The organism is Streptomyces sp. NBC_00887 (genome assembly GCF_045207585.1).
Genome location: NZ_CP108788.1, coordinates 1,378,105 through 1,434,259 on the forward strand (window position 1 = coordinate 1,378,105; position 56,155 = coordinate 1,434,259).

At 70.1% G+C, this 56,155-nt stretch carries 51 protein-coding genes and 7 tRNA genes (2 of these 58 running past the window's edge); 18 read left to right on the forward strand and 40 right to left on the reverse strand.

Translation table 11 applies throughout. The features are described from left to right. On the forward strand, positions 1 to 14 hold the final stretch of the coding sequence (locus tag OG844_RS06200) for a peptidylprolyl isomerase (protein WP_406388645.1). The gene continues 775 nt to the left of window position 1, outside the view; the window shows 14 of its 789 coding nt (coding positions 776–789); its start codon lies beyond the left edge, outside the window; it ends in the stop codon at positions 12 to 14. 193 nt (positions 15 to 207) lie between these two features. Beyond that, positions 208 to 1,437 carry a DUF349 domain-containing protein gene (locus OG844_RS06205; RefSeq protein ID WP_406388646.1) on the forward strand — a complete coding sequence of 410 codons (1,230 nt, stop codon included), beginning with the start codon at positions 208 to 210 and terminating at the stop codon, positions 1,435 to 1,437. Positions 1,438 to 1,736: 299 nt separating this feature from the next. On the opposite strand, the gene OG844_RS06210 is transcribed toward OG844_RS06205, so the two are convergent. After that, positions 1,737 to 2,627 carry a SigB/SigF/SigG family RNA polymerase sigma factor gene (locus OG844_RS06210; protein ID WP_406388647.1) on the reverse strand — a complete coding sequence of 297 codons (891 nt, stop codon included), beginning with the start codon at positions 2,625 to 2,627 and terminating at the stop codon, positions 1,737 to 1,739. A gap of 218 nt (positions 2,628 to 2,845) precedes the next feature. Here OG844_RS06210 and OG844_RS06215 point away from each other — a divergent pair, with 218 nt between their 5' ends. Together OG844_RS06215 and OG844_RS06220 are read left to right on the forward strand one after the other, a co-directional pair. Continuing rightward, entirely contained in the window at positions 2,846 to 4,153 is a 1,308-nt protein-coding gene (locus OG844_RS06215; protein ID WP_406388649.1) for an acetyl-CoA carboxylase biotin carboxylase subunit family protein, read from the forward strand. 89 nt (positions 4,154 to 4,242) lie between these two features. Then, positions 4,243 to 6,270, forward strand: coding sequence for a CocE/NonD family hydrolase (locus OG844_RS06220; RefSeq protein ID WP_406396018.1), 2,028 nt, complete (start codon positions 4,243 to 4,245; stop codon positions 6,268 to 6,270). A 155-nt stretch (positions 6,271 to 6,425) separates the two neighbouring features. On the opposite strand, the gene OG844_RS06225 is transcribed toward OG844_RS06220, so the two are convergent. From OG844_RS06225 to pgsA, 15 genes are all read right to left on the reverse strand, one after another. After that, positions 6,426 to 9,131 carry a RelA/SpoT family protein gene (locus OG844_RS06225; RefSeq protein WP_406388650.1) on the reverse strand — a complete coding sequence of 902 codons (2,706 nt, stop codon included), beginning with the start codon at positions 9,129 to 9,131 and terminating at the stop codon, positions 6,426 to 6,428. Between the two features lie 171 nt (positions 9,132 to 9,302). Next, positions 9,303 to 9,854: an adenine phosphoribosyltransferase gene (locus OG844_RS06230; RefSeq protein WP_406388651.1), complete on the reverse strand. Its 552-nt coding sequence runs from the start codon at positions 9,852 to 9,854 to the stop codon at positions 9,303 to 9,305. Further along, a complete protein-coding gene (gene secF, locus OG844_RS06235) occupies positions 9,851 to 10,969 on the reverse strand; it encodes a protein translocase subunit SecF (protein WP_406388653.1) in 1,119 nt (372 codons plus the stop codon). The genes OG844_RS06230 and secF overlap by 4 nt, the downstream gene beginning before the upstream one ends. 1 nt (position 10,970) lies before the next feature. Continuing rightward, on the reverse strand, positions 10,971 to 12,728 hold the full coding sequence (gene secD / locus OG844_RS06240; protein ID WP_406388655.1) for a protein translocase subunit SecD: 1,758 nt from the start codon (positions 12,726 to 12,728) through the stop codon (positions 10,971 to 10,973). Between the two features lie 147 nt (positions 12,729 to 12,875). Then, positions 12,876 to 13,352, reverse strand: a complete 477-nt coding sequence (yajC, locus tag OG844_RS06245) for a preprotein translocase subunit YajC (protein ID WP_406388657.1) — start codon at positions 13,350 to 13,352, stop codon at positions 12,876 to 12,878. A 166-nt stretch (positions 13,353 to 13,518) separates the two neighbouring features. Continuing rightward, positions 13,519 to 14,601, reverse strand: coding sequence for a Holliday junction branch migration DNA helicase RuvB (gene ruvB, locus OG844_RS06250; RefSeq protein ID WP_351180896.1), 1,083 nt, complete (start codon positions 14,599 to 14,601; stop codon positions 13,519 to 13,521). A gap of 77 nt (positions 14,602 to 14,678) precedes the next feature. Next, entirely contained in the window at positions 14,679 to 15,305 is a 627-nt protein-coding gene (gene ruvA / locus OG844_RS06255) for a Holliday junction branch migration protein RuvA (RefSeq protein ID WP_329212910.1), read from the reverse strand. Next, on the reverse strand, positions 15,302 to 15,835 hold the full coding sequence (gene ruvC, locus OG844_RS06260; protein WP_406388660.1) for a crossover junction endodeoxyribonuclease RuvC: 534 nt from the start codon (positions 15,833 to 15,835) through the stop codon (positions 15,302 to 15,304). The genes ruvA and ruvC overlap by 4 nt, the downstream gene beginning before the upstream one ends. Positions 15,836 to 15,967: 132 nt before the next feature. Continuing rightward, entirely contained in the window at positions 15,968 to 16,720 is a 753-nt protein-coding gene (locus OG844_RS06265; protein WP_266929230.1) for a YebC/PmpR family DNA-binding transcriptional regulator, read from the reverse strand. Between the two features lie 61 nt (positions 16,721 to 16,781). Continuing rightward, on the reverse strand, positions 16,782 to 17,375 hold the full coding sequence (pdxT, locus tag OG844_RS06270; protein WP_406388662.1) for a pyridoxal 5'-phosphate synthase glutaminase subunit PdxT: 594 nt from the start codon (positions 17,373 to 17,375) through the stop codon (positions 16,782 to 16,784). A 7-nt stretch (positions 17,376 to 17,382) separates the two neighbouring features. Beyond that, the gene (gene pdxS, locus OG844_RS06275; RefSeq protein ID WP_406388663.1) at positions 17,383 to 18,303 is read right to left on the reverse strand and encodes a pyridoxal 5'-phosphate synthase lyase subunit PdxS; all 921 of its coding nucleotides are present in this window, start codon (positions 18,301 to 18,303) and stop codon (positions 17,383 to 17,385) included. Positions 18,304 to 18,420: 117 nt separating this feature from the next. Further along, positions 18,421 to 18,966, reverse strand: coding sequence for a hypothetical protein (locus tag OG844_RS06280; protein ID WP_329212905.1), 546 nt, complete (start codon positions 18,964 to 18,966; stop codon positions 18,421 to 18,423). A 72-nt stretch (positions 18,967 to 19,038) separates the two neighbouring features. Further along, positions 19,039 to 20,199 carry a glycosyltransferase family 4 protein gene (locus OG844_RS06285; protein ID WP_406388664.1) on the reverse strand — a complete coding sequence of 387 codons (1,161 nt, stop codon included), beginning with the start codon at positions 20,197 to 20,199 and terminating at the stop codon, positions 19,039 to 19,041. After that, positions 20,196 to 21,119, reverse strand: a complete 924-nt coding sequence (locus OG844_RS06290; RefSeq protein ID WP_406388665.1) for a phosphatidylinositol mannoside acyltransferase — start codon at positions 21,117 to 21,119, stop codon at positions 20,196 to 20,198. Before OG844_RS06290 ends, OG844_RS06285 begins: the two co-directional genes overlap by 4 nt. Continuing rightward, positions 21,116 to 21,787, reverse strand: a complete 672-nt coding sequence (gene pgsA, locus OG844_RS06295; protein ID WP_406388667.1) for a phosphatidylinositol phosphate synthase — start codon at positions 21,785 to 21,787, stop codon at positions 21,116 to 21,118. The genes OG844_RS06290 and pgsA overlap by 4 nt, the downstream gene beginning before the upstream one ends. 267 nt (positions 21,788 to 22,054) lie before the next feature. Between pgsA and OG844_RS06300 the strand changes: the two genes are divergently transcribed. Together OG844_RS06300 and OG844_RS06305 are read left to right on the forward strand one after the other, a co-directional pair. Continuing rightward, entirely contained in the window at positions 22,055 to 24,280 is a 2,226-nt protein-coding gene (locus OG844_RS06300) for an elongation factor G-like protein EF-G2 (protein WP_406388669.1), read from the forward strand. A 157-nt stretch (positions 24,281 to 24,437) separates the two neighbouring features. Further along, complete coding sequence (locus OG844_RS06305) at positions 24,438 to 26,108, forward strand: hypothetical protein (protein WP_406388671.1); 1,671 nt, start codon at positions 24,438 to 24,440, stop codon at positions 26,106 to 26,108. Between the two features lie 66 nt (positions 26,109 to 26,174). Here OG844_RS06305 and OG844_RS06310 read toward each other — a convergent pair whose 3' ends face one another. Continuing rightward, the gene (locus tag OG844_RS06310) at positions 26,175 to 26,747 is read right to left on the reverse strand and encodes an HIT domain-containing protein (RefSeq protein WP_329212899.1); all 573 of its coding nucleotides are present in this window, start codon (positions 26,745 to 26,747) and stop codon (positions 26,175 to 26,177) included. 66 nt (positions 26,748 to 26,813) lie between these two features. Between OG844_RS06310 and OG844_RS06315 the strand changes: the two genes are divergently transcribed. Beyond that, positions 26,814 to 27,491: a potassium channel family protein gene (locus OG844_RS06315; protein WP_406388672.1), complete on the forward strand. Its 678-nt coding sequence runs from the start codon at positions 26,814 to 26,816 to the stop codon at positions 27,489 to 27,491. A gap of 28 nt (positions 27,492 to 27,519) precedes the next feature. Here the strand turns inward: OG844_RS06315 and thrS are convergent, their stop codons facing one another. The 3 genes from thrS to OG844_RS06330 form a co-directional block, all read right to left on the reverse strand. Then, positions 27,520 to 29,496 carry a threonine--tRNA ligase gene (thrS, locus tag OG844_RS06320; protein ID WP_351180501.1) on the reverse strand — a complete coding sequence of 659 codons (1,977 nt, stop codon included), beginning with the start codon at positions 29,494 to 29,496 and terminating at the stop codon, positions 27,520 to 27,522. A 109-nt stretch (positions 29,497 to 29,605) separates the two neighbouring features. Then, positions 29,606 to 30,838 (reverse strand): hypothetical protein, encoded by a 1,233-nt coding sequence (locus OG844_RS06325; RefSeq protein WP_406388673.1) that lies wholly within the window; start codon positions 30,836 to 30,838, stop codon positions 29,606 to 29,608. Beyond that, positions 30,838 to 31,437, reverse strand: coding sequence for a DUF4365 domain-containing protein (locus OG844_RS06330; RefSeq protein WP_351180506.1), 600 nt, complete (start codon positions 31,435 to 31,437; stop codon positions 30,838 to 30,840). Before OG844_RS06330 ends, OG844_RS06325 begins: the two co-directional genes overlap by 1 nt. A gap of 196 nt (positions 31,438 to 31,633) precedes the next feature. On the opposite strand from OG844_RS06330, the gene OG844_RS06335 reads away from it, so the two are divergent. Beyond that, positions 31,634 to 32,359: a 3'-5' exonuclease gene (locus OG844_RS06335; protein ID WP_406388675.1), complete on the forward strand. Its 726-nt coding sequence runs from the start codon at positions 31,634 to 31,636 to the stop codon at positions 32,357 to 32,359. A gap of 60 nt (positions 32,360 to 32,419) precedes the next feature. On the opposite strand, the gene OG844_RS06340 is transcribed toward OG844_RS06335, so the two are convergent. Together OG844_RS06340 and OG844_RS06345 are read right to left on the reverse strand one after the other, a co-directional pair. Next, positions 32,420 to 32,491 (reverse strand) — tRNA-Val (locus OG844_RS06340). A gap of 39 nt (positions 32,492 to 32,530) precedes the next feature. After that, positions 32,531 to 32,977, reverse strand: coding sequence for an SRPBCC family protein (locus tag OG844_RS06345; RefSeq protein ID WP_406388676.1), 447 nt, complete (start codon positions 32,975 to 32,977; stop codon positions 32,531 to 32,533). A 91-nt stretch (positions 32,978 to 33,068) separates the two neighbouring features. Between OG844_RS06345 and OG844_RS06350 the strand changes: the two genes are divergently transcribed. Continuing rightward, a complete protein-coding gene (locus OG844_RS06350; RefSeq protein ID WP_406388677.1) occupies positions 33,069 to 35,522 on the forward strand; it encodes an SCO7613 C-terminal domain-containing membrane protein in 2,454 nt (817 codons plus the stop codon). Positions 35,523 to 35,594: 72 nt separating this feature from the next. On the opposite strand, the gene OG844_RS06355 is transcribed toward OG844_RS06350, so the two are convergent. The 7 genes from OG844_RS06355 to OG844_RS06385 form a co-directional block, all read right to left on the reverse strand. Then, the gene (locus OG844_RS06355; RefSeq protein ID WP_406388679.1) at positions 35,595 to 38,339 is read right to left on the reverse strand and encodes a Tat pathway signal sequence domain protein; all 2,745 of its coding nucleotides are present in this window, start codon (positions 38,337 to 38,339) and stop codon (positions 35,595 to 35,597) included. A gap of 54 nt (positions 38,340 to 38,393) precedes the next feature. Further along, the gene (locus OG844_RS06360; RefSeq protein WP_406396019.1) at positions 38,394 to 38,942 is read right to left on the reverse strand and encodes a hypothetical protein; all 549 of its coding nucleotides are present in this window, start codon (positions 38,940 to 38,942) and stop codon (positions 38,394 to 38,396) included. A 49-nt stretch (positions 38,943 to 38,991) separates the two neighbouring features. After that, on the reverse strand, positions 38,992 to 39,852 hold the full coding sequence (locus OG844_RS06365; protein ID WP_406388681.1) for a carbohydrate ABC transporter permease: 861 nt from the start codon (positions 39,850 to 39,852) through the stop codon (positions 38,992 to 38,994). Then, a complete protein-coding gene (locus OG844_RS06370; RefSeq protein ID WP_406388683.1) occupies positions 39,849 to 40,841 on the reverse strand; it encodes a carbohydrate ABC transporter permease in 993 nt (330 codons plus the stop codon). The genes OG844_RS06365 and OG844_RS06370 overlap by 4 nt, the downstream gene beginning before the upstream one ends. Before the next feature lie 11 nt (positions 40,842 to 40,852). Further along, positions 40,853 to 42,142 carry an ABC transporter substrate-binding protein gene (locus OG844_RS06375; RefSeq protein ID WP_406388685.1) on the reverse strand — a complete coding sequence of 430 codons (1,290 nt, stop codon included), beginning with the start codon at positions 42,140 to 42,142 and terminating at the stop codon, positions 40,853 to 40,855. Positions 42,143 to 42,329: 187 nt separating this feature from the next. Further along, positions 42,330 to 42,401: transfer RNA gene (locus tag OG844_RS06380), tRNA-Val, on the reverse strand. Positions 42,402 to 42,455: 54 nt separating this feature from the next. After that, complete coding sequence (locus OG844_RS06385; RefSeq protein WP_406388686.1) at positions 42,456 to 42,911, reverse strand: TIGR02611 family protein; 456 nt, start codon at positions 42,909 to 42,911, stop codon at positions 42,456 to 42,458. Between the two features lie 190 nt (positions 42,912 to 43,101). Here OG844_RS06385 and OG844_RS06390 point away from each other — a divergent pair, with 190 nt between their 5' ends. Next, complete coding sequence (locus OG844_RS06390) at positions 43,102 to 43,515, forward strand: SsgA family sporulation/cell division regulator (RefSeq protein ID WP_003959770.1); 414 nt, start codon at positions 43,102 to 43,104, stop codon at positions 43,513 to 43,515. A gap of 473 nt (positions 43,516 to 43,988) precedes the next feature. Next, positions 43,989 to 44,546: a CGNR zinc finger domain-containing protein gene (locus tag OG844_RS06395; RefSeq protein WP_329212887.1), complete on the forward strand. Its 558-nt coding sequence runs from the start codon at positions 43,989 to 43,991 to the stop codon at positions 44,544 to 44,546. 73 nt (positions 44,547 to 44,619) lie between these two features. On the opposite strand, the gene OG844_RS06400 is transcribed toward OG844_RS06395, so the two are convergent. From OG844_RS06400 to OG844_RS06410, 3 genes are all read right to left on the reverse strand, one after another. Beyond that, a complete protein-coding gene (locus tag OG844_RS06400; protein WP_406388688.1) occupies positions 44,620 to 44,775 on the reverse strand; it encodes a hypothetical protein in 156 nt (51 codons plus the stop codon). A 172-nt stretch (positions 44,776 to 44,947) separates the two neighbouring features. Further along, complete coding sequence (locus OG844_RS06405; protein ID WP_406388689.1) at positions 44,948 to 45,958, reverse strand: LacI family DNA-binding transcriptional regulator; 1,011 nt, start codon at positions 45,956 to 45,958, stop codon at positions 44,948 to 44,950. Between the two features lie 311 nt (positions 45,959 to 46,269). Next, a complete protein-coding gene (locus tag OG844_RS06410; protein WP_406388690.1) occupies positions 46,270 to 46,734 on the reverse strand; it encodes a hypothetical protein in 465 nt (154 codons plus the stop codon). Positions 46,735 to 46,888: 154 nt separating this feature from the next. Here OG844_RS06410 and OG844_RS06415 point away from each other — a divergent pair, with 154 nt between their 5' ends. Beyond that, on the forward strand, positions 46,889 to 47,404 hold the full coding sequence (locus tag OG844_RS06415; protein ID WP_406388691.1) for a DsbA family protein: 516 nt from the start codon (positions 46,889 to 46,891) through the stop codon (positions 47,402 to 47,404). 49 nt (positions 47,405 to 47,453) lie between these two features. Here the strand turns inward: OG844_RS06415 and OG844_RS06420 are convergent, their stop codons facing one another. Genes OG844_RS06420 through OG844_RS06430 form a run of 3 tightly spaced genes read right to left on the reverse strand, consistent with a single transcriptional unit; the run spans position 47,454 to position 50,198 of the window. Then, a complete protein-coding gene (locus OG844_RS06420; RefSeq protein ID WP_406388692.1) occupies positions 47,454 to 48,290 on the reverse strand; it encodes a GNAT family N-acetyltransferase in 837 nt (278 codons plus the stop codon). A gap of 55 nt (positions 48,291 to 48,345) precedes the next feature. Then, positions 48,346 to 49,167, reverse strand: a complete 822-nt coding sequence (locus OG844_RS06425) for an aminotransferase class IV (protein WP_406388693.1) — start codon at positions 49,165 to 49,167, stop codon at positions 48,346 to 48,348. Then, a complete protein-coding gene (locus OG844_RS06430; RefSeq protein WP_406396021.1) occupies positions 49,164 to 50,198 on the reverse strand; it encodes a chorismate-binding protein in 1,035 nt (344 codons plus the stop codon). Before OG844_RS06430 ends, OG844_RS06425 begins: the two co-directional genes overlap by 4 nt. A gap of 163 nt (positions 50,199 to 50,361) precedes the next feature. On the opposite strand from OG844_RS06430, the gene OG844_RS06435 reads away from it, so the two are divergent. From OG844_RS06435 to OG844_RS06455, 5 genes are all read left to right on the forward strand, one after another. Then, positions 50,362 to 50,434 (forward strand) — tRNA-Gly (locus OG844_RS06435). A gap of 37 nt (positions 50,435 to 50,471) precedes the next feature. Further along, positions 50,472 to 50,545, forward strand: a tRNA-Cys gene (locus tag OG844_RS06440). A gap of 1 nt (position 50,546) precedes the next feature. Beyond that, a tRNA-Val gene (locus tag OG844_RS06445) sits at positions 50,547 to 50,618 on the forward strand. Between the two features lie 19 nt (positions 50,619 to 50,637). Then, positions 50,638 to 50,709 (forward strand) — tRNA-Val (locus tag OG844_RS06450). Positions 50,710 to 50,732: 23 nt separating this feature from the next. Then, positions 50,733 to 50,804: transfer RNA gene (locus OG844_RS06455), tRNA-Val, on the forward strand. A gap of 88 nt (positions 50,805 to 50,892) precedes the next feature. Here OG844_RS06455 and OG844_RS06460 read toward each other — a convergent pair. From OG844_RS06460 to OG844_RS06480, 5 genes are all read right to left on the reverse strand, one after another. Continuing rightward, a complete protein-coding gene (locus tag OG844_RS06460) occupies positions 50,893 to 52,254 on the reverse strand; it encodes an OFA family MFS transporter (protein ID WP_406388694.1) in 1,362 nt (453 codons plus the stop codon). A gap of 171 nt (positions 52,255 to 52,425) precedes the next feature. Further along, positions 52,426 to 52,728 carry a zf-TFIIB domain-containing protein gene (locus tag OG844_RS06465; RefSeq protein ID WP_406388696.1) on the reverse strand — a complete coding sequence of 101 codons (303 nt, stop codon included), beginning with the start codon at positions 52,726 to 52,728 and terminating at the stop codon, positions 52,426 to 52,428. Between the two features lie 65 nt (positions 52,729 to 52,793). Next, positions 52,794 to 53,795, reverse strand: a complete 1,002-nt coding sequence (locus OG844_RS06470; protein ID WP_406388698.1) for a phosphotransferase — start codon at positions 53,793 to 53,795, stop codon at positions 52,794 to 52,796. Between the two features lie 239 nt (positions 53,796 to 54,034). Further along, positions 54,035 to 54,241, reverse strand: a complete 207-nt coding sequence (locus OG844_RS06475; protein WP_329212877.1) for a hypothetical protein — start codon at positions 54,239 to 54,241, stop codon at positions 54,035 to 54,037. Between the two features lie 188 nt (positions 54,242 to 54,429). Next, positions 54,430 to 54,687, reverse strand: a complete 258-nt coding sequence (locus OG844_RS06480; protein WP_329212876.1) for a hypothetical protein — start codon at positions 54,685 to 54,687, stop codon at positions 54,430 to 54,432. A gap of 205 nt (positions 54,688 to 54,892) precedes the next feature. On the opposite strand from OG844_RS06480, the gene OG844_RS06485 reads away from it, so the two are divergent. Further along, positions 54,893 to 56,155, forward strand: partial view of a serine/threonine-protein kinase gene (locus OG844_RS06485; protein WP_406388699.1) — the 5' portion only. It continues 84 nt past the right edge of the window; only the first 1,263 of its 1,347 coding nucleotides appear in the window; it begins with the start codon at positions 54,893 to 54,895; its stop codon lies off the right edge, out of view.

Here is a 56,155-nt window from a genome sequence, read left to right on the forward strand (position 1 = left end):
TCGACAAGGTCTGACCGGCCGGCCGGCCGGCCGGCCGGCCCCCGTCGCTCGGGGCGGGCGGAGAATTTCGGCCGCGCTGAGTGCGGACAGCCGGGTGGCCGGTCGCCTAGATTGGCGTTGTGCAGGGCGGGCGCTGCCCGCCCCAGGAAACTGTGGACGATGCCCGGGGGGCGAACCCCCTCGTAGGCATCAGGTGGAGGAGGCGCTGTGAGCAGCGACCCGTGGGGCCGTGTCGACGAGACGGGCACCGTGTACGTGCGTACGGCCGAGGGCGAGCAGGTCGTCGGATCGTGGCAGGCCGGTTCCCCCGAGGAGGCACTGGCCTATTTCGAGCGCAAGTACGAGGGCCTGGTGGTCGAGATCGGCCTCCTCGAGCGGCGGGTGAAGACCACCGATCTGTCGGCGAAGGATGCGACGGCTGCGATCGAGCATCTGCGTCAGCAGGTCGACGAGCACCACGCCGTGGGCGACCTCGCCGCGCTCGGCAAGCGGCTGGACTCCCTCGTCGCGACCGTCGACTCGCGGCGGGAGGAGCGCAAGGCCCAGAAGGCGAAGCAGACCGACGAGGCGCGCCACGCCAAGGAGGCGCTCGTCGTCGAGGCCGAGGAGCTGGCGCAGAGCGAGCAGTGGCGGTCCGCGGGTGAACGGCTGCGGGCGCTCGTCGACACCTGGAAGGGTCTGCCGCGACTCGACCGCAAGTCGGACGACGAGCTGTGGCACCGCTTCTCGCATGCCCGTTCGGCGTTCTCGAAGCGCCGCAAGGCGCACTTCGCCTCGCTGGACGCCCAGCGCGAGGAGGCCCGCAAGGTCAAGGAGAAGCTGGTCGCCGAGGCCGAGTCGCTCTCCGGTTCCACCGACTGGGGTACGACGGCCGCCCGTTACCGCGACCTGATGACCGAGTGGAAGGCCGCGGGCCGCGCCCAGCGCGAGTCCGAGGACGACCTGTGGAACCGTTTCCGCGGCGCCCAGGACGTCTTCTTCGCGGCGCGCAGCGGCGTCTTCGCGGAGCGTGACGCGGAGCAGGGCGAGAACCTCAAGCTGAAGGAGGAGCTCGCCGTCGAGGCCGAGAAGCTGGTGCCGGTGACGGATCTGAAGGCGGCCAGGGCCGCGTTCCGCTCCGTCAACGAGCGCTGGGAGGCCGTCGGCCACGTCCCGCGTGACGCCCGCCCGAAGGTCGAGGGCCGGATGCACGCGGTGGAGAAGGCGCTTCAGGAGGCCGAGGAGTCCGAGTGGCGCCGGACGAACCCGGAGGCGCGGGCCCGCGCCGAGGGTCTTACCGGTCAGCTCCAGGCCGCCGTCGACAAGCTGCGCACGCAGATCGACACGGCGCGCGCCTCGGGCAACAACGCGAGGGCGGACAAGCTGTCCCGCGAGCTCGAGGGCCGGCAGGCGCTGCTGGACCAGGCGCTGAAGGGCCTGGAGGAGTTCGGCGGCTGACAAGCCTCCCGACTTGATCAGAGGGGCTTCCCCGCGTCTGCGCGGGGAAGCCCCTCTGGCGTCCGCCGCCCGGCGGATGACACGCGTACCGGTCCCGCCCGGCGTCGCGCCGTGCCGTTGCCGCTGTGTGGCCGTTGCCACCGGGTCCGGCGTCGGGGGCGGCGAAGGGCGACCGCCAGGTAGCACTCCGGCCCGCTCCGCCTACCCGGAGCCGGACCGGTTCAGTTCCTGGGGTGCCTGAGGTGCCTGCGCCATCGGCCGACGGCTGCCACGTCGGGCGTTTCCGGTGGGAGGGCAGGTCATTCCTGGGTGAGCATGCCTGTGCGGAGCTTTTTCAGGATGCGGGTGAGGAGGCGTGAGACGTGCATCTGGGAAAGGCCGAGGTGTTCGCCGATCTGAGACTGGGTCAGCTCCTGGCCGAAGCGCATCCGAAGGATGGCGCGTTCGCGTTCGTCCAGCGATTCCATCAGTGGGGCCAGTGCGTGGAGGTTCTCCACCAGCTCCATGTCGGGGTCGAGGCAGCCCGTGATCTCGGCATACGTATGGCCGCCCTTTCGGGAACTGTTCTCCTCGGTGTGACCCACGGGCAGGTCGAGGGAGCCCGCGGTGTAGCCGTTGGCCGCGACGAGACCCTCGATGACGTCCTCCTCGCCGATGTCCAGGAAGGCGGCCATCTCGGCGACCGTGGGATCCCGGTCCAGCCTGTTGGCCAGCTGTTCCTTGGTCTTGGCGAGAGTCACCCGTAGTTCCTGAAGTCGGCGCGGGACGTGGACCGACCATGTCGTGTCCCGGAAGAAGCGCTTGATCTCGCCGACGATGTAGGGGATCGCGAAGGAGGTGAACTCGACCTCGCGGGAGAGCTCGAAGCGGTCGATCGCCTTGATCAGGCCGATGGTGCCGACCTGGATGATGTCCTCCATCTGCCCGTCACCGCGGTTGCGGTATCGCTTGGCAGCGAAATGGACCAGCGACAGATTCATCTCGATCAAGGTGTTGCGGGCGTACTGGTATTCGGCCGTGCCCTCTTCCAGGACCTGGAGCCGGTCGAAGAAGATCTTCCCCATCGCCCGTGCGTCCTTCGGAGCGATCCTCTGAGGATCGTCGATCTGCGGGAGCCCGGCCCCAACCGCCGGGTCCGCGACCAAGGCCTGTCTGGACGTCGATGTCACGATCTTCCCCTCCACTGTCATCTGCTGCCCTTTGGGCCCCCGTAGGCGAACCAGCGCGTACCCCCGCCGCATCGGTACACACCCCTCGGGACAGATGGCGTGTCCACCGGCGAGCTTGCGTCTGCGACCGGTGTGCGTGACGGCATGGCCACAAGCGTGAGGGGTAGGCGGCGGTGATCCGAACCCCGTGCCCGGTAGGGCACTTCACCGGTTCGGCATGCCCAGACGGAGGAGACGCGGTGAGCAAGCACAACATATTCGTCATCGGCCTGAGCGATGCCGACCTGCGCACGCTGGAATCAGTACCCGACGCCGGGCGGTACCGCTTCCATCCTCTGCTGACCATGGACGAGCTCCAGGTCGGCGAGGTGTCGGTGCCCGCATTGCTGGAGAAGGCCCGGTCCGTACTCGACGCGTTCGACGGAACTGTCGACGCGATCGTCGGCTATCGGGACTTCCCGGTGAGTACCCTCGTCCCGCTCCTCTCCGAACGCTACGGCACGCGGAGCACCAGCCTCGAATCCATCGTCAAGTGCGAGCACAAGTACTGGAGTCGGCTGGAACAGCAGAAGGCGGTGAAGGAGCACCCCCGTTTCGGAAGGGTCGATCTGTCCGCGTCCGACCCTCGCCCCCCGGAAGGGGTGAGGTATCCGATGTGGCTCAAGCCGGCGCTGTCGTACTCCTCGGAACTGGCCTTCGGAGTGAAGAACGACGAGGAATTCGGTGCCGCCGTCGCGGAGATACGGGACGGCATCAGCCGGGTCGGCCGTCCCTTCGACCACATCCTCGATCAGCTCGATCTGCCGCCCGAGATGAAGGGTGTCGGAGGACAGGTCTGCCTCGCGGAGGAGGCGCTCACCGGCCTGCAAGTGGCGGTGGAGGGATACGCGCGTGGCGGTGAGGTCACCGTGTACGGCGTGCTGGACTCCATCAACTACCCGGACAGCTCGTCCTTCCTGCGCCACCAGTACCCGTCGACGCTCCCCGCCCCGGTGGTCCAGCGACTGCACGACGTCTCCGCGAAGGTGATCAAGCAGATCGGCATGGACTCCGCCACCTTCAGCATCGAGTACTTCTACGATCCCCGTGCCGACGAACTCAACCTCCTGGAGATCAACCCCCGGCACTCGCAGTCGCATGCGGAACTCTTCGAGTACGTGGACGGAGTCCCCAACCACCACCACATGATCAGCCTCGCCCTCGACAACGATCCGGGCGTGGCCCGGGGCGCGGGCCCGTACCGGATGGCTGCCAAGTGGTACTACCGGTGGTTCGCCGACGGGGTCGTCCACGGAGTCCCGGACGAGGAGGACATCCGGCGCATCGAGCGCGAAGTCCCCGGGGTGCGGGTGGACATGATCCCTGAAGAAGGGCAGCGGCTGTCTCGGATGCCTGAGCAGGACAGCTACAGCTATGAAGTGGCCCACATCTTCACCGGCGGCGACAGCGAGGAGGAACTGCGCGAGAAGTTCGACCGCTGTGTCGCCTCGCTGCACCTCGCCTTCGACGGCATTGCTCCCGCGGACCACGACGGCACGACTCCCTGACCCGGACTGCAGGGATGGCTGCTGTGTGGCAGCCGAGCACCTGGGCAGCAGACCAGCTGAGCCGCAATCACCAGGAGGTGGAAGCCCGTATGCGTTCCGTGAGCAACTTGCCCTGCGAGACGACGGAGGAGGACCACGTCGTCATCCCCATGTCCGACGGTGTGAACCTCTCCGCGCGGATCTGGCGGCCCGTGTCCTCGGACGCGGAGCCGGTGCCGGCGATTCTGGAGTGCATCCCCTACCGCAAGCGGGATCTCACCTCGGTGCGCGATTCGCTCCATCACCCCTACATCGCCGGGCACGGCTATGCCTGTGCCCGCGTCGACATCCGCGGCACCGGCGACTCCGAAGGCGTGCTCGCGGATGAGTACCTGGAACGCGAGCAGGCCGATACCGAGGAAGTGCTCGCCTGGCTGGCCGATCAGCCCTGGTGCGACGGCAGCACCGGCATGATGGGCATCTCGTGGGGCGCATTCGCAGCGCTCCAGGTGGCTGCCCGGCAGCCACCGAGCCTGCGGGCGATCGCCATCTCCTCCTTCACCGACGACCGCTACGCCGACGACATGCACTACATGGGCGGCGCCATGCTGTCCGACAACCTCGCCGAGGCCGGCACCATGTTCGCCTACGCCACCTGCCCGCCCGACCCGGCCGTCGTCGGCGAGCAGTGGCGCGAGATGTGGCACCAGCGCATGGAGCACACCAGCCCCTGGGCCCTGGAATGGCTGCGCCACCAGCGCCGCGACGCCTACTGGGAGCACGCTTCGGTCTGCGAGGACTACTCCCGCGTGCGGTGCCCGGTCCTTGCCTCCAGCGGGTGGGCCGACGGCTACTCCAACGCGGTGACACGTCTGCTGGGCAACCTGGACGTCCCGCGCAGGGGCCTCATCGGGCCGTGGTCCCACAAGTTCCCGCACCTGGGGGAACCGGGCCCGGCCATCGGCTACCTGCAGGAGGTCGTTGCCTGGTGGGACCACTGGCTGAAGGACATCGACAACGGCGTCATGGACGGCCCCATGCTCCAGACATGGATGCAGGAGAGTGTGCCGCCTTCCACGTCGTACGAGGAACGGCCCGGCCGCTGGGTGGGCGAACCGGCCTGGCCCTCCCCGCACATCGAACCGACCGAGCACCGCCTGAGCCGTCACCGCATCGGCAGGCCCGGGGAGGTGCCGGAGGCCGCGGACCCGCTGACTGTGCGATCGCCCCTGTCGGTGGGCCAGTTCGCCGGTAAGTGGGCGTCGTACAACGCACCGCCGGACCTGCCCTACGACCAGCGGGAGGAGGACGGCGGTTCACTCGTGTTCGAGACCGACGAACTCACCGAGCAGCTTGAGATCCTTGGGTCCCCGACTGTCCGACTCGAGGTGTCCGCAAGCGAACCGGTGGCGATGGTCGCAGCCCGGCTCTCCGACGTGGCACCCGACGGAAGCGCCACCCGGGTCACGTACGGGCTGCTCAACCTCACCCACTGCGAGACGTCGAAGGACCCGCAGCCGCTCGAACCCGGAAAGCGGTACCGGGCGACCGTCCAACTCAACGGCGTGGCGCAGGCGTTCCCGGCCGGACACCGTATCCGCCTCTCCCTTTCGACCTCGTACTGGCCGCTGGCCTGGCCTCCGCCCGAACCGGTCACGTTGAACGTGTGGGAGGGGACCAGCAGCCTGACCCTGCCGGTGCGTCCTGTCAGCGCACCCGACCACCTGTCCTGGAAGCCCTTCGGCGAGCCCGAGGGCGCTCCACCGCTCGCGACCACACAGCTCACGCCCCCGGAGCAGCGTTGGGAGGTCAGGCGTGACCTGATCGACTATCACTCCGCGCTGGAGATCGTGAAGGACGGTGGTCTGGTGCGTTACGAGGACATCGGGCTCGACGTGGGCCTGCGCGCCTACGAACGCTACGCGGCGGTCGCCGACGACCTGACGTCGGTCAGCGGCGAAGCCGCCTGGACCATGCGCTTCCAGCGGAAGGACTGGGACGTGCGGGTGGAGACCCGCACGGTACTGCGGTGCACCCGGACGGAATTCCTCGTGGACGCGACGCTCGACGGGTACGAGGACGGCCGCCGTGTGTTCTCCCGCACGTGGAACGAGACGCTGCCTCGCGACCTCCTCTGACGCCCCCTCGCTCCGAGGGGGCGTTCAGCCCGGTCATGTCCGAGGGCACCGTGGGCAGGACCGCGCTCCCTGGGCCTGTCGTACGGGCGCCGTCGTCGGCGACGTGGGCCGGAGCCACAACGCCGACGACGCCGTAGGACCGCCCCGGGACGGTCCTAAGGCCTGCGGGCCGAAGTGACCCGGTAGACGTCGTACACGCCCTCGACGCCCCGCACGGCCTTCAGGACGTGGCCGAGGTGCTTGGGGTCGCCCATCTCGAAGGTGAACCGCGAGGTGGCCACCCGGTCGCGGGACGTCTGCACGGCCGCCGACAGGATGTTGACGTGCTGGTCCGACAGGACCCGCGTGACGTCGGAGAGCAGCCTCGACCGGTCCAGTGCCTCGACCTGGATGGCGACGAGGAAGACCGACGACTGGGTCGGCGCCCACTCGACCTCGAGGATCCGCTCCGGCTGCTGCGAGAGCGAGTCGACGTTGACGCAGTCGGCGCGGTGCACGGAGACACCGCTGCCACGGGTCACGAACCCGATGATCGGGTCACCGGGCACGGGGGTGCAGCAGCGGGCCAGTTTGACCCAGACGTCCTCGACACCCTTGACGACCACACCCGGATCCGCCTTGGCACGGCGCTTGTTGCGGCCGTGCGAGGGCGGCGAGCTCTCCGCGAGGTCCTCGTTGGCGGCGTCCTCGCCGCCGAGCGCCTGGACCAGCTTCTGGACGACACCTGCCGCCGCGACGTGCCCCTCACCGATCGCCGCGTATAGCGACGAGATGTCGGGGTACCGCATCTCGTGGGCGAGGGTGACCAGGGAGTCGCCGGTGAGGATCCGCTGGATCGGCAGGTTCTGCTTGCGCATGGCCCGCGCGATGGAGTCCTTGCCCTGCTCGATCGCCTCGTCGCGGCGCTCCTTGGAGAACCAGGCGCGGATCTTGTTGCGCGCCCGCGGCGACTTGACGAACCCGAGCCAGTCCCGGGAGGGTCCGGCGCCGGCCGCCTTGGAGGTGAAGACCTCCACCAGGTCGCCGTTGTCGAGCGTCGACTCGAGCGGTACGAGCCGCCCGTTGACCCGTGCTCCTATGGTCCGGTGGCCGACCTCCGTGTGGACGGCGTACGCGAAGTCGACCGGGGTCGCACCCGCGGGGAGCGCTATGACATCGCCCTTGGGTGTGAAGACGAAGACCTCGTTGCGCGAGAGGTCGAAGCGCAGGGACTCCAGGAACTCGCTGGGGTCCTCGGTCTCCTTCTGCCAGTCCAGGAGCTGGCGCAGCCACGCCATGTCGTTGACGGTGTCCTGGCCGCGGCCGGTGTTCTTGGGCACGTCGGTACGCACCTTGGAGGCGCCGGCCGAGGGCTCCTGCTTGTACTTCCAGTGCGCGGCGATGCCGTACTCGGCGCGGCGGTGCATGTCGAACGTGCGGATCTGGAGCTCGACGGGCTTGCCGCTGGGGCCGATCACCGTGGTGTGCAGTGACTGGTACATGTTGAACTTCGGCATCGCGATGTAGTCCTTGAACCGGCCGGGGACCGGGTTCCATCGCGCGTGGACGGTGCCGAGGGCCGCGTAGCAGTCGCGGACCGTGTCGACGAGGACACGGATGCCCACCAGGTCGTAGATCTCGGCGAAGTCGCGGCCCCGCACGATCATCTTCTGGTAGACGCTGTAGTAGTGCTTCGGGCGTCCGGTGACGGTGGCCTTGATCCGGGCGGCGCGCAGGTCGGACTGGACCTCGTCGGTCACTACGGCGAGGTACTCGTCGCGCTTGGGCGCGCGCTCGGCGACGAGGCGGACGATCTCGTCGTACATCTTCGGGTAGAGGATCGCGAAGGCGAGGTCCTCCAGCTCCCACTTGATGGTGTTCATGCCCAGGCGGTGAGCCAGGGGCGCGTAGATCTCAAGGGTCTCGCGGGCCTTCTTCTCCTGCTTCTCCCGCTTGAGGTACCGCATGGTGCGCATGTTGTGCAGGCGGTCGGCCAGCTTGATGACGAGGACCCTGGGGTCCTTGGCCATGGCGACGACCATCTTGCGCACGGTCTCGGCCTGCGCGGCCTCGCCGAACTTGACCTTGTCGAGCTTGGTGACGCCGTCCACGAGGAGCGCGACCTGGTCGCCGAAGTCCTTGCGCAGCGTGTCCAGGCCGTATTCGGTGTCCTCGACCGTGTCGTGCAGCAGTCCGGCCATCAGTGTCGCCGGGTCCATGCCGAGCTCGGCGAGGATGGTCGTGACGGCGAGCGGATGGGTGATGTAGGGGTCGCCGCTCTTGCGCTTCTGCCCGCGGTGCCAGCGCTCGGCGACCTGGTAGGCCTTCTCGATCTGCCGCAGTGTGGCGGACTCGATCTTGGGGTCGTTGCTGCGGACCGTGCGCAGGAGCGGTTCGAGGACCGGGTTGTACGGGCTGGAGCGCTGCACGCCCAGCCGGGCGAGCCTGGCCCGGACACGGTTGGACGAACCACCGGAGCGGGCCGGCGGGGCCGGCGGGGTGGCTGCGGGCTTGGCCGGGGGCTTGGCGACGGGAGCGGGAGACGTCGCGGCCGGGGGCTTCGCGGCCGGAGCGGGAGACGTCGGTGGTGCGGGAGTCTTCGGGGCGGCCTGCGTGGACCCGGTGGGCTCGGCGGAGGGCGCGGGCTCGGCATCCGGCTTCGCCGGGGACGCCGCCTTCACCCCGGGCGGGGGGCCCGGCTTCGCCGTCGCAGGTGCGGCAGGTGCCTCGGAGGCGGTGCCCCGGTCCTGGTCCGCGTCGTCCGCGGGCTCTCGCTTCCCGGGCTCCGGCTCCTGCGCGCGCTGCGCCTCCTCGGGCGTGGCGGGGTCCGCAGCGGGCTCGTCGGGCTGCGGGGCGGCGACTGGCTGGGCCTCGTCTGGCAAGTGCGCTCCTCGTGCGGATCCGGGCTACCCGGAAAGCCCATGGTATCGATCCCCGGGCCGGTCCTCGCCCGGGGACCGTGGGAACCCGTCACCACACAGGACGGGCACCCGGATGTCCCGAGTGCCCGTCCTGTGTGACCGGCTGCTGCCACTACGGCTGCGCAGCGCCGCTCAGAGCGTGATCAGCGCCTCCAGCGGGGCGCCGCGGAGGGCCCCCTCCAGACGTGCACGGCCGGCGAGGAAGCCGAGCTCCATGAGGACCGCCACACCCGCGACCTGGGCGCCGGCCCGCCGGATCAGCTCCAGCGAGGCCTCGGCGGTGCCGCCGGTGGCCAGGACGTCGTCGATGACCATGATCCGGTCGTCGGCCGACAGGTCCTCGGCGTGGATCTCGATCTCCGCCGTGCCGTACTCCAGCTCGTACGCCTGCCCGAGCGTGGCACCGGGCAGCTTCCCGGCCTTGCGGACGGGTACGAAGCCGAGGCCGGACTTGACGGCGACGGGCGCCGCCAGGATGAAACCGCGCGCCTCGAGGCCGACGACCTTGGTGGCCCCGTGCCGTACGCACAGGTCCACGAGGGAGTCGGTGAGCGCCGTGAAGGCGACCGGGTCCGCGAGCAGCGGGGTGATGTCCTTGAACACCACTCCGGGCTTCGGATAGTCCGGTACGTCGCGGATCCGGCTGAGCAGGAGCTCCCGGGTCGAGTCGGTGGTGCTGGTCATCGACGCTTCCCCGGAGTCCGCCCGTGGCCCCTTGGCTGCTGGCGCTGTCCGACGACGGCGCCGGCGGCTGCGGCGTCCTCGGGGAAGCCGTCCTCCTCCTGCGCGCGGTCGTCCCGCTCGTCCTCCGCGGACTCGCCCTTGGCGGCTGCGGCAGCCCGCTTGGCGAGGATCCGCTTCTTCAGCGCCTTCATCTGCGGTTCGCGTTCCTTGAGGTCGGCGACCAGAGGTGTGGCGATGAAGATCGAGGAGTACGCACCGGCCGCGAGGCCGACGAAGAGCGACAGCGAGATGTCGTTCAGCATGCCTGCGCCGAGGACACCGCCACCGATGAAGAGCAGGCCGGCGACCGGCAGCAGAGCGACGACGGTGGTGTTGATGGAGCGCACCAGCGTGCCGTTGATGGAGCGGTTGGCGACCTCGCTGTACGTCCAGCGGGTCTGCTTCGTGATCCCCTTCTGGCCCTCCTTGAGACTGTCGAAGACGACGACGGTGTCGTAGAGGGAGTAACCGAGGATCGTCAGCAGACCGATCACGGTGCCCGGGGTGACCTCGAAGCCGACCAGGGCGTAGACACCGACCGTGATGGTGATGTCATGGATCAACGCGACGAGGGCCGCGATGGCCATGCGCCACTCGAAGGCGATCGCGAGATAGATCACCACGAGGACCATGAAGATGCCGAGGCCGGTCCAGGCCTTGTTGGCGATCTGCTCACCCCAGCTGGGACCGACCAGATCCGCGTTGATCTTGGACTCCGGGATGCCGAGGTCCTCCGAGAGCTGGGTCTTGATCCGGTCGGCCTGCGCCGTGTCGACCTCGGTGATCTGGATCCGGAGCCCGCCGTCGCCGAGTTCCTGGACGATCGCCTCGTGGCCGGAGGCCGCCACCGCGTCCTCGTGGGCCTGGGAGACCGAGACCTTGGCCTTGGTGTCGGTCGTGAAGACCGCGCCGCCCTTGAACTCGATGCCCATGTTCAGACCGCTGACCGCCAGGCCGAGGATGGCCGTGATCGTGATCAGGATCGAGACGCCGTACCAGATCTTGCGCTTGCCGATGAAGTCGTAACCGACCTCGCCACGGTAGAGCCGGGCGCCGAGATTGCCGAGTCGCGACATCTCACGCCTCCTTCGGGTGGTCGGTGGGGGCGTGGACACGGCGCGAGCGGCGCAGCGGCGGCTTGGCACCGAGCCGCTTCGGATCCAGCCCGGACCAGGGGTGACCGCTGGAGAAGAACTTCGTACGGCCCATCAGAGTCATGAGGGGCTTCGTGAAGAGGAACACCACGACGACGTCGAGCACGGTCGTCAGGCCGAGCGTGAACGCGAAGCCCTGAACCTTCCCGACGGTGACCAGGAAGAGCACCGCGGCGGCGAGGAACGACACGAAGTCGGAGACCAGGATCGTGCGCCGGGCACGGGGCCAGGCCCTCTCGATCGCGGGACGCAGCGTGCGGCCTTCGCGGATCTCGTCACGGACGCGTTCGAAGTACACGATGAACGAGTCCGCCGTGATACCGATCGCCACGATGGCGCCACAGACTGCGGGCAGGTTCAGCGCGAAGCCGATGGCCGGGCCGAGCAGAGCCATGATCGTGTAGGTCAGGATGCCGGACGCCGCGAGGCTGAGGAGCGCGATGAGCGCCAGACCGCGGTAGTAGGCCACCAGGTAGATGATGACCAGGGCCAGGCCGATGGCGCCGGCGATCAGACCGGCCTCCAGCTGCTCGCCACCGAGGGCTGCGGTGACCGTGGTGACCGTGTCCTCGCTGAAGGACAACGGAAGCGCACCGTAGGAGAGCACGTTGGCCAGGTCCTCGGCGGACTGCTGGGTGAAGCTGCCGGAGATCTCGGCGCTGCCGCTGAGGGTCTCGTTCACCTGCGGTGCGGAGACGACCTCGCCGTCGAGGGAGATCGCGAACTGGTTCATCGGGGACTGCTGCGCCGACAGCTTCTTCGTGATCGTCTGGAACTTCTTGGAGCCCTTGTCGGTGAACTCCATCGAGACGAGCCAGATGCCGCGCTGCTGGTCGAACTGGGCCTTGGCGTCGTCGACGTCGGTACCGGAGACCTCGGCCGGGCCGAGGAGGTATTTCGCGTCACCTTCGGAGCTGCACGCGACCGCGGGGTCCTCGGGCTTGACTCCGACACCGGCGGCCACCCGGGCCTCCGGGTCGGTGCAGTCCAGCGCGGTGAACTTCTTCTCCAGCGCGGCGGTCGCCGGGTCGGGCGCCGGCGTCGCTGCAGGGGGCTCGGAGGTCTTCGCACCGTCCGAGGCACTGGGGGTCGGCGTCGCGTCCTTCTTCAGGGCGCCGGTGACCGCACGGCCCTGGGTGGTGGCGCTCGCCGAAGGCGTGGCCTTCGAGTCGGAAGCGGTCTCCGGGTCGCTCGCCTTCGCACTGGGCGTGGCACTCGGCTTGCCGGAACCGTTCGCGGAAGGGCTCGCGGACCCGGTGGGCGTCGGTTCGCCGCCTGCGACGGTGAGCACGGGACGGAAGTAGAGCTGGGCAGTCGTACCGACCTGATCCCGGGCCTGCTTCGAATTCGTGCCCTTGGGGATGTTGACGATGATGTTCGACTTGCCCTGGGTCTGGACCTCGGCCTCGGAGACACCCAGACCATTGACACGGCGCTCGATGATGCTGACCGCGGTGTTCATGTTGGTCTCGTTGATCGCGTCAGGCTTGCCGGGCTGGCTCTTCGCCTTGAGCGTGATCGACGTGCCGCCCGCCAGGTCGATGCCAAGCCTGGGCGTGGTGTGACCGGACCAGAACATCCCGCCGGCGAGCGCGACCATGGCGATCAGAATAAAAGCCAGGGCACGCCCCGGCCTGCTCTGACCGCCGGCCGGCCCTCGGCCCTTCTTCGGTGCTGCCACCTTCTCGTTTCTCCCTGTCCAACCGCCCCGCGCCGGGTACGCGCCCGAGCGGCCACGAAGTGTTGTGGGGACCCGCCCCCGCAGAAGACCGCACGGTCCGGGGGACACCGGTCACCTGTAGGTGTCCGGCGTCCCTGGATCGTGGAACTACTTCTTCGCGTCGCCCTCGCCGTCGGCCTTGGCGTCCTTGACCTCGGAGTCCTTGGACCCGTCGGCGTCGCCCTCGGCCTTCTTGCCCAGGTCGATCTTCGCGTCGTCCGCGTCCGCCTCGGCGGTCTCGGTGGCGGTCAGCGAGGAGGCGTCGTCGGGCACGACCGCGCCGTCGACCTTCAGGTCCTCGTCGTCACCGTGGACGATGCGGTTGTACTCCGCGTCGTCCAGGACGGCACCGATCGAGTTCTTGGCGTAGATGGCGTGGACGCCGGGCGCGACCTCGAGGAGAACCGTGTCGTCCTGGATTTCCTTGACGGTGGCGTACATGCCCCCGATCGTCCGGACGCCCGTGCCGGGCTGCATGTCGTTGCGCATCTGCGCAGCCGCCTGCTGCTTCTTCTTGGCGGACCGGGTCATCAGGAACATGGCCCCGATGAGCACGATGAAGGGGAGGAGGGTCACGAGACTCACGGGACGGAACTTCCTTCGCACGACCGCGCTGAAATGCGGCCTGATCTACGGGGGTGGGTACACCGACCTGTACGGGCGGCATCGGCGGAGTCTAAGCGAGTCCGCATCATTGGAACAACGCCCAGCATGGCACCGTGGTTCCCCTGGTGGCCAACCCTGTGACGCATCACGCCCCGAACAGGCCCTGTTGTCCCTTAACGCCTTGCTGCGGCGGTACGAGGCCGAGGTGAGCCCAGGCCGCTGGGGTGGCCACCCGTCCTCGGGGGGTCCTGGCGAGCAGTCCTTCCCGTACGAGGAAGGGCTCGGCGACCTCCTCGACGGTCTCACGCTCCTCCCCCACCGCCACGGCGAGGGTGGACAGGCCGACGGGGCCGCCGCCGAAGAGTTTCAGCAGGGCGCCGAGCACCGCGCGGTCCAGCCGGTCCAGGCCCCGGTCGTCGACCTCGTACACCCGCAGGGCCGCTGCGGCGATGTCCCGGTCGATCCGGCCCTCGGCCTTGACCTGCGCGTAGTCCCGGACGCGGCGCAGCAGCCGGTTGGCGATACGGGGCGTGCCCCGGGAGCGTCCGGCGATCTCGGCCGCGCCCTCGGTGTCTATGGCCACGTCGAGGAGGCCCGCGGAGCGGTGGATGACCCGCTCCAGCTCCGTGGGGGCGTAGAACTCCATGTGGCCGGTGAAGCCGAATCGGTCGCGCAGCGGGGGCGGCAGCAGTCCGGCCCTGGTGGTGGCCCCGACCAGCGTGAAGGGGGGCAGTTCCAGCGGGATGGCCGTGGCACCGGGGCCCTTGCCGACGATGACGTCGACGCGGAAGTCCTCCATGGCCATGTAGAGCATTTCCTCGGCGGGCCGCGACATGCGGTGGATCTCGTCGAGGAAGAGGACCTCGCCCTCCTGGAGGGAGGAGAGGATCGCCGCGAGGTCGCCCGCGTGCTGGATGGCGGGGCCGGAGGTGATGCGGATCGGGGCGTTCATCTCGGCGGCGATGATCAGGGAGAGAGTGGTCTTGCCGAGGCCCGGGGCACCGGAGAGCAGGACGTGATCGGCCGTGGCGCCACGGGCGCGCGCGGCCTTGAGTACCAGGTCGAGCTGTTCCCGTACCTTCTCCTGGCCGACGAACTCGTCGAGGTCCTTGGGGCGCAGCGCGGCCTCGACCGCGGTGTCCTCCCCGTCCGCACCGGCGGCGACCAGCCGGTCGTCCAGCAGGTCGTCCGTCGCGCCGGTGTCGGTTCCGGTCTCGTCCCAGTTCATCTCGTCAGTCCCGCCTCGGGTGTTTCGGTGCCGGTCGTGCGATGCTCCGGCCGGCGTACGGGGCGTCGGCCCCCGGGTCAGCGTGCGCGGTTGAGTGTCTGCAGGGCCGCGCGCAGCAGCTGCGGTACGGGCGGCTGTGCGCCGCCGGCGATCGCGGCCTCGGCCTGCGGGGCCACGGCGGTCACGGCCTCGTCGGCCTCGCGCGTCGCGTAGCCGAGGCCGATCAGGGCGGCCTGCAGCTGGTCGCGCCAGGAGGAGCTGACCGCGGTGCCGATGCCCTGCTGCCCGATGTGCGCCCCGACCGGCTCGCCGAGCCGGTCCTTGAGGTCCAGGAGGAGCTTCTGGGCGCCCTTCTTGCCGATCCCGGAGACGGCGGTGAGCGCCTTCTCGTCACCGGTGGCGACGGCGATGCGCAGGGCGTCCGGGCTGTGGGTGGCGAGCATCGCCTGGGCGAGACGCGGGCCGACGCCGTTGGCGGTCTGGAGGAGCTCGAAGACCTGCCGCTCGTCGTCGTCGGCGAAGCCGTACAGCGTGAGCGAGTCCTCCCGTACGACGAGGGAGGTGGCGAGCCTCGCCTCCTGGCCGATCCGCAGGCCCGCGAGTGTGCCGGGGGCGCAGTGGACGGCCATGCCGATGCCGCCGACCTCGATCACGGCCGTGGTCGGGGCGAGGGCGGCCACCGGGCCGGAGACGAAGGCGATCATGCGGTACGGCCTTTCAGCGTGCGGTGGGCGGCGACGGCCTGCTCCAGTCGGTTCTGCGCGGGGGCGCGCCAGATGTGGCAGATGGCGAGGGCGAGTGCGTCGGCGGCGTCGGCGGGCCTGGGCGGTGCGTCGAGCCGCAGCAGCCGCGTCACCATGGCTCCGACCTGCGCCTTGTCGGCGCGGCCCGAGCCGGTGACGGCCGCCTTGACCTCACTGGGGGTGTGCAGGGCGACCGGGATGCCCCGGCGGGAGGCGCAGAGCATGGCGACCGCGCTGGCCTGGGCCGTGCCCATCACCGTACGGACGTTGTGCTGGCTGAACACCCGCTCCACAGCGACGAATTCGGGCCGGTGCTCGTCGAGCCACTGCTCGATGCCCTGCTCGATGGCGACCAGTCGATGTCCGAGCTCGGCATCGGCCGGCGTGCGTACGACGCCGACGCCGACCATCGTCAGCGGCCGGCCCGCCACACCCTCGACGACTCCGACACCGCACCGGGTCAGCCCCGGGTCCACGCCCAGAACACGCATGGAGCGCCCCCTCCCCTCACCGATCGGTCAACTGTTCCCGCAGGCTATCGGCTCGCACCGACAATGCGACGGGCCGACGGGGTGTGTCCCCGTCGGCCCGTCGGCTCCGCTCGTGCGGAGGGTGCCCGGATGTCAGGCGTCGACCTTCTCCATGACCTCGTCGGAGACGTCGAAGTTGGCGAAGACGTTCTGCACGTCGTCGCTGTCCTCGAGCGCGTCGATGAGCTTGAAGATCTTGCGCGCGCCCTCTTCGTCGAGGTCGACCTGCATGGTGGGCAGGAAGTTGGCCTCGGCGGAGTCGTAGTCGATTCCCGCCTCCTGGAGCGCGGTGCGGACCGCGACCATGTCGGTGGCCTCGCTGACGACCTCGAAGGTCTCACCGAGGTCGTTGACCTCCTCGGCGCCCGCGTCGAGCACGGCGCCCAGGACGTCGTCCTCGGACAGCTCGCCCTTCGGGACGATGACGACGCCCTTGCGGTTGAACAGGTACGAGACGGAGCCGGGGTCGGCCATCGAGCCGCCGTTGCGGGTCATCGCGACACGTACGTCGGACGCCGCGCGGTTGCGGTTGTCGGTGAGGCACTCGATGAGCACCGCGACACCGTTGGGGCCGTAGCCCTCGTACATGATCGTCTCGTAGTCCGCGCCGCCCGCTTCGAGACCGCCGCCGCGCTTGACCGCGGAGTCGATGTTCTTGTTCGGGACGGAGCTCTTCTTCGCCTTCTGGATGGCGTCGACGAGCGTCGGGTTGCCTTCGGGGTCCACGCCGCCGGAACGGGCCGCAACCTCGATGTTCTTGATCAGCTTCGCGAAGAGCTTGCCGCGCTTGGCATCGATCACGGCCTTCTTGTGCTTCGTCGTAGCCCATTTAGAGTGGCCGGACATCTGCCTTCTCCTTCGCGTCACCAAAATCTGAACGAACCCGAGAGATCCTACCGGGATCGAGTCAGCACACTGCGCGCACCATGTCGACGAAGAGTGCGTGGACCCGGTGGTCCCCGGTCAGTTCGGGGTGGAATGACGTAGCCAGGGCGTTTCCCTGCCGTACGGCGACAATATGCCCGCCGTGTTCCGCGATGACTTCTGCCTCCGCCCCGACCGACTCGACCCAGGGCGCGCGGATGAACACGCCCTCGACCGGACCGTCCGCGATCCCGTCCACCTCGACGGCGGCTTCGAACGACTCGTTCTGCCGCCCGAAAGCGTTACGGCGCACGATCATGTCGATACCGCCGACCGTCTCCTGGCCCGAGCGGGGGTCCAGGATCTTGTCGGCGAGCAGGATCATCCCGGCGCAGGTGCCGTAGACGGGCATTCCGGCGGCGACCCGCTCGCGCAGCGGTTCCAGCATGCCGAACAGGACGGCCAGCTTGGACATCGTGGTGGACTCGCCACCGGGTATGACGAGCCCGTCGACCTCGGCGAGCTCCTCGGGACGCCGGACCGGCCTGGCCACGGCGTCCGCCGAGGCCAGGGCGATCAGATGTTCCCGTACGTCGCCCTGGAGAGCCAGGACTCCGATGACAGGGTTGTCGGTCATCAGTGGGTTACCAGCCGCGGTTGGCGTAGCGCTCGGCCTCGGGCAGCGTGTCGCAGTTGATGCCGACCATGGCCTCGCCCAGGTTGCGGGAGGCGTCCGCGATGACCTTCGGGTCGTCGTAGAAGGTGGTGGCCTTCACGATGGCGGCGGCGCGCTTGGCGGGGTCGCCGGACTTGAAGATGCCGGAGCCGACGAAGACGCCCTCGGCACCGAGCTGACGCATCAGGGCCGCGTCCGCGGGGGTGGCGACACCACCGGCGGAGAACAGGACGACGGGCAGCTTGCCGAGCTCGGCGACCTCCTTGACCAGCTCGTACGGGGCACGGAGGTCCTTGGCGGCGGCGTACAGCTCGTTGTTGTCGAAGCCGCGCAGGCGGGCGATCTCGTTCTTGATCTGGCGCAGGTGCCGGACCGCCTCGACGACGTTGCCGGTGCCGGCCTCGCCCTTCGAGCGGATCATCGCGGCACCCTCGGCGATGCGGCGCAGGGCCTCGCCCAGGTTGGTGGCACCGCAGACGAAGGGAGTGGTGAAGGCGAACTTGTCGCTGTGGTTGACCTCGTCGGCCGGGGTGAGGACCTCGGACTCGTCGATGTAGTCGACGCCGAGGGACTGCAGGACCTGGGCCTCGACGAAGTGGCCGATGCGGGACTTGGCCATGACGGGGATGGAGACGGCCTCGATGATCTCTTCGATCATGTTGGGGTCGGACATCCGGGCCACGCCGCCGTCCTTGCGGATGTCGGCCGGAACCCGCTCCAGGGCCATGACCGCCACGGCGCCCGCGTCCTCGGCGATCTTCGCCTGCTCGGCGTCGACGACGTCCATGATCACGCCGCCCTTGAGCTGCTCGGCCATGCCGCGCTTGACGCGGGCGGTGCCGGTGGCCGGGGACTCGGTGGACTGCGGGGTGCTGGGAAGCGTGGACACGGATCGACCTCACTGGGGGTGAAAAAGGAACGGGAGACTGCAGGCACGAGCAAACGCTCCGGGACCAGTCCACAGCAAGGGCCAATGGACACCCCGTGGATCGTTTTGTGCGCCGCCTCAGCTGCCGGGCCGGTCCGCCAGCGCGACCGGTGGCTCGTCGTCCATCTCGAAGGCGAGCGGGAACGGGGCGTGTCCGGCGAGCCGGAACAGTCGTACGGTCCGGTGCCTGCGCAGCGCGCGGGCGGCACGCACCGAGTCGTTGTGGAAGCGCCGGGCCATCGGGACCCGGCGCACGGCGGCGGCCAGTTCCTTCGCCGCGTCCTGTCCGCCGGGGAACTCCTTGAGGGCCTCGACCTGCGCCGTCTCGCCGAACACGGCCCGCAGCGCGGTGCTCAGCTCACTCTCGGAGACCTCGCGCTGCTCCTCCTCGGCCTGCCGTGCGGCGTGCGCCGCCTCGTACAGCACGATCGACGCCGCGGGATCCAGCACCCCGGCGGTGGCCAGTTCCTGGGTGACCGAGGCACGGCGCAACAACTGGGCGTCCAAGGCCGCCCGGGAAGCGTCGATACGGGCGTGGAGCCGGTCGAGCCGGCCGGCGGTCCAGCTGAGGTACAGGCCGATCGCGAGGAGCGCGACGGCAATCCAGATGAAGGTTTCGATCACGGGCGGCAAGGCTACCGTCGCCGGGTGCGCCCCCGGGCCGCCGGTGCGCCGTATCGGCCCGTGAGCCCGGCGTCAGTCCCTGGCCAGCCCGAACCGTGCGCGCAGGCCCGTGCGTTCGTCGGTGTCCACCGATGCGGCCCCGTCCGTGACCGTCTCGTACACGGCGAGGATGTCCGCGCCGACCGTCTCCCAGTCGAAGCGGCGCACGTGCGCGCTGCCCCGCTCCCTCAGACCGGCCCGTCGCTCCGGGTCGCCCAGCAGGCGGATCGCGGCCGCGGCGAGCGCGTCGGCGTCCTCGTTGGCGAAGAGGTCGCCCGCGGCCCCCTGGTCGAGCACCTGCGCGAACGCGTCGAGGTCGCTGGCGAGCACGGGTGCTCCCGCCGACAGGGCCTCGACCAGGATGATGCCGAAGCTCTCGCCGCCGGTGTTCGGCGCCACGTACACATCGACACTGCACAGCAGCCGCGCCTTGTCCTCGTCGCTCACCATGCCGAGGAACTCGACGCGCTCGCGCATCTCCTTCGGCAGTGAGGCGACCGCCTCCTCCTCGTCACCGCGGCCCGCGACCAGCAGGCGCGTCTCCGGGCGGGCGGCGAGGATCGCGGGGAGCGCCTTCATCAGGACGGGCAGCCCCTTGCGCGGTTCGTCGATGCGCCCTATGAAGCCGAGCGTGCCGCCCTGCCACTCGGCCTTCGGTTCGGCACCGGCGAAGAAGCCGACGTCCACGCCGTTGGGGATGACCACCGCGTCCCCGCCGAGGTGCTCGACCAGGGTGCGTCGCGCGTACTCGCTCACCGCGATCCGCGCGCTGATCTTCTCCAGCGCCGGCTGGAGGATCGGGTACGCGGCGATCATGGCCCGGGAGCGGGGGTTGGACGTGTGGAACGTGGCGACGATCGGCCCCTGCGCCGCCCAGCAGGCGAGCAGCCCGAGCGAGGGCGAGGTGGGCTCGTGGATGTGGATGACGTCGAAGGTGCCGTCGTGCAGCCAGCGGCGCACCCGCGCGGCGGACAGGAACCCGAAGTTCAACCGGGCCACCGAGCCGTTGTACGGGACGGGCACGGCACGGCCCGCGGACACCACGTACGGCGGCAGCGGCGTCTCGTCGTCCGCGGGCGCCAGCACCGAGACGTGATGGCCGAGGCGGATCAGGTGCTCGGCGAGGTCCCGGATGTGGAACTGCACCCCACCGGGGACGTCCCAGGAGTACGGGCAGACGATGCCGATCTTCACGGAGTTTCCCCCTGGGGGTCCAGATCGGAGATCCAGAGCCGCTGCAGCATGTGCCAGTCCTCCGGATGCTCGGCGATCCCGGTGGCGAAGGCATCGGCCAGCGCCTGTGTCATGGAGGACGTGTTCTCGGCGCGGGTACCTGTCCCGGGTGCGCCCACGGCCGGATGGATCTGCGCCTGCATGACGGACGTGCCGTCGTACCAGAGCGTGACGGGCAGCAGCAGCGCGCCGGTCTGCTGGGCCAGCAGCGCGGGTCCTGCGGGCATCCGCGCGGTGTCGCCGAAGAAGTTCACCTCGACACCGGACGCCGACAGGTCGCGGTCGGCGACCAGGCAGATCAGGCCGCCGGACCGCAGCCGCCTGGCCAGGGTCCCGAAGGCGGCCCCTCCGTTGTGCGGCAGGACCTCCATGCCCAGGCCCCGGCGGTAGGCCACGAACCGGTCGTACAGGGTCTCCGGCTTCAGCCGCTCGGCGACCGTCGTGAACGGCACCTTCAGGTCGGTGGTGACCCATGCGCCCGCCAGGTCCCAGTTCCCCAGGTGCGGCAGCGCGATGATGACCCCGTTCCCGGCGTCCATGCCTTCGGTGAGCCGGTGGACGTCCCGGACGTTGATGCTGTCCCTGATCCGCTGCGGACTCCAGGTCGGCAGCCGGAAGGACTCCATCCAGTAGCGCATGTAGGAGCGCATGCCGGCCTTCGACAGCTCGGCGAGACGGGCGGCGTCCGCGTCGGGAACCACCCTGGCCAGGTTCGACTCCAGCCGCAGCACCGACTTGCCCCGCCGCTTCCAGGCGTGGTCGGCGATGGTGCGGAAGAGCGCACGGGCGGCCGGTTCGGGCAGCTTCTTGACCGCGCCCCAGCCGAGCCCGTAGAGCCCGTCGGTGAGCCGTCCCCTGAGATCGGATCCGGTGCCGCTCACTGCGCGGCCTCGCTCCCCTGTTCCGCGGTCCCGCCCGCGGCGTCGGCCTCGGCCGACTCCCGGCGCACGGTCACCACCCGCTGGACCAGGGTCACCAGGCTGCCCACGGCAACGATCCACAGCGCGATCGGCAGCAGGATCTGGATCCCGGGCACGCCGAACCCGTGCAGGCCGGCCAGTCCGGCGGCGACCAGCGAGATCACCAGCCGTTCGGCGCGTTCCACCAGCCCGTTGACCGCGACCGGCAGGCCGATCGACTCACCGCGGGCCTTGGTGTACGAGACCACCTGGCCGCTGGCCAGGCAGAAGATCGCGACCGCACACAGCACGTTGTCGTCGCCGCTGCCCGCGTACCAGAGGGCGAACCCGGCGAAGATCGCCCCGTCCGCGACCCGGTCGAGCGTCGAGTCCAGGAACGCGCCCCACCGGCTGGAGATCCCGGCCTGCCGCGCCATGTTGCCGTCGACGAGATCCGAGAACACGAAGGCCGTGATCACGATCGTGCCCCAGAAGAACTCCCCCATCGGGAAGAAGACCAGCGCACCTGCCATCACTCCGGCCGTGCCGACGAGAGTGACCGCGTCGGGGCTGACCCCGAGGCGGAGCAGCAGAGCGGCGAACGGTGTGAGGACACGCGTAAAAAATGCACGCGCGTACTTGTTCAGCATGGCCTTCCCGAGGTTCGGTGGGCCGTGCGGCCACTTCGGCCACCGGCTGGCCCATCGTAGTCACGAGCCGTGCCGTCCCACGGCGGGGCACCCCGTCCCGGTGGGTCACCCGGAACTCACCGGCGTCGGGGTGCGACATATGGACGCGGCCCGGCGCGAGTGGAAAGCTCGAATGACGCGGGCGCTGCCGGAGCCGCGTCGGCTCCTCCTGCCCGTGACCCCCACTCCCCAGGGCCTCACAGCCCCACCGATCGGGAGGAACGCATCATGGGCGACAGGACGCATACACACACCGGGGCCGCCGGCAGAGCAGCGACGGCCGACCGGCCCGCTTCCGTACGGAACGTGGTACTGGTCGGCCACAGCGGCTCCGGCAAGACCACTCTGGTCGAGGCTCTCGCGCTCACGGCGGGAGCGGTCAACCGGGCCGGCCGGGTCGAGGACGGCGGGACCGTCTCCGACTACGACGAGATCGAGCAACGCCGACAACGTTCCGTACAGCTCTCGCTGGTCCCCGTCGAATGGGGCGGCTACAAGATCAATCTGCTGGACACCCCCGGCTACGCGGATTTCGTCGGGGAACTCAGGGCCGGTCTGCGCGCTGCGGACGCGGCCCTGTTCGTCGTCTCGGCGGCCCAGGAGGCCGACGCGGTCGCGGGCACCACCCGTGCGGTCTGGGAGGAGTGCGCCGCCGTCGGGATGCCGCGCGCGATCGTCGTCACGCACCTGGACACCGCCCGCACCTCCTTCGACGAGATGACCCGGGTCTGCGGCCGGCTCTTCGGCGGCGAGGACCCCGACGCCGTGCTTCCCCTCTATCTGCCGGTGCAGGGCCCCGAGGCCCCTGACGGGCACGCGCCGTTGACGGGCCTCACCGGACTGCTCACGCAGCGGATCTTCGACTACTCCTCCGGGGAGCGGAAGGAGAACCCGCCCGCGGGCGACGAGCGGGCACCGCTCCTGGCGGCACGCAACCGGCTCATCGAAGGGATCATCGCCGAGAGCGAGGACGAGACCTTGATGGACCACTACCTCGCCGGCGGCGACATCGACACCAAGACGCTCGTCGACGACCTGGAACGCGCCGTCGCACGCGGCGCCTTCCACCCCGTCCTCACCGCGGCCCCGGCCGTCGACGGCGCGCGTCAGGGGATCGGCACGGTCGAGCTCCTGGACCTGATCACCGGCGGCTTCCCCTCCCCCCTCGAACGGACCCTCCCCGCCGTCACCACTCCCGAGGGCGCCCCGCGGCCCGCCCCGGTATGCGACCCGCAGGGGCCCCTGGTCGCCGAGGTGGTGAAGACGGCGTCCGACCCCTACGTCGGACGCGTCTCCCTCGTGCGCGTCTTCTCCGGCACCCTGCGCCCCGACGACACGGTGCACGTGTGCGGCCACGGCCTCACCGACCCGGGGCACGAGCCGCGCCCCTGCCACGACGCGGACGTACGGGTGGGCGCGCTCTCCTCCCCTTTCGGCAAGCAGCAGCGCCCCCTGGACCACTGCATCGCCGGAGACCTCGCGTCCGTCTCCAAGCTGGGCGGTGCCGAGACCGGGGACACGCTCTCCGGCACCGGGGATCCGCTGCTGATGGAGCCGTGGACCATGCCGGACCCGCTGCTGCCCCTGGCGGTGCGCGCGCACAGCAAGGCCGACGAGGACAAGCTCTCCCAGGGCCTGGCCCGGCTCGTCGCCGAGGATCCCACCCTGCGCCTGGAGCAGAACCAGGACACCCACCAGGTCGTCCTGTGGTGCATGGGAGAGGCCCAGGCGGACGTCGCGCTGGAGCGGCTGCGCAGCAGGTACGGCGTGCAGGTCGACGCCGTGGCCCACCGGGTGCCCCTGCGGGAGACGTTCGCGTCACGGACCGTCGGGCGGGGCCGCCACGTCAAGCAGTCGGGCGGCCACGGCCAGTACGCCATCTGCGAGATCGAGGTGGAGCCGCTGCCTCCCGGTACGGGCATCGAGTTCGTCGACAAGGTGGTGGGCGGCGCGGTGCCGCGCCAGTTCATCCCGTCCGTCGAGAAGGGCGTGCGCGCCCAGGCGGCCCGCGGCGTCGCGGCGGGGCACCCGCTCGTCGACGTCCGCATCACCCTGCTCGACGGGAAGTCGCACTCGGTCGACTCGTCCGACGCCGCTTTCCAGACCGCCGGCGCCCTGGCACTGCGTGAGGCGGCCACCGACACCCGCATCCAGCTCCTCGAACCGGTCGCCGAGGTCCGGGTGCTGGTCCCCGACGACTACGTGGGGGCCGTCATGAGCGATCTCGCCGGCCGGCGCGGCAGGGTGGTCGGCACCGAGCAGGCGGCCGGGGAGCAGACCCTCGTACGCGCCGAGGTGCCCGAGATCGAGATCGGCAGGTACGCGGTCGATCTACGCTCCCTGTCGCACGGCACCGGACGATTCGACCGGGCGTACGCCCGGCACGAGGCCATGCCACCCCAACTCGCCGACCGCATCCGCAAAGAGCAGGAAAACGGCACAGACGTCACCTAGCTGACCGGAATTGACACCTGCCAACCCGCCCCGGCCCCCACAGCCGGGCGGCGTCGCGATCCGGACGATACGCTGTGGTCCCAGCTCAGAAGGTGTGCGACGTACGGTAGTTGGGAAAGCCGCAGGAGCAGACCAGGCGTCAAGTGGGGGCGGCAGAGTGGCCAGCAACGGATTCGATTTCTCTCCCGGCGCGCAGATCCCTGTCCAGGGCTCGGCCGGACAGGCGGTGGCGACCAACGCCCTCGCCTCCGCCGCATACCGCGACAGCGATGTGTCGGAGATCCTCAAGGCCAACAGCGAGTGGCACAAGTCCGAGGTGAAGCCGGGCGACTCCAAGCTCTTCAAGTCCGACTACTTCAAGCCGAATCTCGGTGAGGCGTTCTCCCGCGCCGTCCAGGAACGCACGCTCGGGGGCGACCGCAAGGCACTCATCCAGTCGTTCGGCACCGACCCGCAGACCGTCGTCGAGCACTGCCTGTCCGCCACCCGGCTGCGCAAGGCGCGCGACACCCGGCTGACCCTGGTGACGGCTCTCTTCGGCTTCGCGTTCCTGCCCGGACTGATCCTGTGGGTCCTGGCCTTCCGGCTACGTGACTCCCTCAACAACTCCAAGGACAAGGTCTTCCAGTCCCTGGGCGGCGTCCTGCTCGTCGCCGTCGGCGTCATCGCCATCATCTTCCTGGTCGCCATGCCGGTCACCGGACTCCTGGCCCTCTATCTCCGCGCCATGGTCGTCGCCCCGGTCATCGGCTGGTTGCTCGCCAAGCGGATCGCGGAGACGTCCGCCAAGGACATGCGCGACCGCTGGGAGGGGCTCCTCTCCGGCACCGGCGTCAGGGCCAAGATCCCCGAGGCCGTACCGAAGAACCCCAACGAGACGGCCCGCGAAGCCCTGCGCCAGGGCCTGGAGAAGCTCTCCGCCGAACAGCAGTCCAACGCGGTCTTCTACGCCGGCCCCAAGGGCATCCTCGGCATGGGCACCCGCTGGGGCAGCTGGCAGCTCGCCGAGGAGCTCGTACCCAAGGACCCCGCCAAGGAGATCCACCAGTTCCGCAGCTGGGACCTGATAAGGGTCATCCACGACCAGCTCAAGATGCTGGAGCGCGGCCCGCTGAACACCGGAGGCTTCCCCACTCCCTCCGTCAAGCACTGGATCGTGTCGCCCGTCGGTGAGAACGCCGACTCCGTCTCGCGCCCCGCGGGCGAGGACGTCGCCACCTTCCAGGTCAAGCCGCACGAGATACAGCGGATCTGCAACCACCAGCAGTTCGGCAGCGGGGACCGGCACTACCTGGGCGTCCAGTTCACCCTCTGGGACGGCCAGTTGGTGATCACCATGCTGATCACCGTCACCGTGCTCCACGAGACCCTGCGGATCGAGGTCACCGGACACGCCCTTGGGCCGGTCCACTCCCTCTTCCTCTCCAAGCCGGAGGCCAAGACGAAGACGGTGAAGAAGGCCGTCAAGTTCTGGGAGACCCGCAAGGTCACGCTCCCCCTCGTCAAGGCGAAGGAAGTCGTCAGGCTCGCGCTGCGTGCCCCGTTCACCTGGTACCCGCCGCTGCTCGACTACCTCGGAGGCAAGATCGTCCTGCCCGAGCCCTTCGGCCTGCGCCACGCCTGGGCCGCCAAGCCGTGGGGCCACCGCTTCATGGCCGACGACGCCATGCGGGCGGCCACCCCCGTCCTGCGATCCGTGCACTCCGCCGCCATGCGGGTCCTGAAGGAGAACGGCGTCGACACCGAACGCTTCGACAACCGATCCATGATCCTCAGCGGTCTCGTCCAGGACCCGGCACCGCGGAAGGCCGACGTCTACGACGCGTGACGGCACGACCGTGGGCGCCCCCGGCCACCCGGCCGCGGGCGCCCACGCGTGCGATGCGGGGAGAACTCAGCCGGAGGGCTGCTCGGCCGGCCACACACCGGCCAGCATCGCCCGGGTGTCCCCGAGCAGCTGGGGCAGCACCTTCGTGTGGGCGACGACCGGCATGAAGTTGGTGTCCCCGCCCCAGCGCGGCACCACGTGCTGGTGCAGGTGCGCGGCGATTCCCGCCCCGGCCTCCGCACCCTGGTTCATCCCGATGTTGAACCCGTGTGCTCCGGATGCCGCCCGCAGCGCGACCATCGCCCGCTTGGTGAAGTCGGCGAGTTCGGCCGTCTCCGGACCGTCCAGCTCCGTGTAGTCCGCGACGTGCCGGTACGGCACGACCATCAGGTGCCCGCCGTTGTACGGGTACAGATTGAGCACGGCGTAGACCTTCTCGCCGCGCGCGACGACGAGCCCGTCCTCGTCCGACTTGGAGGGAATGACGCAGAACGGACAGCCGTCCTCGGCCCCCGGACCGTTCGGCTTGTTCTCACCCTGGATGTAGGCCATCCGGTGGGGCGTCCACAGGCGCTGGAACGCGTCGGGCGTCCCCACTCCGATCTGCTGCTCCGGCTCACTCGTCATGCCGGTCAGCATATTGCTTCACCCCGGCGGAGCGTGTCGCCGGGGCCCGGCCGGGCAGCGCACCGCGATGCTGGGGCCATGAGCGCCCCTTCCGACTCTTCCGTACCCGTCCGGCTCACGGAATGGGAGCAGCGCACGGAGGTCCCGCTCTTCGTCGCGGCGCTGGTCTTCCTCACCGGCTACGCGGTACGCGTCCTGGCCCCCCACGACAGTGAACCGTGGCCCGACATCGCCCTCGCCCTGGTCGCCGCCACCTGGCTGCTCTTCGCGGTGGACTACGGCGTACGGCTCCGCCTCAGCGGCCTGGGCCGGCACTTCGTACGCACCCACGTGCTGGACACCGTGGTACTCGCGCTGCCCCTGCTGCGCCCCCTGCGTGTGGTCCAGATCTACACGGCGGTCCAGAAGCGCCGGGACGAGCCGCGGCTGAGCCTGTACGCCCGTGTGATCGCCTACGCGGGGCTCACGACCGTGCTGCTCGGCTTCTCGGCGTCGCTCGCCGTGTACCACCTGGAGCACACGGCCCCGGACGCCAGCATCCGTACGTTCGGCGACGCGGTGTGGTGGGCGTGCGCGACGCTCACGACGGTGGGGTACGGGGACGCCGTGCCGATCACGTTCGGCGGCCGGGTCGTCGCGACGGGACTGATGGTCTGCGGGCTGGCCCTGCTGGGGGCGGTGACGGGCTCGTTCTCGTCGTGGCTGCTGCAGGTGTTCGCCCGGGAGGACGAGAAGAGGCCCTCGGGGAGCGCGTAGCTCACCGGGGGCCTCTCCTCAGGCAGGATCACACCTGGACGCGTCGCTCCACCACGTCGACGAGCTTGGCGATCGCTTCGTCGCGGGCGATGCCGTTCTCCTGCGAACCGTCGCGGTAGCGGAAGGACACCGTGCCCGCGTTCATGTCCTCGTCACCGACGATGATCATGAACGGCACCTTGGCGCGCTGGTGGTTGCGGATCTTCTTCTGCATGCGGTCCGAAGAAGCGTCCACCTCGACCCGCAGGCCCTTCTTCCGTGCCTCGGCGGCGAACTCCTGGAGGTACGGGATGTGGGTGTCACCGATCGGGATGCCGACCGCCTGGACCGGGGCCAGCCATACCGGGAACGCACCCGCGTAGTGCTCGAGCAGCACCGCGAAGAAGCGCTCGATGGAGCCGAACAGCGCGCGGTGGATCATGACCGGGCGCTGCTTGGTGCCGTCCGGGCCGGTGTACTCCAGGTCGAAGCGCTCCGGCAGGTTGAAGTCGAGCTGCACGGTCGACATCTGCCAGGTACGGCCGATGGCGTCCTTGCACTGCACCGAGATCTTCGGGCCGTAGAACGCGGCGCCGCCCGGGTCGGGGACGAGGGGCAGGCCCTGCTTCTCGGCGACCTGGCGCAGCGTCTCGGTGGCCTCTTCCCAGACCTCGTCGGAGCCGACGAACTTCTCCGGGTCCTTGGTGGAGAGCTCCAGGTAGAAGTCGGTCAGCCCGTAGTCGCGCAGGAGGTTCAGGACGAAGGTGAGCGTCCGGTCGAGCTCCTCCGCCATCTGCTCCTTGGTGCAGTAGATGTGCGCGTCGTCCTGGGTGAAGCCGCGCGAGCGGGTCAGCCCGTGGACGACACCCGACTTCTCGTACCGGTACACCGTGCCGAACTCGAAGAGCCGCAGCGGAAGTTCGCGGTAGGAACGGCCTCGCGCGTCGAAGATCAGGTTGTGCATCGGGCAGTTCATCGGCTTGAGGTAGTAGTCCACCCCGTCGTCGAGCTGCATGGGCGGGTACATGCCGTCGGCGTACCAGTCCAGGTGACCCGACTTCTCGAAGAGCTTGCCCTTGGTCGCGTGGGGGCTGTAGACGAACTCGTAGCCCTCCTCCTCGTGGCGGCGCCGCGAGTAGTCCTCCATGGCCCGGCGGATGACGCCGCCCTTGGGGTGGAAGACGGCGAGGCCGGGGCCGATCTCGTCGGGGAAGGAGAAGAGGTCCAGCTCGTTGCCGAGCTTGCGGTGGTCGCGCTTGGCGGCCTCCTCCAGGAACTCCAGGTGCGCCTTGAGCTCGTCCTTGGTGGGCCACGCGGTGCCGTAGATGCGCTGCAGCATGGGGTTCTTCTCGCTGCCCCGCCAGTACGCCGCGGCGTTCCGCATCAGCTTGAACGCCGGGATGAACCGGGTGGTGGGCAGGTGGGGACCGCGGCAGAGGTCCTTCCAGCACAGCTCGCCGGTCTTGGCGTCGAAGTTGTCGTAGATGGTCAGCTCGCCGCCGCCCACCTCGACGTCCGCGCCGTCGTCCGAGGAGGCCGAGCCCTTGATGCCGATGAGCTCCAGCTTGTACGGCTCGTCGGCGAGCTCCTCACGGGCGGCCTCGTCGGTGACCACCCGGCGGGAGAACCTCTGCCCCCGCTTCTGGATCTCCTGCATCTTCTTCTCGATGGCCTTGAGGTCCTCGGGCGTGAACGGCTTCTCGACGTCGAAGTCGTAGTAGAAGCCGTCCTTGACCGGCGGGCCGATGCCCAGCTTGGCGTCGGGGTGCAGCTCCTGCACGGCCTGGGCCATCACGTGCGCGGTGGAGTGCCGCAAGATGTTGAGGCCGTCCTCGGAGGAGATCTCGACGGGCTCGACGACTTCGCCGTCCTTGAGCTCGTACGCGAGGTCCCGCAGCTCCCCCTCGACCCGTGCGGCGACGACGGTGCGCTGTCCGGGGAAGAGCTCGCCGGCCGTCGTTCCCGTCGTCACCACGTGCTCTTCCCGCTCGGAATCGCGTTGGATGATCACACGGACGTCTGACACCGGTCTCTCCTGACTGAGGGGGTGCGTCGCATTCCTCTGCGCGCAAGAGGAATCGTACCGAGCCGGAGGCCCCGGACGCGAAAGGGATACCGCGGGGGTACCCCGGGGGCTATCCCTCGTCCCCCGTGCACGCCTCCTCGAAGAAGTCGACGTTCTCCTGGAGCGACTTCATCAGCCGGTCCCGCTCCGCCTCGTCCACCTGGACGGGCGCGACCTGCGAGGCTCCGGTGAGCCGCCGGAAGCCGCCGCGGTTCTCCAGTCGGCCCTCGACCCGCAGCGGCAGGCCGACGAGGTGGGCGTGGCCGGCGATCCGGTACGCCTCCTCGTCGAGTTCGATCCGGACGTGCGCGACCTCGGCCCCGGCGAGCACCCGCAGCCGCACGATGCCCGGGCCGCGCGGCCCGGAGCGGCGCAGCCGCACGACGGCCCCGGTGATCCGTACCGGGACGGCCGGCTCGTCCTGGAGGTAGCGCACCCCTGCCAGGCGCAGGGCGGGCAGGTCCCCCGGGGAGAACTCGACGGGCTCGGGCCGTGCGGGGCAGCCTTCGGGCGTTCCGGCGGCGGGTGCCCAGTCCAGCGTGATCCTGGTGCCTTCCGATCCGCGGACCAGAGCGACGACCGCCTCGGTCAGCTCCCTGCTGACCCCGGCCGCGACGGCGCTGTCGAACGCTTCCATGCCCCCGGTGGCGCGCTGGTAGTCGACGGCCTCCCTGGTGGCGTGCAGCGCCTGGTAGAGCTGTACGGCCACGGCCCTCCCGGAGGCGACGGGGACGAAGACCGTGAGCCGACGGCCGCCCGGCGCGGGTCCGACGAGGGTGCCGTCCAGGGCCGCCCGCGCCTTCCCGCGGTGGCGTGCGCCGTGGTAGCCGGCGAGGCCGCGTACGGCGAGTGCTCCGGCGAGCAGGATCTGCCGGGCGGCCGTACGCAGTTGTTCGGCCTCCGTCCAGCCCGCGGCCCCGGCGGTCTCCTCGGGGACATCGCGCCACCAGCGGATCTCGTCGCTCGGCACGGCGAGGGAGACCAGGACGTCACGTGCCGACGGCGCGGCGCTGCGGGCGAGCGCGGTGAGGGCTTCGGCGAGCAGGTCCTCACTGTCGGGGTAGGCGGCGGTGTCGGGCACGAGCAGGCTGGTGCCCGCGGCGGAACCGGGCGGGGTCCACCGGCTGTAGCGCCCGGCGGCTCCCCCGCGACGGCGCCATCCGTGCCGGCGCAGGAGCGTGCCGAGTACGGCCGGGTCGACGAGGGCGGGGTCGGGCCCCTGGTCCACGTCCTCGGCGTACGGGTGCGCGCGTGTGCCCGCCGGCGTCGTCCCGCCGGCGGGCTCGTCCATCGACCGGTGCATCAGGGTCTCCCTCCCGCCCCGACCCGGGCCATGATCTCGCAGAGTGCTCGGTCGTCGAAGATCCGCGAGGTCGGGATCCGCACAGTGGTCCTGTGCCGGCCCGTCACCGCGTGGCCGGCCAGGTTGGTCCAGTAGCAGCAGTGCCGCAGGTCGAGACGGTCGTGCCCGGCCCGCAGCCAGTCGTCCTGGCTGCGGGGCACGATCATCACGACGAGGATCTTGTGCACCGACACGGGTGTCCGTGCGAGCTTCACGAGGTGGGCGTTGTCGAGCGTGAAGGAGAACGCCGCGCCAGGTGGGTGCGGGGGAATCTGGTAGGTGCACTTGAGCTGCACCTTGATGGTCACTTCGTCGTCGACGGTGTGGTCGGGGGCGCCGTGGCTGACGTGCCAGTCGATGCCGTTGTCGGGAAAGGGCTGCGACAGGGAACACCCCGCCGCGGCCGCTACCGCGTGCAAGTAGCCCACCTGGAGGGTCTCCATGCAGGCGGTGGTGGCGAGTGTGCCGCGCAGTGGTGGTGCCATCCGCTGCGGCGGCGGTCCTCCCCCGTAGTCCTCGGCGCGGGCGGGACCCCCTGGGTTCGGCTGCGCGAGCGCCATGGCTCCGTGTGCCTTCCGGGCTGTGCCGACCGGTTGCCCGGTCTCCGCTGACGGGACGGCCAACTTCCTTTCCCGTCTCCTGTGTTGTCACCGCAGGAGACGGCCCGCAAACGGCGTATCAGGCAAAGGGCCCGGGTATCACCGAATCGGGCAGAGGAATCCCGTCATCTGCCGCGCAGGGGCGAGGAGTTCGGGGATGATGCACTGGTTCGAAGGGCCGCTGGCCGCTTTTGACACGGAGACAACAGGCGTGAACGTCGAGGAGGACCGGATCGTTTCGGCCGCTCTCGTCGTCCAGGACACCGCGGGCGGACGCCTTCGCGTCACCCGCTGGCTGGTCAATCCGGGGATACCGGTACCCGTCGGGGCCACCGAGATCCACGGTCTGACCGACGACCACCTGCAGCGCAACGGCCGGTGGCCCGCACCGGTCGTCGAGGAGATAGCGAGGGCGCTGGCCGAGCAGTGCGCGACGGGCCGGCCGCTCGTCGTGATGAACGCGCCGTTCGACCTGACGCTGCTGGACCGGGAGCTGAAGCGGCACCGGGCGTCGTCGCTGGGCGCGTATCTGCAGAACACGCCCCTGTGCGTGCTGGACCCACGTGTCCTGGACAAACACCTGGACCGCTACCGCAAGGGCCGCCGCACGCTGACGGATCTGTGCGAGCTGTACGGGGTGGTGCTGGACGGGGCGCATGACGCGGCGGCCGACGCGGCGGCGTCGCTGGAGCTGGTGCGCGCGGTGGGGCGGCGGTTCTCCGCCCGGCTGGAGCGGCTGTCGCCGGCGGAGCTGCATTCGCTGCAGGCGGTGTGGCACGCGGCGCAGGCGCGCGGTCTGCAGGCGTGGTTCGAGAAGAACGGCGAGGCGGAGGCTGTGGATCCGGCGTGGCCGCTGCGTCCGGAGCTGCCGGCGGCGGCCTGATCCGGGCCGGTACGCGAAAGCCGGTCCGTCGATGGTGCTGACGGACCGGCTTTTCCCGGGTGGGCGATACTGGTTTCGAACCAGTGACCTCTTCGGTGTGAACGAAGCGCTCTCCCACTGAGCTAATCGCCCGGGAACGGGTTGAACCATACAGGGCCCGGCGGGCTACGTTCAAACTCCTTGCAGCCATGCCGCCAGCCCGCGGCGTCCGGCGCGCATCATCAGCGTGTGATTGGCGCGGAAGACGAGGCGTCCGGGCACGGCGAGGCGGCGCAGCAGCCTCCTGCGGACGACGGTCTCCTGCTCGTAGAGCACCCGGCTCCCGCCGTCGTGCGCGGTGACGGTCCAGCGGACCCAGCCCTCGAGATCACCGGTCATGGCGGCCTGGAGGATCCGGGACGCGGGCTCGCGGCGGCTCTGCCTGACGGTCACGACCAGGTCGTACGGGAGGAAGGAGCGGAAGCGCGTCGTGGCGGAGGTGTCGTCGACGGGCGTGACCTCGCGGACCTGCGGCCACCACCGGGGGTAGTCCTCGGCGCCTTCCAGGGCCACGTACACGGTGTCGGGAGCGGCGGGCAGGTCCCAGACGCTGGTGAAGCGGTAGTGGTTCCAGTCCATGGGTCCAGTCTGCGCGTGCCGGACCTACTCATGGCGGGAACTGAGTATCCGAGCGCATGTACGAGCGTGTGGTCGGCGCCACACTCCCCTCATGGAACATGTGCCGCCACCCGCCGAGGAATTGGCGCTCCTCGACCAAGAACTTGTCCGGCTCGACGCCCGTCGGCTGCAGCTGCTGAACCGCCGCGCCTGGCTGCTGGGCGTGCTGCGCCCGCCGGTCGCCCCGCCTCCGTTCGCGGCACCTCCCGGGCGGCTTCCCGCCGCGCCGTTCGGCTGGGGGCCGCCGGTCGGCGCCGCCGCCGCAGCCCCGGCGTCCGGTGCGTCCGGTGTACAGAACGTGCTGCTGGTCCTCGGTGGTCTGCTGCTGACGATCGCGGCGATCGCGTTCACCCTGTTCAGCTGGGGCGAGATGGGTATCGCCGGCCGTTCGGCGGTGCTGGCGACGGTGACGCTGGCCGCGCTCGTGGCTCCCGCGCTGCTGCTGAGGCGCAAGCTGTCCGCGACGGCGGAGGCGCTGACGGTACTGGCGCTCGTGCTGACGGTTCTGGACGCGTACGCGCTGCACGCGGTGGCCGTGCCGGACACGGACAGGCTCGGCTTCGCGGCGGTCGCGTCCGCGGTGCTGACCGCGTTGTGGGCGGCGTACGGGCTGGCGCTGGGGCGGCTGCGGATGCCGCTGCCCGCTGCCGTGGTGGCGGGGCAACTGCCGCTGGTGCTCGGGGCGTGGTCCGCCGGGGCGCAGGCAGCGGTCTTCGGTTGGGCGCTGCTGGTGACCGCGGCCGCGGATGTCGCGGTGGCGCTGCGTGGCCGGGGACTCGCGGTGCGGATCACGGCGGGCGTCGGGGCGGCGTCGGCCGGGCTGATCGCGATGCTGATCGGCCTGGGCCAGTCGGTGTCGGCCGATGGACCGCTCGCGGCCGCGGGCCCGGGTGCGCTGTTGCTGGCCGGTGCGGTGGTGGCGCTGTTCGCGGCGTGGCGCGCGCCGAAGGAGTGGGCCGGTGCCGCGGGTGTGGTGGCGGGTCTCGCCGCGGTGGCCGGGGTGGGCGGTGTGCTGCGTACGGGCCTGCCGTGGAACTGGTCGGTGGTGGTGTACCTGCTGTGCGGTGCGGCGCTGACGGCGGTGGTGCGTGTGCGGGTTCCGCAGCCGGTGGGCCGGGGTGTGCTGGTGGCGTCCGCGGCGGTGACGGCGGGTGCGGTGCTGTGGGCGCTGCCTGCGGTGGCGGCTGTGCTGCTGGGGCCGGTGTCCTTGCTGACCGATGTGTGGGCCGGGGCGCCGGGGAGCGTCCGGGGCGCCCTGGGACCGTCGATGCCGTGGCCGGAGTCGGCTGCCTCGCCGGTGGTGCTGGTACTGGTGGCGGGCCTGTTTGCGGCTCTGCACGCCGGGTGGGACCGGGTATGCGGCGCGCTGCTGTCGCCCCGGCCGGGGTGGCGTGTCGCCGCGGCGGCCGGCGCGATGGTCCTGGGCTGGTGTGCGGCACTGGCGCTGCCGGCTGTGATGGACGTGCCGTACGCGGTGGCGGTGGGCGTGGAACTGCTGCTGGTGACGGGGCTGCTGGCGGTCGCCGTGCGGGCGGGGGCGGGTGCGCTTTCGTTCACCGCTCTGGTGTGCGCGCTCGTGGGCGCGGTGAGTGCGGGCCTGCTCGCACTGGCCGCCGAACCGGCCACGTACGCGGTGTTCGTGGGACTGTCGGTGCTGTTCGCGGGTGCGGCGGCCCGGTCGGGGGCGGCTGCGGTGCAGTCGGTCCTCGCCGGTGCCTCCGTCCTGTGCGCGATCGTGCCTGTTTCGGCGGCGGGGGCTTCGCTGGGGTGGAGCGCGCCGCACGCCGCTCCTTTGGTCCTGGTCGTTCCCGCGGTGACGGTGCTGCTCGGGGCACGGCTACGGGTGGCCGCCGTGGCGTCGACGGTGGAACTCACCGGGGCCTTCGGAGCGGTGGTGGCCGTGGGGCTCGCGGTGACGGACGCGCCCTTCCTGGCTCTGGTGCTGGCGCTGTGCGGGGTGCTGGCCGCGGGTACCGCGGTGCGGCCGGACCGCCGGCCGGTTGCGGGGCACCTGGCGGCGGTGCTGTTCGTGATGGCCGCGTGGGTGCGGCTGGCGGCTTCGGAGGTGTCGGACCCGGAGGCCTACACCCTGCCGGTGTCGGTGATCGCGTTCGCGGTCGGGTACCTGCGCCGTCGCACGGACCCGGCCGCGTCCTCCTGGGTGGCGTACGGCCCCGCGCTCTCGATGACGATGGTACCGAGCCTCGTGGTGGCGTGGGTCGATCCGCACTGGCTGCGGCCCCTGCTGCTGGGCATGGCGGCGCTCGTGGTCACGCTGGTGGGCGCCCGCTTCCGGCTTCAGGCGCCCCTGGTGCTGGGCGGTTCGGTCCTGGCCCTGGTCGGGCTCCACGAGCTGGCCCCGCATGTCGTCCAGGTCTTCGACGCACTCCCCCGCTGGGCGCCCCCGGCGCTCGCCGGGCTGCTGCTGCTCGCACTCGGGGCGACGTACGAACAGCGGCTGCGCGACGCGCGCCGGGTGCGGGAGAGCCTCGGCCGGATGCGTTAGGGCCTCTCGTTCGGATCATGCCGGGCTCGCGGGGCCCGGCACCCTGATCCGGCCTGACCCGAACGAAGAACCCTAGGGCATCTTGTCGCCGACGAGTGCGAGGTTCTGGATCGCCGCGAGTCCGTACAGGGCGGTGGAGTTGGTGCTGACCCAGGCCGCTTCACTGCCCGGTACGGGTCCGGTCGGTCCCTCGACCTTGTGGGTGCTCCAGTCGGTGGTCTCCTTGTAGTCCCACGTGTCGGCGCTGCTGTAGAACTGCTTCCACGCCCGGGTGGCAAGGGTGACGTCTCCTGTTCGTACGGCGGCGTAGGCGTCCTGGCGGGAGTGGCCCTGGAACAGCAGCAGGGTGCCGAAGTTGCTGCCGTAGCGGGCGGTCTGTTCCGCCTTGGTGGCGTTGAAGTAGCGGCAGTAGTCGATCCATGCCGCCTCGAACTCCGGCATGTCGATCATGTCGATGAGTTCGGCGTTGAGCTCGACCAGGCCGAACATGGCCGACAGGTGCGAGACACCGACCGCGGGCTTCTCGGCTATCGCGAACTTCCCGGTGTCGAGGTCGTACAGACCGACGCCCTGGACGAAGCCGTTGGGCTGGGCGGCGATGGTCTCCATGGTGGACAGCACCCGGTCCCTGGCCTTCTCCCACTTGGGGCCGCGGCGCTCCCACTCGGTGAGCCAGGCGGAGACGAGGCCGCTCCAGTCGGTGCCGAAGCCGATGGACAGGGCGTGCCGGTCGGGGGTGTACGGCTCGGTGCGGATCTTGCGGATGGGGTCCAGGGCGAGGAAGGTCTCGTCGGAGTCGACATTGGCGTGCATGAGGTCGCCCACGCGCTCGTCCGCGGTGAGGAAGTAGAACATTCGGCGGTAGGTGGTGTTGGCGATGCGCTGCTGCTTGGCGCTGTCGGCGTAGTGCTGGACGCCGTGGCGCGTGCCGAGTCCCGCCCACCTGCCGAGGTGGTAGACGTCGACCTCGCCGGTGTGCCGGGTCATGGCTTCGGCGAAGCGGTAGATGTCGGCGCGGCCCGAGCGCATGTACGCGTACCAGAGCCACAGGTCGGGCGAGAGCTCGGAGTTGTCCCAGGCGTAGCCGCCGACGTCGTAGCACCACTGATGGCGGGTGGGGTCGTAGGTGTGCATGATGTCGCCGTAGTCCCAGAAGCCGTACCAACGGCGCATCTCCACCTGGTCCTTGTAGTACGTGAAGAGGAAGTCCAGATGGTCCTCGATCTTCGACTTGGCGGCGGTGGACCGGTCGGGTTCGGCGAAGAGCCCGCCGAAGACCTTGGCCTTGATGAGCTGCTTGGGCGGCGCGGCGAGCTGGGGCGGGGTGCGTACGGCGTCGACCTGCTGGGCGAGGGTCTCGGCGGTGGGGGTGAACTCGTTGGCCCAGAAGAGGAGTTCACTCGTCCGCGCGATGCCGTACGGGGTGCCGAAGCCGGGTTCGTAGTCCTCGTAGGTGATGTTGAGGCCTTCGAGCTGTTCGGCGTAGGTGTCCTGTCCCATGCCGTCGTGGTAGAAGCGCAGGTCCATGGGCCGGGCCTCGGGTGACCAGAGCCAGAGGGTGACCTCGGCCTCGTCGGTCTGGGCGTCGCGGATGTCCAGCTGGGCGGGGTGCTTCTCCCAGAAGTCGCGCAGTCCGAAGGAGAGTCCGCCGCTCGGCCCGCCGACGTATCCGAAGCCGGAGGCCCGCGTGCCGCCTCCGGCGGGGATCCACCCATGGCCCTTCTTCGTGCGCTTGCGCAGCCCGAAACCGTCGGCGGAGAGCTGGGAGAGCGTGTAGTCGCCCCACTCGGGGATGTACTGGAGCCGGGTGGTGACCCGCTGGTCCCAGGTGGCGGGGTCGGGGAGCTTCTGGCCCGCGAACTGTGCCTCGCGCACGGCGGCCCCGGGGTCCCGGCGCAGCCCGGTGATGCCCTTCACGGCCTCGCGCAGGAGGCCGGTGCCGTCGCCGCCGATGCGGATGTGGCGGTCATGGGCGGCGTCGCGCATCGGGACGCCGAAGCGGACGCCGAGGCCGCGGATGAAGTCGCCGCTCGCCTTTCCGGGTTCCTGGGTGCCGTCGTAGGTGATGGTGTGCATCATCCGGAAGGAGTCGGCGCCCGCGTAGAAGTAGAACCGTACGGAGAACGGCATCCAGGAGCGGGAGCCCTTGCGGTGCTTGCCGTCGATGCGGACGACGGCACGGACGGGGCCGTCCTGCTCCGTCTCGGCGGCTTCGATGACGCTCTCGAAGCGCTCGTACTTCTCGTTGCCCTGGTCGCCGTCCTCGATCTCGCCCTGGCGCAGCAGGACGAGCCGGCCGTTGCGGGCGATTTCGGTGGAGCCGCGGGTGACGGACGTGACCAGTGCCGAGCCGTTGGTGCCGAGTTTGGCCGTGATCACCCCGGTCGAGACGGTGAGGGTGCCGCCCGCCCGGGTGACGGTGACCTTCTTCTCCGGGGCGGCGGGCGTCCCCGTGGTGAGTGCGAACTTCTTCGCGGTGACCTCGGGGCCGACCGCGTGCGCGGTCCACTTGAGCGAGCCGTCGGGCCAGTAGCCGATCGGCCAGGTCTGTACGGGGACGTCCTTGCCGTCCTCGGTGGCCAGCGCGAACGTCTGGTCCTTCGCGTACTGCCCCTTGGGCCAGGGCACACCGAGTGTGGATCCGGGGGCGGCGCCGAGGCCGCCGGACTCGAGCCAGGTGAGGGGGACGGGCTCGGTGGTGTTCTCCGCGCCCGGGACGGCGGTTGCGGTGGTGGCGCCGAAGGACCAGCTGAACTGGGCGGCTGCGCCGGCCGCCGCTGCGGCCTTCAGGAGTGTTCTGCGGGGCATCCTGGACATGGTTGTGCCTCTCTCCGTGCGGACGGGGGACATCGAAAGGGCGGTACGGGGGTCTCAGCGGGCGAGCCGGCGGGCCTCGACTGCGGTGGCCGCGGCGGCGACGGCCCCGAGGACGGGGACGGCGAGCGGCAGTACCAGTGCGCCGGAGAGCACGACGACGGCCATCCCGCAGACGAGCAGGAGGGAGCCGGCCGGGTCGCGGACCGTGCGGCGGCCCGCGGCGGCGAGGAGGGACCGCCAGTTGTCGCCGGGCTCCCAGCACGCGGCGGCGCGTACGACCGCGACCAGGTAGCCGATCAGGGCGAGGATGCCGACGGCGCCCACGAAAGGGCCGCCGGGCAGCCCGGCTCGTACGGCCGACAGGTCCAGCCACAGCAGGGCTGCGGCCGCCCACACGGACACGCCGACGAGCCAGCCGCCGCGGGCAGCGGCGCGTGCGTCGGTGACGAACTCCCGCAGGCCGCCCTGCTCGCCCGCCAGATGGCGGCGCAGGTGCCGGGTCCCCGCGGCGAAGGCCGCGGGGAACGTGAGGAGCGGCAGGGCGGCGACGGCGATCCATACGCCGGTGAGCAGGCATTCGGAGAACAGGCCGAAACGGTCCATGACACGCGAACGCCGTTCCGCGGTGCGGGACTTCGTCGTCACGGTGGCCTCAGCCCTTCAGACCGGAGGTGGCCATGCCGTCGATCAGGTAGCGCTGGAAGGCCAGGAAGAAGGCCAGCACGGGCAGCAGGGCGACCAGCGACATGGCGATCATGCCGCCGTAGTCGGCCACGGCGTCCTGGTCGATGAACATCTTCAGCCCCATGGAGACGGTGTACTTGTCCGGCTCGTTGAGGTAGAGCAGGGGGCCCATGAAGTCGTTCCAGGCGTTGATGAAGGTGAAGATGGCGCTGGTGATGAGCGCGGGCCGGCAGAGCGGCATGACGATCGACCAGTAGATCCTCAGGTGTCCGCAGCCGTCGAGCCGCGCGGCCTCGTCGAGCTCCTTGGGCAGCCCACGCATGAACTGCACCATCAGGAAGACGAAGAAGGCGTCGGTGGCGAGGTACTTGCCGATGAGCAGCGGCGTGAAGGTGTTGATCAGTTCCAGCTTCTGGAACAGCACGTACTGCGGAATGATCAGCACGTGGTACGGCAGGAGCAGGGTGCCGATCATGATGGCGAACATGACGTTGCGGCCGGCGAAGCGGACCTTCGCGAAGGCGTACGCCGTCAGCGAGCAGGACAGCACCACGCCGATGACCGAACCAACCGCGATGTAGGCCGAGTTCAGGAAGAACGTCGAGATGGGGATGTCGGCGATGCCCTCGGTGAGCCGGGTGTAGTTGTCCGTGATGGGGTCGGCCGGGAACAGGTCCAGGGCGCCGATGATGTCCGCGCTGGGCTTGAACGAGGCGCCGATCGTCCACACCACCGGGTAGAGGACCACGGCGAGGATGACGAGTGCACCGAGGTGCCAGGCGAATGCGCCGGGTCCCCGGCGTCGTACGGCTGCGTGCAGGAGACTCATCGGCCGCCCTCCTCGTAGTGCACCCAGCGCTTCTGGGACCAGAACAGCACGGCGGTGACCAGGCCCACCGCGACGAGCAGCAGCCATCCCATGGCGGAGGCGAAGCCCATCCGGCTGTTCACGAAGCCCTGTTCGTACAGGTAGCAGGTATAGACGAGCGTCGCGTCGGCCGGTCCGCAGCTGCCGTTGCTGACGATGTAGGCGGAGCCGAAGATCTGGAAGGAGTGGATGGTCTCCAGCAGGACGTTGAAGAACAGCACCGGCGAGATCATCGGCAGGGTGATGTGGAAGAACCTGCGCCATCGGCCGGCTCCGTCCACCTCGGCCGCCTCGTACAGTTCCCGCGGGACCTGCTTGAGACCGGCCAGGAAGATGACCATCGGGGCGCCGAACTGCCAGACGGTGAGGGCGATCAGCGCGTAGATGATCATCCCGGGGTCGCCGATCCAGCCGCCCACCTCGACACCGAACACCTTCTGCGTACGGTCGACGAGGGCGTCGTCCGAGAACAGTGCGCGCCAGACGATGGCCGCCGAAACGCTCGCGCCGATCAGGGACGGGGCGTAGAAGGCCGCCCGGTAGAAGGACTGGCCCCACCGCTTCTGGGCGAGCAGCATCGCGACGGCGAGTGCGGCGGCCAGTTTGACCGGGGTGCCGATCAGTACGTACCACGAGGTGACCTCGACCGACTGGCGCCACCGGGGGTCGGCGAACATGTCGGTGAAGTTCTGCAGGCCGATCCAGCGCGGGGCTTCGAACAGGTTGTACTCGGTGAACGAGAGGTACAGCGAGAACACCATGGGCCCGGCGACCAGGAACAGGAAGCCCGCGATCCAGGGCGACATGAACAGGTAGCCGGCCAGGTTCTCGCGGCTGCCGGCCCGCTCGGGGCCGGCAGGCGGCGCGTTTCCCACGGGACCGGTCCGCTTCTCCGCGGACCGGTCGCCCCCGGACGCGCGTGCGCCCGAGGAGGTCTGGATGTGAGTCACCACGGTACCTCTCAGTTCGAGGCGAGGGCGGTCTTGGCCTCGGAGAAGAACTGCTTCACGGAGTCCTTCGGCGAGGCCTTGCCCAGGGAGAGGTCGGCGGAGATGCGCAGGAAGGCCGCCTCGATCACGTCGGCGCCCGCCGGGTGCGGTGTGATGGGCTCCAGGATGCCCGCGCCGGCGATCGCGGACTCGTACGCGGCGATCGCCTTGCTGGGGGCGTCGGTGGGCTCGTAGGCCTCGAACTGGGCGGTGGTGGCGGGTACGCCGCGGTCGTACCCCATGATCCTGGCGACCGCGGGGTCGTGGGTCATGAAGCCGATGAAGGTGGCCACCTCGGCCGGGTGCTTGGTGCGCGCCGTGCCGCTGAGCATCAGCGAACCCAGGTACTGGCCGGTCTTCTTGCCGTCGGTGCTGGGGATGGGGGCGAGGCCGTAGCTGCTCTTGCCCTCGGCGCTGTAGCGGACCGAGAAGTTGTCCCAGGTGAACTCACCGGCGGAGAGTCCCTTGGCGGTCGCGGAGGCGGGCTTGATCTGTTCGACCTTCTTGGGGTCGGCGTAGACACCCGACCTGACCCGCTCCAGGGCCTCGGTCCAGTACGGCAGCAGCTCGGTCTCGCCGAAGCCCATTCCGTCCTCGGTGAAGAAGGCCTTGCCGTTCTGGCGGAGTATCAGGTCGTACAGGTACATCACGCCGTGCGGTCCGGCGTCACCGGCGATCTTCTGACCGTTCTTGATCTTCTGCAGGCCCGCGTACCAGTCGTCCCAGGTCCAGCCGATCTCGGGGGCGATGCCGGCCTTCTCGTAGACCCTCTCGTCGATGACCAGGGCCATCGAGTTGCTGCCGACCGGTACGCCGAGCAGCTTGCCGTCGACCTCCGCGAACTTCTCCAGCCCGGAACGGAAACCGTCGAGGCTGAGGTTGCCCTTCTCCACCTGGGGGCTGAGGTCGAGGAGGACGTTCTTCGCCTCGTACTTGCGCAGGAAGGTCACGGCGTTCTGGATGACGTCCGGGGCGTTGCCGCCGGCCGCCTGCGTGTTGAACTTCTTCCAGAAGTCCGGGTACTGCTGGAAGTCCGTCTTCACCTTGATCTTCGGGTGCTTCTTCTCGAAGAGGGCGACGCACTGCTGGACCTTCTTCGCCCGGTCGTCGGCGCCCCACCAGGAGTGCCGGATGGTGACCGTACCCCCGGAACTGCCGCTCCCGCCCGAGCCGCAACCAGCTGCGGTCAGTCCGAGACCGGCCGCCGAGAGGCCGGCCAGCTTCAGCATCTGCCGCCGGTCCATGCCGTTGTTCCGAGACATCTCTTGCCCCCACCATCGCATTGAATCGTTTTAGAAAGCGCTTGCTGGGTCAAAGTAAGGAGCGGCACCCGGCTCGTCAACGGTTAGGACGAAAATCGGCGGAACGCCCGGCCCGCCGAACACCTGTACGCGAAAACACCGATGGCCCGGAAGCTTCGAGTGAAGCTTCCGGGCCATCGGTACGGGGTGGGCGATACTGGGTTCGAACCAGTGACCTCTTCGGTGTGAACGAAGCGCTCTCCCACTGAGCTAATCGCCCCGGCGCACCGCAAACATTACCCCATGTCAGCGGTGTCTCCGGACCATCGACGGGTCACTGGTCGATCCTCCACGGCATGGTGATCCCGAACTTCCAGACGTAGATCCCGACGAGTACGGCGATGATCACGAGCCCCACCGTGGTGAGGATGATGTTGCGCCGCCGCACCTCGGGATCGAGGGCGCGCTGAGCAGCCTCGGTGACCTTGCGCCGGGTCCAGCGCAGGACGAGCTGCGCCCAGACGAACTCCGTCGCCCAGATCGCCATACCCCCGAAGATCACCAGCCACCCGGGGCCCGGCAGCGGCAGCATCACGATGCCCGCTCCGACCACCGCGAGGCCGACGACGAAGATGCCGACCTGCCAGCTCACGTGCAACAGCCGGGACGCCTTGATGAACCCCGGGGCCCGCGAGCCCAGCTCCCTCTCGGCCTGCGCCGCATCCCCCGTCGCGGACTCCGCGGCCGGCCGTGAGGCGACCTCGCTCCGCTCGTCACTCTCCGCATTCATGAACCCCAACCTACCCGAACGGTGTCGGTCACTGGAATGGACGCATCACCCAAAGTTACACACCGCCCCACAACACGCCCGAAGCATCACAAATAGGTCAGAGGGGTTTACAACACCACCGTAGGTGGCATGTCGATTTCGCCGACGTGCGAATCCCCGAGCGCACACTGAGCGAAAGGCCCTGGCGCTTATGAACACCACGGTCAGCTGCGAGCTGCACCTGCGCCTCGTTGTGTCGAGCGAGTCCTCACTGCCTGTACCCGCGGGCCTGCGGTATGACACGGCCGATCCCTATGCCGTGCACGCCACCTTCCACACCGGAGCGGAGGAGACGGTCGAGTGGGTTTTCGCCCGTGACCTCCTTGCCGAGGGGCTGCACCGGCCCACCGGCACCGGAGACGTCCGCGTCTGGCCATCACGTAGTCACGGCCAGGGTGTCGTCTGCATCGCACTGAGCTCCCCGGAGGGAGAAGCCCTGCTAGAAGCTCCGGCAAGGGCCCTGGAGTCGTTCCTGAAGAGGACCGACGCCGCGGTTCCGCCGGGCACCGAGCATCGTCACTTCGATCTGGATACGGAGCTCTCACACATCCTGGCCGAGAGCTGAGCCAGGCCGAGAGCTGCGGGACGCCGTCCGACTCGGGGAGACGGCGTCGCGCGGACAACCTCATACGGCAGACACCGGCGCCGTCGCCGCGGAACCCACCGCGGCGACGGCGTCGGCGCGCGCCGGGGCACCGGGATTCCTTACTGCGCGTCCCTCGGTTGCGACGGCTTCGGTCTCGCGGTCCCGGGAACCGGCGGTCTCGGTCACGGTCCCCCACGACCGACGGTTCCGGTCCCGTCCTGGCGACCCCACGCGTCCCACACGCCCCACAGGTACCGAAGCGACTCACGAGTGACCGCCATGTGACCACCAGAGCCGCCAGGCGGCCGTCACGCGCTCCGGCGGCTCGTCCGACCGGCAAAGGCCCTCCCGCTCGCCCGTAAGTCCCTGCCGGGCCCGTGGCGCCTTCGCCGAGCCAGTAGAGTCACCCGGCATCGGCGGGCACCCGCCCGCCGGAGGCCAGGGAGCGAAGCGTGCTGATCCCACACGACACCCGGATCGCCCTCGACACGGTGGTCGATCTGGTGAACACCGCGCCGGAGAGCGAGCCGGCCGACGGGCTCCCCGACGTCGATGCGCTCTACGACTTCGCGGAGCGCCATCTCATCAGCGGCGTGGGCGAGCTCGGCGAGAAGGACCTGCGCGCCGTACGGGACGTGCGGAGCCTGTTCGCGGAGGTGTTCGCGGCGCCCGACGCCCGTACTGCCGCCGATCTCGTCAACCGGCTGGTGGCCGCCGCGGGCACCACCCCGCAACTCACGAACCACGACGGCTACGACTGGCACGTCCACTACTTCGCGCCGGACGCCTCCGTCTCGGACCATCTCGCGGCCGACTGCGGCATGGCCCTGGCCTTCATCGTCGTGGCGGGCGAACAGGAGCGGCTGCGCCGCTGCGAGGCGCCGGACTGCCGGCGCGCGTTCGTCGATCTGTCCCGCAACCGCTCGCGTCGCTACTGCTCCAGCCGCACCTGCGGTAATCGGCTCCATGTCGCCGCGTACCGGGCACGGCGCAGGGAAGCGGCGCGCTGACCGTCGCCGCACGCGCCGGACGGGCCCCTGCAGGGTGGCGGGCGGAGCGGCGGTCCCGGATGCCGATGCCCGCTCACAGGAAGAAAAGATCATGCAGCGCGGCCATCAGCAGAAGACTGCCGATCACCGTCAGAAAGATCATCAGGGGTGGCTGGGACAGCGCGAAGAGGCAGCCACGCGGCTCTTCGGCAGGGGGTGCGGGGGCCTCGCCCCGGTATGTATCCACCATCTCGAGGCGATCATGACGCAGAGGCACCCCCGTTGGCGATCAACACGCCTTTTCGCACGGGGAGTTCACCCTCCGCGTACGGCGCGAATTCGCTCCGGCGTCCGATCCCCGGTCACCCATCCGCACCCGTCGCCCACGACTCGTGGACCCCTCTCCGGGCGCGGCCCGCGAGTCAGCGCGGAGCGGCGCTGGACGCGCGTACGACGAGCTCCGGCTGGAGCACCACACTGCGGTGCCGGTGGCTGCCGTCCCCGTCGTCCGCCTCCTCGAGAAGGAGCTCCGCCGCCATCCTGCCCATGAGCACGGCGGGCTGCCTGACCGAGGTCAGCGGCACGGCGGCCGCCGCGGCGAACTCGATGTCGTCGTAACCGACGATGGCGACGTCCTGCGGCACCCGGACGCCCGCCGCGTAGAGCGACTGAAGGACACCGAGGGCAAGCAGGTCGTTGGCGCAGAAGACGGCGGTCGGGCGCGGCACGAGACCGAGCAGCCGTGCCCCGGCGTCCCGGCCCGCCGCCACGTCCAGGCGGTCGGACGGGATCTCGATGAGGGCCTCGGGACCGAGTCCGGCCTCAGCGAGGGCGGAGAGCGCACCCTCACGGCGGTCCCTGATCTGGTGCAGGTCGCCGGGGCCGCTGACATAGGCGACGGAACGGTGCCCCGCCGAGACGAGGTGCCCTACGGCGAGCCTGCCGCCGCGTACGTCGTCGACGGAGACGGCGCAGGTCTCGGCACCCGGGGCGACCCGGTCCACGAGCACGTACGGAATCCGGTGGCGGCCGAACGCCTCGAGGTTGCCGCCGGTGGCGTCGGCCGGGGTGACGAGCACCCCGCAGACGCGTTGTTCGGCGAAGAGCCCGAGGTATTCGGCCTCCTCCTCGGGACTCTGGCCGCTGTTGCACACCATCACGCCGAGACCGGCGTCCCGGGCCGCGCGTTCCGCGCCGCGGGCGATGTCGACGAAGAAGGGGTTGCCCATGTCGAGGACGAGCAGGGCCATGATCCGGCTCCGGCCCGCCCTGAGCTGCCTGGCCGACTCGCTGCGTACGTAACCGAGCTCCTCGATCGCCGCCAGTACCCGGGCCCGGGTGTCCGGAAGCACCGCCTCGGGGCGGTTGATCACGTTGGAGACGGTGCCCACCGAGACTCCGGCCTGCCGGGCCACATCCTTGATCCCTGCCACACGCCCCACTTGCCCTGCCCCACTGATGCGTCCGGCCGCCGCGCGTCGGCGCAGCGTATCCCTGTCCTGCCGACGTCATCCGGCAAGATCCGCCGGCCCGTCGCCCTTGCCCTGCGGCCCAGGAATGAATTGTTTCAATACGTCCGGGACGCTAACTCCATCCCCGGATACCGTCAAGATCGGATCGGAGCAACCCCGAATATACCGATACGCGAAGCGGAGACGAGCGGCTCGCGCACGCCCCCCACACGCATGAATCGATTCATATTGCAGCCATAATGGCGGTGTCACGCAGCGCCCGGATTGCCCTGTCAGATGCCGTGCTTCTTCAGGATCGCCTCGATGTCGCTGAAGTCCTCACCGGGCGCGGCGGCCTGCTGCGGCTTCTTCTTCGCCTGCGGCTGCGGCTGCGGGCGGGCCGTCGTGTTCGCGGACGTCAGTGAGGGTGTCGACGCGGCCGGGGAGACTGCGTCACCCTGCGACGCAGCCCGAGCGGCCTTGCGTTCCCTGCGGGTGGAGCCGCCGCGACGCTCCACCGCCCGTGTGGTCATGAAGAGGAGCCACGCCAGCGCGAGCAGCCCGAAGCCGAGCCAGACGCTGGGCTTGAACACGATGTCGGACAACCACTCGACGACACCGGTCATCACGAGGCCGACGGGCACCAGCGAGTAAGCGGCGATCCTGGTCGCCGCGAGGAATCGCTTGCGGTACGCGGTGATCGCGGCGATGCCCAGGCCTGCCGCCGACACCGCGGAACAGATGGTCTCGGCAAGCATCGGTGCCTCCAGCACATCGGGAAACGTCCCTTCCATCCTGCACCGGTCGCGGCTCGGGGGCCACGGTCCCGGGCCACATCAGGGACATTTCAGGGCTGCGGTCCTCCCCAGGTCCCGATTGGGAAGCGGAGGTCCGGCCTGAAAGACTGATCCCATGAGCGATTCCACCCCCTCAGCCCCGGTCGTCCTGGACATCTGGTGCGAGCTCGAGTGCCCCGACTGCCATCAGGCCCTCTCCGACGTCCACGCCCTTCGCGCCCGCTACGGCGACCGGCTGGAGATCCGGCTGCGCCACTTCCCGCTGGAGAAGCACAAGCACGCGTACGCCGCGGCCCAGGCGGCCGAGGAGGCCGTCGAGCAGGGCAAGGGGTGGCCGTACATCGAGGCGGTACTGGCCCGCACCGCCGACCTCGCCCGTACCGGTGAGCCCGTGCTGCTCGATGTGGCACGTGAACTGGGGCTGGACGCCGAGGAGTTCGACACCGCGCTGATCGACGGCCGGCACATGCTGATCGTCGACGCGGACCAGGCCGAGGGCAAGGCCATCGGGGTCACCGGAACCCCGACGTATGTGATCGGTGACGAGCGGCTGGACGGTGGCAAGAGCCAGGAAGGGCTGCGCGAGCGGATCGAGGAGATCGCGGACCGTCTGCTGGCCGACCGCGGCTGACGGCGGGTCCGCCCGGCGGCGCGGGCCGGCACCCCGCCGCGAGGACCGCCTACAACGCCTTGGCCAGGTTGTACTGGGTCGGCTCGTAACCGAGCGACTCGTACAGCCGCAGCGCGGGGGTGTTGGACGCGAAGACGTGCAGGCCGAGCCTGCCGAGCCCCGAGTCGAGCGTGATGTCCTCGGCACGGTGCATCAGCGCACGGCCGTATCCGTGTCCGCGGTGCTCTCCCCGGACCTCGACGTCGAAGACGTATCCCATCGCCTCGCCCGTCGGTGTCTCGTGCCGCGCCACCCACACATGGCCGATGACGTCGCCGCCGTGGACGAGCACGTGGAAGTGCATGCCCTCGGTGGCCAGACCGTCCGGCAGGTTCGTGGCGTGGTCGGTCTCGGACTTCCGCCGGGCCTGCTCCTCCGGGACGCCGCGCTCGATCCAGTTCTGCGCGTACGTCTCCACGCTGGTGCTCGCCCAGTCGGCGAATTCCTGGCCGCTCATGGGACGCCCGGTGACGCCGTCCGGGAGCGCGGGTGCGGTCCGCCGGAGCTCCTTGACCATGTTCCGGCTGCGCTCGGTGTAGCCGAGCACGGCCCCGAGCCCCCGGGCGGCCTCGTCGTCCGCGGGAGCCACCAGCCGGACCTGGGTGCACCCCCAGCTGCGCAGCACCTCCTCCGCGGCGAGGGCGGCGATGGTGCCCCGGCCCCGCCTGCGATGCGTCTCCTCGATGCGCAGCGACCGGATTATCCCGGCCGACGCGCCGAACACCGGATCGGTGGAGACGGCGACGGAACCGACGGGACGCCCGTTGTCGCACACGTCGTACGTGCGTTCCTGTGCGCCGTCGGCGCCTTGCTGGATCGGCCCGGTCGGCCGGAGGGTCGTGGTCATCAGGGGTGTTCTATCCGCTCGTCCTCGGTCCGTCACCTGTTTTTGCCGGACGGGCTCAGGGATCGAGGTCGTCGCCCGCGCGCTCGTCGAAGATCCGCATCGCCTTCGCCGTAACCGGCCCCGGCGCGCCCGGCAGCTCCCGTCCGTCCACCCGGTGGACGGCCTGGATGTCGCGGAGCGTGGAGGTCAGGAAGATCTCCTCGGCCCTTTCGAGGATGTCCAGCGGCAGCTCCGTCTCCTGCGCACCGGTCCACTCCACGGCCAGTGCGCGGGTGATCCCGGCAAGGCATCCGGAGGTGAGGGGAGGGGTGTGGATCCGGCCGTCGAGCACGACGAAGACATTGGATCCGGTGCCCTCGCAGAGCTGCCCGACCGTGTTGGGGAAGAGCGCCTCGGAGGCACCCTGCTCGTGGGCGCGCGCGAGGGCGACGACGTTCTCGGCGTACGAGGTGGTCTTGAGCCCTGCCACCGCACTGCGTTCGTTGCGCGTCCAGGGGACGGTGATCACGGCTGTGCTGTCCGGACGGCGTGACGTCTCACCGAGGGCGACGACGAGGCTGGGCCCCGCGTCGCCGCGGTCGGAACCGAGGGGTGAGAGGCCTCCGGTGTACGTGATCCGCAGCCGGCCGAGCTCCGTGGGATTGGCCGCGATGACGGCCTCCGAGGCGCGGCGGACCTCGTCCTGGTCGGGGTCGGACAGTCCGAGGCCACGGGCCGAGCGCGTCAGCCGGTCGAGATGCCGGGTCAGGGCGAAGGGGCGGCCCTGGGCGACCCTGACCGTCTCGAAGATGCCGTCCCCCACGGTCAGTCCGTGATCGAGCACGGACACCCGTGCGTCATCGGCGTCCCGGAGCTCGCCGTTGACCCAAATCCTCATGACGCGGTCCTTCCTGTCTCCTCGTAGGCGCCCGACGCTACAGCGAGCAGCCGGGACGCCTTCAGCTCGGTCTCCGCCCATTCACGCTGCGGGTCGGATCCCCAGGTGATACCGGCTCCGGTACCGAAGCGCAGCTCGGGTGCGGTGCCCGTGCGGTCGATCCAGAAGGTCCTTATGCCGACGGCCAGTTCCGCGGTGTCCCTGTCCGCGTCGACCCAGCCGATCCCTCCGCAGTACGGACCGCGCGGCGCTGTCTCGAGGGCGTCGATGATCCTCAGGGCACTGGACTTCGGGGCACCGGTGACGGATCCGGGCGGAAACGCGGCGGTGAGCAGCTCCGGCCAGCCGGCGCCGTCGGCCAGCCGGCCACGCACGGTGGAGACGAGGTGGACGAGTCCGGGGTGCTTCTCCACCACACAGAGGTCGGGGACGCTCACGCTGCCGGTCGCGCAGACCCGGCCCAGGTCGTTGCGGACCAGGTCGACGATCATCACGTTCTCGGCGTGGTCCTTGTCCAGCAGATCGTCCTCGGTCCGCCCGGTTCCCTTGATCGGCCCGGACTCGACGATCCTGCCCTCACGCCTCAGGAAGAGCTCCGGGGAGGCGGTGGCTATCTCGACACCCTGGGCAGGCAGCCGGATCGTCCCCGCGTAGGGAGCGGGGTTGCCGCGGGCCAGCAGGGCGGTGAGCGCGTCCACGTCGGCTACGGGGCCGGGCAGCGGTGCGGACAGGACCCGGCAGAGGTTGGCCTGGTAGACCTCGCCCGCCGCGATGTGTTCACGGATCCGCCGTACGCCGGCCTTGTACGCGTCCTCGTCGAGCGATGAGATCCAGTCCTGCGGCGCCGGGCCACGCCAGGCGCCGGGCACGGGAAGGGGCACCTGCTCGGTCCGTACGGTGGAGAAGCGGGCGCAGACGAGACGGCCCTCGAAATCGGCGGATACGGCCCAGAAACCGGATGATTCGAGAGCCGCAGGATCGCTGGTCACATCCTGCAGGCCTGAGGCGATGAGGCCGCCGAAGCGGGCCATGGGAGCTAGGTCGTGCACTCTGGTGAGTCTAGAACGGTGCACGGTGACCTGCGGCGGGGCGGAGGCAGCGCAGCACGCTGCACAAACGCGTTTTTGTGCTGGCCCGGGAATCCGCTAGAGTTCAACACGTCACCGGGACGCGCAAGCCGAACGGGAATGACAAGCGGACGTAGCTCAGTTGGTAGAGCGCAACCTTGCCAAGGTTGAGGTCGCCAGTTCGAACCTGGTCGTCCGCTCGCAGAAGGTGGGGGATCTTCCCGAACCCCCATCCCTGGTGGAGTGGCCGAGAGGCGAGGCAACGGCCTGCAAAGCCGTCTACACGGGTTCAAATCCCGTCTCCACCTCCAAGGACGATTAGCTCAGCGGGAGAGCACTTCCCTGACACGGAAGGGGTCACTGGTTCAATCCCAGTATCGTCCACCGGTCCGCAAGGACCCCCGCGCGATTAGCTCAGCGGGAGAGCGCTTCCCTGACACGGAAGAGGTCACTGGTTCAATCCCAGTATCGCGCACGCAGTACACGCAGGGTCACCCTGCGCGATTAGCTCAGCGGGAGAGCGCTTCCCTGACACGGAAGAGGTCACTGGTTCAATCCCAGTATCGCGCACCGTTCGAAGCCCCCGGTCGTCTCGACGACCGGGGGCTTCGTCGTTGTCCTGCGGGTCAGCCGGTGAAGAGCTGGGTGGCCTTGCGGGTCAGTTCGTACAGCCCGTAGCCGAACGGCACTGCGACCCAGAGCCAGACGAGGACCATGAGCGGCTTACGACTCCTGGTGGACACGGGGGGCTGCTCCCTTCCGGAGTCTCGTGGAAGCGCGGGTGGACGGGGCGGATGCACTCGTTGGCGACGAAGCCGACGACGAGCAGCCCGATCATGATGGTCAGCGAGGTCGTGTAGAGGCTGGGACCGCTGTGGCCTGCGCGCTCCCCCGCGTCGGCGACCCTGTTGACGATCAGCGGACCGAGCACGCCCGCCGTGGACCAGGCGGTCAGCAGCCGACCGTGGATGGCTCCGACCTGGTACGTGCCGAAGAGGTCCCTCAGGTAGGCGGGAGCGGTCGCGAACCCTCCTCCGTAGAAGGAGAGGATCACCAGCGCGCAGCAGATGAAGAGCGGCTTGGAGTCGTTGCCGAGCCGTTCGATCATCACGTACATCAGCGCGCCGACACCGAGGTAGACGCGGTACATGTTCTTGCGGCCGATCAGGTCCGAGGTGGAGGACCACAGGAGACGGCCGCCCATGTTGGCCAGCGAGAGCAGGGCGACGAAGCCCGCCGCGGCCGAGACCGACACCGGGGTGGAGGTGTCCGCGAAGAAGTCCTGGATCATCGGCACGGCCTTCTCGAGGATGCCGATGCCCGCGGTGACGTTCATGCGCAGGACTACCCACAGGCACCAGAACTGCGGTGTGCGCAGGGCGTTGCGCGCGGAGACCTGGGCGTTGGTGACGAGCCTGCGGGTTTCCTGCTTCGGCTCCCAGCCGTCGGGGAGCCAGCCCTCCGGCGGCACCCGTACCAGGAGGACGCCGAGCGCCAAGAACGCCGCGTAGACGACGCCGTGCACGAGGAAGGCGCTCGCGATGCCGGAGCGGTCCGTACCGAAGCTCTCGAGCATGCCCGTGGACCAGGGCGAGGCTATGAGGGCGCCGCCGCCGAAGCCCATGATGGCGATGCCCGTGGCCATGCCGGGGCGGTCGGGGAACCACTTGATGAGGGTGGAGACCGGGGAGATGTAGCCGATGCCGAGCCCGATCCCGCCGATGAAGCCGTAGCCGAGGACGACGAGCCAGTACCGGCCGGTGGCCGCACCGAGGGCGGCGACGAGGAAGCCGGAGGAGAAGCAGACGAGGGAGACGGACATCGCCCAGCGGGGACCGTTGCGTTCGACGAGTGTGCCGCCGAAGGCCGCGGAGAGGCCCAGCATCACGATGCCCAGCTGGAACGGGAGGGCGCTCACGGTGCCCGACAGCCCGAGTGCGGATTCGAGTGGGGGCTTGAACACGCTCCAGGCGTAGGCCTGTCCGATGGAGAGGTGCACGGCGAGCGCGGCGGGTGGCACGAGCCAGCGGCTCCAGCCCGGGGGGCGACAGTTCGGGACCTGTCGAGGAAGTGCATGGCCCCGCTAGGCAGCGATCATGCTCATGACTAGATCAGGAACCGAACTTCGTCGACGGTATGCAATGCGGGCGCGACGGGCCCGGACGCAACGCGCCCGGGCCCCCGCAGGGGTTCAGGAGGAGAAGAGCATCCGGCCGAAGCTCTTCTGGCGGTGGTGTCCGTGGTGCCCGCCCTGGTGCGGCGCACCCCACGCGGGAGCCGGGGCCGCGGGGTACGCCTGCGGGGCGGCGGGGTACGCCTGGGGGGCGGGCGGAGCGGGCGGGGCCTGCTGCGACCACTGCGACTCGAGGCGGGTCAGGGACTCCAGCTCGCCGTAGTCGAGGAATATGCCGCGGCAGCCTGTGCACTGCTCGATCTGGACGCCGTTGCGGTTGTACGTGTTCATCTGGGCGTGGCACTTGGGACACTGGATCATCGGGCCGGCTCCTCACCGTCGTTTCGATGTCGCCGGAATGCATGCCCGGCGGCAGTCGGTTCACCCTACGACGAGAGCTCGGGTGTCAACTCGGGCGGGAGGGACGCAATGCGGACACACGCGTCGATCATCAGCTGTTCCACCGCATCCGGACTTCGGCCCTCCGCCGCGGACTTGGCGAAGGCGAGCGCCGCCGTCTGCACCGTGAGTGCGCGCGCGGCGACGTCCAGGTCGGGCCACGGGTCCCCCTCGGCGCGTACGGCGGGGCCGCCCGCGGCCCGGTAGGCGTCCAGGAAGCGCAGCCAGACCTCGGGCGCCAGCAGCCCTGCCGCGTACCAGGCGGCGGGGCGCGCCAGGTCCCAGGCGGGGTCGCCGAGGCCCGCGTCGTCGACGTCGATCAGCAACCAGGGGCCGTTCGGGGCCGGGTGGCGGACGAGCTGGCCGAGGTGCAGGTCTCCGTGGCAGACGAAGCGGGCCCGGAGCCCGCGGGACGGCGCCTCGTCACGAGCCCACGCGGGCAGGCCGCGCCAGGCGGCGAGGACCGGAGCGGTGTCCGGGTCGCCGGGCCGGGCGGCGCGCATCCGCGCGACGGCCCGGGCGGCCTTGGCGGGTCCGCGCATGGGCGGCAGCGGATGGGGCGGCGGGGTGCGGTGCAGCCGGGCCAGGAGGGTGCCCGCCTCCTCCCAGGGAGCGGCATCGGGGTCCGAGGGGTCGACGGGTTCACCGTGCGGCCAGAGGCTGACGGGGCGGCCGTCGGGCGTCACCCCGAGGAAGCCGGCCGGGGGCGCCGCGGTTTCCGGCGCCTGACGGGGTGCGGGGACCGGCAGGGGCGGGAGCAGGACGCCCGCGAGGAGCGGTGCCGCGGCCAGGGCGAGACGGTCAGCCAGGTCCGGCCGGTCGGTGTCCGGGGCGTGCGCCTTGGCGACCACCGGCCCCCTGCGGACCACTGTTCCGTCGGGGCGGTCCGCGAGCACCCGGGGCGGGGGGCAGTCGCACGCGACGGCACGGGCATGGCTGCCGGCATGAGCGAGGTCGCCCAGTACGCGTACGACAGGGGTGGTGGTCATCGGTTCGGCTCCCCCGGCGGTGATCGGCCGGCCCTGCGGCCGGTCCCGGCGACGAGCGTACGGGGCGCGGCCGCCCGGCCGGAGGTCGCCCGGCGGCCCCGAAGGGGTCCGGACAGCGCGATGTCCGGCCAGCTCCCCAGCTGGCCGGACAAACGCTGCCGTCCGCCGCACCCCCGTCCCCACGGGGTTGTTGGCCGGATGTCCTGGTCCGGACCGCTCTTCCGGACCCGGGGCGCCGCTCAGCGCCCCAGCATCACGCCCACGGACGACGCTTGTGTGACCACTGCGTCCCAGCCGCCGAAGACAACTACGAGCAGGGCCGCCAGGGGAAGGACCATGGCTGTCGCCACCAGGGGGTGGCGCGTACCGGACGGGCGTGCACCGAACGAGGCGTAGGCCCTGCGTCCCTGTGCGCGGATCATGGTCCGCGTTGCCGTGTCCGCCATGGTTCCTCTCCTGACCTGTTTCGGAGCGGCGGGCGTTCGACCTCGGGGGACGAGTTCTGCGCCCGCCGCTTGACTTCAACATTAGGGAGGCGGAAGCCCTCGGGCGTCATGCCCGCGTACCGATTACCGGGCCTCCCGGAGGATGAGCCGTCGGCATCCGGCGTACTCCCCTGGGTGGAGACGCGGCGCTAGGCCTTGGGGTCTTCCCGGAGGGGACGCTCCGAGTCGTCCTCCCTGGGTACCGGTTGTTCGACCAGGGCGAGCACCCTGGTCGCCATGAAGCGGGCGGTTCGGACAACTGATCCACTTCGGGTGACTTCGCTCACTTCGACCACCCCTCGACGGACTGCTGTCTCCACCCGGCGGCCTGCCCTGGAGGCCACCACCTCGTACGTCCGAGTCGTGTCTCCCGCGTCCACGACTATCTCCACGCGATCGCCCTTCATTGATCCAATCCCCCTTCTGCGACGGTCCTTTGAGATCTCGCACGGGTCACAGGGCCTGGATCTCCGGCTCCCTGACCACTCCTCAATTCTCCCACCGGGCACTGACAATCGATGGGTCGGCGAGGGCGCGGCCTCTGAGCGCGCCGCGCCACGGGTACGTAAGCTGTGCCTCGTCAGGCGGACCGGCAGCGGGGATGGGCAGACGATGGCGATGATGCGGCTCCGGCGCGAGGACCCGCGTGTCGTCGGCTCGTTCAGGCTGCACCGGCGGCTCGGTGCGGGCGGTATGGGTGTGGTCTATCTGGGTTCCGACCGCAGGGGCCAGCGGGTGGCGCTCAAGGTGATCCGGCCGGATCTGGCGGAGGACCAGGAGTTCCGTTCGCGCTTCGCGCGCGAGGTGTCCGCCGCCCGCCGGATCCGCGGTGGCTGTACGGCACGTCTGGTGGCCGCCGATCTGGAGGCGGACCGCCCGTGGTTCGCGACGCAGTACGTCCCGGGGCCTTCGCTGCACGACAAGGTCGTCGAGGAGGGGCCGCTGTCGGCGGCCGAGGTGGCCTCGATCGGTGCGGCGCTGTCCGAAGGACTGGTGGCGGTGCACGAGGCCGGGGTGGTTCACCGTGATCTGAAGCCGTCGAACATCCTCCTCTCCCCCAAGGGCCCCCGGATCATCGACTTCGGTATCGCGTGGGCGACCGGGGCGAGCACGCTCACGCATGTCGGGACGGCCGTGGGTTCGCCGGGCTTCCTGGCGCCCGAGCAGGTGCGGGGCGCGGCGGTGACGCCCGCCACGGACGTGTTCTCGCTGGGCGCCACCCTGGCGTACGCGGCGACGGCCGACTCGCCCTTCGGGCACGGCAGTTCCGAAGTGATGCTCTACCGCGTGGTGCACGAGGAGCCGCATCTCTTCGAGGTGCACGACGCGCTCGCTCCGCTGGTGCGCGCCTGTCTGGCGAAGGACCCGGAGGAGCGGCCGAGCACTCTGCAGCTCTCGATGCGGCTCAAGGAGATCGCCGCGCGCGAGGCACAGGGACTGCAGGAGCGCAGGCCGCCCGCCCAGCGGGCCGAGCAGGAGCTGGACCGGCCGACCGGTCTCCTCGACGGCCCGTACACCGAGCAGCACACCCGGCGCGCGGCGGCCGGCCCCACTCCGGCGCCCCGTCCCGCGGCCGGGCGCCCCTCGTCGTCGCGCTCGGCTGCGCCACGTACCGGCGGCACACGCCCTCAGGCGGCGCGCGGCACCGGGCACTCCGGGAAGCGTCCGCAGGGCACCAACGGAACGAACGGCCGTCCGGGCACGCGCCCCGGGGTCCGGACGACCTCCGCCGGGAAGAGCGGCAAGCGGCGGCCTGCCAATCCGCGGCTGCTGCGCCAGCGGCTCGTCGTGTTCGTCGTCGTGACCCTGCTCGTGGCGCTGGGGATCGCGGCTGCGCAGGGCTGCCAGGGCCCCTCGCAGGGGCTGGGCGGCACG

Coding starts and splice junctions, on each gene's coding strand:
- OG844_RS06425 (WP_406388693.1), bottom strand. CDS start 49,167: ATGAGGATTTGGGTCAACGGCGAGCTCCGGGACGCCGATGACGCACGG.
- pdxT (WP_406388662.1), bottom strand. CDS start 17,375: ATGACCGACAACCCTGTCATCGGAGTCCTGGCTCTCCAGGGCGACGTA.
- OG844_RS06360 (WP_406396019.1), bottom strand. CDS start 38,942: ATGGACCGTTTCGGCCTGTTCTCCGAATGCCTGCTCACCGGCGTATGG.
- OG844_RS06365 (WP_406388681.1), bottom strand. CDS start 39,852: ATGAGTCTCCTGCACGCAGCCGTACGACGCCGGGGACCCGGCGCATTC.
- OG844_RS06330 (WP_351180506.1), bottom strand. CDS start 31,437: ATGGCGCTCGCGCAGCCGAACCCAGGGGGTCCCGCCCGCGCCGAGGAC.
- OG844_RS06475 (WP_329212877.1), bottom strand. CDS start 54,241: ATGGCGGACACGGCAACGCGGACCATGATCCGCGCACAGGGACGCAGG.
- pgsA (WP_406388667.1), bottom strand. CDS start 21,787: ATGCTGAACAAGTACGCGCGTGCATTTTTTACGCGTGTCCTCACACCG.
- OG844_RS06420 (WP_406388692.1), bottom strand. CDS start 48,290: ATGACCACGACCCTCCGGCCGACCGGGCCGATCCAGCAAGGCGCCGAC.
- OG844_RS06335 (WP_406388675.1), top strand. CDS start 31,634: ATGATGCACTGGTTCGAAGGGCCGCTGGCCGCTTTTGACACGGAGACA.
- OG844_RS06470 (WP_406388698.1), bottom strand. CDS start 53,795: ATGACCACCACCCCTGTCGTACGCGTACTGGGCGACCTCGCTCATGCC.
- OG844_RS06310 (WP_329212899.1), bottom strand. CDS start 26,747: ATGCTGACCGGCATGACGAGTGAGCCGGAGCAGCAGATCGGAGTGGGG.
- OG844_RS06350 (WP_406388677.1), top strand. CDS start 33,069: ATGGAACATGTGCCGCCACCCGCCGAGGAATTGGCGCTCCTCGACCAA.
- OG844_RS06315 (WP_406388672.1), top strand. CDS start 26,814: ATGAGCGCCCCTTCCGACTCTTCCGTACCCGTCCGGCTCACGGAATGG.
- OG844_RS06410 (WP_406388690.1), bottom strand. CDS start 46,734: ATGCTTGCCGAGACCATCTGTTCCGCGGTGTCGGCGGCAGGCCTGGGC.
- OG844_RS06400 (WP_406388688.1), bottom strand. CDS start 44,775: ATGGTGGATACATACCGGGGCGAGGCCCCCGCACCCCCTGCCGAAGAG.
- OG844_RS06230 (WP_406388651.1), bottom strand. CDS start 9,854: ATGACCAGCACCACCGACTCGACCCGGGAGCTCCTGCTCAGCCGGATC.
- OG844_RS06375 (WP_406388685.1), bottom strand. CDS start 42,142: ATGTCTCGGAACAACGGCATGGACCGGCGGCAGATGCTGAAGCTGGCC.
- OG844_RS06325 (WP_406388673.1), bottom strand. CDS start 30,838: ATGCACCGGTCGATGGACGAGCCCGCCGGCGGGACGACGCCGGCGGGC.
- ruvC (WP_406388660.1), bottom strand. CDS start 15,835: ATGCGTGTTCTGGGCGTGGACCCGGGGCTGACCCGGTGCGGTGTCGGA.
- OG844_RS06415 (WP_406388691.1), top strand. CDS start 46,889: ATGAGCGATTCCACCCCCTCAGCCCCGGTCGTCCTGGACATCTGGTGC.
- OG844_RS06390 (WP_003959770.1), top strand. CDS start 43,102: ATGAACACCACGGTCAGCTGCGAGCTGCACCTGCGCCTCGTTGTGTCG.
- OG844_RS06220 (WP_406396018.1), top strand. CDS start 4,243: ATGCGTTCCGTGAGCAACTTGCCCTGCGAGACGACGGAGGAGGACCAC.
- ruvA (WP_329212910.1), bottom strand. CDS start 15,305: ATGATCGCCTTCGTCTCCGGCCCGGTGGCCGCCCTCGCCCCGACCACG.
- OG844_RS06430 (WP_406396021.1), bottom strand. CDS start 50,198: ATGGCCCGCTTCGGCGGCCTCATCGCCTCAGGCCTGCAGGATGTGACC.
- OG844_RS06265 (WP_266929230.1), bottom strand. CDS start 16,720: ATGTCCGGCCACTCTAAATGGGCTACGACGAAGCACAAGAAGGCCGTG.
- OG844_RS06300 (WP_406388669.1), top strand. CDS start 22,055: ATGGGCGACAGGACGCATACACACACCGGGGCCGCCGGCAGAGCAGCG.
- secF (WP_406388653.1), bottom strand. CDS start 10,969: ATGTCGCGACTCGGCAATCTCGGCGCCCGGCTCTACCGTGGCGAGGTC.
- OG844_RS06210 (WP_406388647.1), bottom strand. CDS start 2,627: ATGACAGTGGAGGGGAAGATCGTGACATCGACGTCCAGACAGGCCTTG.
- OG844_RS06385 (WP_406388686.1), bottom strand. CDS start 42,911: ATGAATGCGGAGAGTGACGAGCGGAGCGAGGTCGCCTCACGGCCGGCC.
- OG844_RS06355 (WP_406388679.1), bottom strand. CDS start 38,339: ATGTCCAGGATGCCCCGCAGAACACTCCTGAAGGCCGCAGCGGCGGCC.
- OG844_RS06465 (WP_406388696.1), bottom strand. CDS start 52,728: ATGATCCAGTGTCCCAAGTGCCACGCCCAGATGAACACGTACAACCGC.
- OG844_RS06480 (WP_329212876.1), bottom strand. CDS start 54,687: ATGAAGGGCGATCGCGTGGAGATAGTCGTGGACGCGGGAGACACGACT.
- OG844_RS06345 (WP_406388676.1), bottom strand. CDS start 32,977: ATGGACTGGAACCACTACCGCTTCACCAGCGTCTGGGACCTGCCCGCC.
- ruvB (WP_351180896.1), bottom strand. CDS start 14,601: ATGAACTGGGACGAGACCGGAACCGACACCGGCGCGACGGACGACCTG.